Origin of the sequence: Gordonia sp. UBA7860 (assembly GCF_002500165.1) — a bacterium.
GTDB lineage: Bacteria > Actinomycetota > Actinomycetes > Mycobacteriales > Mycobacteriaceae > Gordonia > Gordonia sputi.
The window spans coordinates 1-57,056 of the sequence record NZ_DLSO01000083.1 but is presented as its reverse complement, the minus strand read 5'-3'; the positions used below and the strand labels follow the sequence as shown (position 1 = coordinate 57,056).

Annotated in this window: 55 protein-coding genes and 1 pseudogene; 19 read left to right on the top strand and 37 right to left on the bottom strand. The window is 66.1% G+C overall.

Features of this window, described 5'->3' with window-relative positions:
• Positions 1-132 precede the first annotated feature (132 nt).
• The 8 genes from B3T59_RS10845 to B3T59_RS10810 all read right to left on the bottom strand — a co-directional run bounded on the left by B3T59_RS10845 (position 133) and on the right by B3T59_RS10810 (position 7,540).
• Positions 133-1,197 (bottom strand): NAD-dependent epimerase/dehydratase family protein, encoded by a 1,065-nt coding sequence (locus B3T59_RS10845; protein WP_064863862.1) that lies wholly within the window; start codon positions 1,195-1,197, stop codon positions 133-135.
• Between the two features lie 122 nt (positions 1,198-1,319).
• Positions 1,320-1,421 carry a 30S ribosomal protein bS22 gene (locus tag B3T59_RS10840; protein ID WP_003402602.1) on the bottom strand — a complete coding sequence of 34 codons (102 nt, stop codon included), beginning with the start codon at positions 1,419-1,421 and terminating at the stop codon, positions 1,320-1,322.
• Positions 1,422-1,663: 242 nt separating this feature from the next.
• Positions 1,664-1,894 carry a helix-turn-helix domain-containing protein gene (locus B3T59_RS10835; RefSeq protein ID WP_005204681.1) on the bottom strand — a complete coding sequence of 77 codons (231 nt, stop codon included), beginning with the start codon at positions 1,892-1,894 and terminating at the stop codon, positions 1,664-1,666.
• Between the two features lie 221 nt (positions 1,895-2,115).
• A complete protein-coding gene (gene proC / locus B3T59_RS10830; protein WP_064863861.1) occupies positions 2,116-2,952 on the bottom strand; it encodes a pyrroline-5-carboxylate reductase in 837 nt (278 codons plus the stop codon).
• 70 nt (positions 2,953-3,022) lie between these two features.
• Entirely contained in the window at positions 3,023-3,874 is an 852-nt protein-coding gene (locus tag B3T59_RS10825) for a thioesterase family protein (RefSeq protein WP_064906446.1), read from the bottom strand.
• Positions 3,871-4,767 (bottom strand): sugar phosphate isomerase/epimerase family protein, encoded by an 897-nt coding sequence (locus tag B3T59_RS10820; RefSeq protein WP_064863859.1) that lies wholly within the window; start codon positions 4,765-4,767, stop codon positions 3,871-3,873. The genes B3T59_RS10825 and B3T59_RS10820 overlap by 4 nt, the downstream gene beginning before the upstream one ends.
• A 7-nt stretch (positions 4,768-4,774) precedes the next feature.
• The gene (locus B3T59_RS10815) at positions 4,775-6,487 is read right to left on the bottom strand and encodes a hypothetical protein (protein ID WP_287002228.1); all 1,713 of its coding nucleotides are present in this window, start codon (positions 6,485-6,487) and stop codon (positions 4,775-4,777) included.
• A gap of 27 nt (positions 6,488-6,514) precedes the next feature.
• The gene (locus B3T59_RS10810) at positions 6,515-7,540 is read right to left on the bottom strand and encodes a Ppx/GppA phosphatase family protein (RefSeq protein WP_287002227.1); all 1,026 of its coding nucleotides are present in this window, start codon (positions 7,538-7,540) and stop codon (positions 6,515-6,517) included.
• Between the two features lie 127 nt (positions 7,541-7,667).
• On the opposite strand from B3T59_RS10810, the gene B3T59_RS10805 reads away from it, so the two are divergent.
• Positions 7,668-8,492: a hypothetical protein gene (locus B3T59_RS10805; RefSeq protein WP_372495563.1), complete on the top strand. Its 825-nt coding sequence runs from the start codon at positions 7,668-7,670 to the stop codon at positions 8,490-8,492.
• A gap of 113 nt (positions 8,493-8,605) precedes the next feature.
• On the top strand, positions 8,606-9,724 hold the full coding sequence (locus B3T59_RS10800) for a GGDEF domain-containing protein (protein WP_287002226.1): 1,119 nt from the start codon (positions 8,606-8,608) through the stop codon (positions 9,722-9,724).
• Between the two features lie 28 nt (positions 9,725-9,752).
• Here B3T59_RS10800 and B3T59_RS10795 read toward each other — a convergent pair whose 3' ends face one another.
• The 7 genes from B3T59_RS10795 to mshA all read right to left on the bottom strand — a co-directional run bounded on the left by B3T59_RS10795 (position 9,753) and on the right by mshA (position 16,970).
• Positions 9,753-10,439, bottom strand: coding sequence for a response regulator transcription factor (locus B3T59_RS10795; RefSeq protein ID WP_064863855.1), 687 nt, complete (start codon positions 10,437-10,439; stop codon positions 9,753-9,755).
• A complete protein-coding gene (locus tag B3T59_RS10790) occupies positions 10,436-11,896 on the bottom strand; it encodes a sensor histidine kinase (protein ID WP_064863854.1) in 1,461 nt (486 codons plus the stop codon). Before B3T59_RS10790 ends, B3T59_RS10795 begins: the two co-directional genes overlap by 4 nt.
• 109 nt (positions 11,897-12,005) lie before the next feature.
• The gene (locus B3T59_RS10785; protein WP_064863853.1) at positions 12,006-12,344 is read right to left on the bottom strand and encodes a GNAT family N-acetyltransferase; all 339 of its coding nucleotides are present in this window, start codon (positions 12,342-12,344) and stop codon (positions 12,006-12,008) included.
• A gap of 54 nt (positions 12,345-12,398) precedes the next feature.
• A complete protein-coding gene (locus B3T59_RS10780) occupies positions 12,399-13,145 on the bottom strand; it encodes a phosphoglyceromutase (RefSeq protein ID WP_064863852.1) in 747 nt (248 codons plus the stop codon).
• Positions 13,146-13,278: 133 nt separating this feature from the next.
• Complete coding sequence (locus B3T59_RS10775; protein ID WP_251722261.1) at positions 13,279-14,886, bottom strand: AMP-binding protein; 1,608 nt, start codon at positions 14,884-14,886, stop codon at positions 13,279-13,281.
• Between the two features lie 95 nt (positions 14,887-14,981).
• Positions 14,982-15,590 carry a YbjN domain-containing protein gene (locus B3T59_RS10770; protein ID WP_064863850.1) on the bottom strand — a complete coding sequence of 203 codons (609 nt, stop codon included), beginning with the start codon at positions 15,588-15,590 and terminating at the stop codon, positions 14,982-14,984.
• Between the two features lie 42 nt (positions 15,591-15,632).
• Entirely contained in the window at positions 15,633-16,970 is a 1,338-nt protein-coding gene (mshA, locus tag B3T59_RS10765; protein WP_287002225.1) for a D-inositol-3-phosphate glycosyltransferase, read from the bottom strand.
• A 148-nt stretch (positions 16,971-17,118) separates the two neighbouring features.
• Between mshA and B3T59_RS10760 the strand changes: the two genes are divergently transcribed.
• The 5 genes from B3T59_RS10760 (at position 17,119) to B3T59_RS10740 (ending at position 21,843) form a co-directional block, all read left to right on the top strand.
• Positions 17,119-18,408 carry a cytochrome P450 gene (locus B3T59_RS10760; protein WP_287002224.1) on the top strand — a complete coding sequence of 430 codons (1,290 nt, stop codon included), beginning with the start codon at positions 17,119-17,121 and terminating at the stop codon, positions 18,406-18,408.
• A gap of 11 nt (positions 18,409-18,419) precedes the next feature.
• A complete protein-coding gene (locus B3T59_RS10755; protein WP_251722266.1) occupies positions 18,420-19,031 on the top strand; it encodes a TetR/AcrR family transcriptional regulator in 612 nt (203 codons plus the stop codon).
• Positions 19,032-19,193: 162 nt separating this feature from the next.
• Positions 19,194-20,111 carry a metal ABC transporter solute-binding protein, Zn/Mn family gene (locus tag B3T59_RS10750; RefSeq protein WP_287002223.1) on the top strand — a complete coding sequence of 306 codons (918 nt, stop codon included), beginning with the start codon at positions 19,194-19,196 and terminating at the stop codon, positions 20,109-20,111.
• Positions 20,108-20,920 carry a metal ABC transporter ATP-binding protein gene (locus tag B3T59_RS10745; protein WP_287002222.1) on the top strand — a complete coding sequence of 271 codons (813 nt, stop codon included), beginning with the start codon at positions 20,108-20,110 and terminating at the stop codon, positions 20,918-20,920. Before B3T59_RS10750 ends, B3T59_RS10745 begins: the two co-directional genes overlap by 4 nt.
• Before the next feature lie 38 nt (positions 20,921-20,958).
• The gene (locus B3T59_RS10740; RefSeq protein ID WP_376782657.1) at positions 20,959-21,843 is read left to right on the top strand and encodes a metal ABC transporter permease; all 885 of its coding nucleotides are present in this window, start codon (positions 20,959-20,961) and stop codon (positions 21,841-21,843) included.
• Positions 21,844-22,139: 296 nt separating this feature from the next.
• On the opposite strand, the gene B3T59_RS10735 is transcribed toward B3T59_RS10740, so the two are convergent.
• The gene (locus B3T59_RS10735) at positions 22,140-22,664 is read right to left on the bottom strand and encodes a DUF2599 domain-containing protein (RefSeq protein ID WP_376782655.1); all 525 of its coding nucleotides are present in this window, start codon (positions 22,662-22,664) and stop codon (positions 22,140-22,142) included.
• A gap of 36 nt (positions 22,665-22,700) precedes the next feature.
• Here B3T59_RS10735 and B3T59_RS10730 point away from each other — a divergent pair, with 36 nt between their 5' ends.
• On the top strand, positions 22,701-23,837 hold the full coding sequence (locus B3T59_RS10730; protein WP_287002220.1) for a beta-mannosidase: 1,137 nt from the start codon (positions 22,701-22,703) through the stop codon (positions 23,835-23,837).
• A gap of 16 nt (positions 23,838-23,853) precedes the next feature.
• On the opposite strand, the gene B3T59_RS10725 is transcribed toward B3T59_RS10730, so the two are convergent.
• The 4 genes from B3T59_RS10725 to B3T59_RS10710 are packed head-to-tail and all read right to left on the bottom strand — an operon-like array spanning position 23,854 to position 30,582.
• Positions 23,854-25,542, bottom strand: coding sequence for an ArnT family glycosyltransferase (locus B3T59_RS10725; protein ID WP_287002219.1), 1,689 nt, complete (start codon positions 25,540-25,542; stop codon positions 23,854-23,856).
• Entirely contained in the window at positions 25,539-27,125 is a 1,587-nt protein-coding gene (locus tag B3T59_RS10720) for a glycosyltransferase (RefSeq protein WP_287002218.1), read from the bottom strand. The genes B3T59_RS10725 and B3T59_RS10720 overlap by 4 nt, the downstream gene beginning before the upstream one ends.
• Positions 27,122-28,660, bottom strand: coding sequence for a hypothetical protein (locus tag B3T59_RS10715; protein WP_287002217.1), 1,539 nt, complete (start codon positions 28,658-28,660; stop codon positions 27,122-27,124). Before B3T59_RS10715 ends, B3T59_RS10720 begins: the two co-directional genes overlap by 4 nt.
• Positions 28,657-30,582 carry a hypothetical protein gene (locus B3T59_RS10710; RefSeq protein ID WP_287002216.1) on the bottom strand — a complete coding sequence of 642 codons (1,926 nt, stop codon included), beginning with the start codon at positions 30,580-30,582 and terminating at the stop codon, positions 28,657-28,659. Before B3T59_RS10710 ends, B3T59_RS10715 begins: the two co-directional genes overlap by 4 nt.
• 285 nt (positions 30,583-30,867) lie before the next feature.
• Here B3T59_RS10710 and B3T59_RS10705 point away from each other — a divergent pair, with 285 nt between their 5' ends.
• Positions 30,868-31,677 (top strand): alpha/beta fold hydrolase, encoded by an 810-nt coding sequence (locus B3T59_RS10705; RefSeq protein ID WP_287002215.1) that lies wholly within the window; start codon positions 30,868-30,870, stop codon positions 31,675-31,677.
• On the opposite strand, the gene B3T59_RS10700 is transcribed toward B3T59_RS10705, so the two are convergent.
• The 6 genes from B3T59_RS10700 to B3T59_RS10675 form a co-directional block, all read right to left on the bottom strand.
• Positions 31,648-33,243, bottom strand: coding sequence for a carboxylesterase/lipase family protein (locus B3T59_RS10700; RefSeq protein ID WP_287002214.1), 1,596 nt, complete (start codon positions 33,241-33,243; stop codon positions 31,648-31,650). The genes B3T59_RS10705 and B3T59_RS10700 overlap by 30 nt on opposite strands.
• A 66-nt stretch (positions 33,244-33,309) precedes the next feature.
• Entirely contained in the window at positions 33,310-34,263 is a 954-nt protein-coding gene (rlmB, locus tag B3T59_RS10695; protein WP_064906427.1) for a 23S rRNA (guanosine(2251)-2'-O)-methyltransferase RlmB, read from the bottom strand.
• Positions 34,264-34,290: 27 nt separating this feature from the next.
• Positions 34,291-35,679, bottom strand: coding sequence for a cysteine--tRNA ligase (gene cysS, locus B3T59_RS10690; RefSeq protein WP_064863437.1), 1,389 nt, complete (start codon positions 35,677-35,679; stop codon positions 34,291-34,293).
• An 11-nt stretch (positions 35,680-35,690) separates the two neighbouring features.
• Positions 35,691-36,200 (bottom strand): 2-C-methyl-D-erythritol 2,4-cyclodiphosphate synthase, encoded by a 510-nt coding sequence (gene ispF / locus B3T59_RS10685; RefSeq protein WP_251722274.1) that lies wholly within the window; start codon positions 36,198-36,200, stop codon positions 35,691-35,693.
• 64 nt (positions 36,201-36,264) lie between these two features.
• Positions 36,265-36,960 (bottom strand): 2-C-methyl-D-erythritol 4-phosphate cytidylyltransferase, encoded by a 696-nt coding sequence (gene ispD, locus B3T59_RS10680; RefSeq protein ID WP_197502399.1) that lies wholly within the window; start codon positions 36,958-36,960, stop codon positions 36,265-36,267.
• A gap of 22 nt (positions 36,961-36,982) precedes the next feature.
• Positions 36,983-37,471, bottom strand: coding sequence for a CarD family transcriptional regulator (locus tag B3T59_RS10675; RefSeq protein WP_005204805.1), 489 nt, complete (start codon positions 37,469-37,471; stop codon positions 36,983-36,985).
• A 428-nt stretch (positions 37,472-37,899) separates the two neighbouring features.
• On the opposite strand from B3T59_RS10675, the gene B3T59_RS10670 reads away from it, so the two are divergent.
• A complete protein-coding gene (locus B3T59_RS10670; protein ID WP_064863435.1) occupies positions 37,900-38,532 on the top strand; it encodes a hypothetical protein in 633 nt (210 codons plus the stop codon).
• A gap of 167 nt (positions 38,533-38,699) precedes the next feature.
• Positions 38,700-40,079, top strand: coding sequence for a DNA repair protein RadA (radA, locus tag B3T59_RS10665; protein ID WP_039855138.1), 1,380 nt, complete (start codon positions 38,700-38,702; stop codon positions 40,077-40,079).
• Between the two features lie 20 nt (positions 40,080-40,099).
• On the opposite strand, the gene B3T59_RS10660 is transcribed toward radA, so the two are convergent.
• Positions 40,100-40,648 (bottom strand): PaaI family thioesterase, encoded by a 549-nt coding sequence (locus B3T59_RS10660; protein ID WP_005204798.1) that lies wholly within the window; start codon positions 40,646-40,648, stop codon positions 40,100-40,102.
• Positions 40,649-40,714: 66 nt separating this feature from the next.
• Between B3T59_RS10660 and disA the strand changes: the two genes are divergently transcribed.
• The 3 genes from disA (at position 40,715) to B3T59_RS10645 (ending at position 43,469) form a co-directional block, all read left to right on the top strand.
• On the top strand, positions 40,715-41,815 hold the full coding sequence (disA, locus tag B3T59_RS10655; RefSeq protein WP_251722276.1) for a DNA integrity scanning diadenylate cyclase DisA: 1,101 nt from the start codon (positions 40,715-40,717) through the stop codon (positions 41,813-41,815).
• A 63-nt stretch (positions 41,816-41,878) separates the two neighbouring features.
• On the top strand, positions 41,879-42,934 hold the full coding sequence (locus B3T59_RS10650) for a MerR family transcriptional regulator (protein ID WP_251722278.1): 1,056 nt from the start codon (positions 41,879-41,881) through the stop codon (positions 42,932-42,934).
• Positions 42,935-42,962: 28 nt separating this feature from the next.
• Complete coding sequence (locus B3T59_RS10645; protein ID WP_376782656.1) at positions 42,963-43,469, top strand: hypothetical protein; 507 nt, start codon at positions 42,963-42,965, stop codon at positions 43,467-43,469.
• A 12-nt stretch (positions 43,470-43,481) separates the two neighbouring features.
• Here B3T59_RS10645 and B3T59_RS10640 read toward each other — a convergent pair whose 3' ends face one another.
• On the bottom strand, positions 43,482-44,231 hold the full coding sequence (locus tag B3T59_RS10640) for a hypothetical protein (RefSeq protein WP_064863433.1): 750 nt from the start codon (positions 44,229-44,231) through the stop codon (positions 43,482-43,484).
• Positions 44,232-44,361: 130 nt separating this feature from the next.
• Positions 44,362-45,063, bottom strand: a complete 702-nt coding sequence (locus B3T59_RS10635) for a carbonic anhydrase (RefSeq protein ID WP_251722281.1) — start codon at positions 45,061-45,063, stop codon at positions 44,362-44,364.
• On the opposite strand from B3T59_RS10635, the gene B3T59_RS10630 reads away from it, so the two are divergent.
• Together B3T59_RS10630 and B3T59_RS10625 are read left to right on the top strand one after the other, a co-directional pair.
• Positions 45,062-45,955: an A/G-specific adenine glycosylase gene (locus B3T59_RS10630; protein ID WP_039855136.1), complete on the top strand. Its 894-nt coding sequence runs from the start codon at positions 45,062-45,064 to the stop codon at positions 45,953-45,955. The two genes, B3T59_RS10635 and B3T59_RS10630, sit on opposite strands and share 2 nt — an antisense overlap.
• Before the next feature lie 102 nt (positions 45,956-46,057).
• The gene (locus B3T59_RS10625) at positions 46,058-47,191 is read left to right on the top strand and encodes a hypothetical protein (protein ID WP_287002212.1); all 1,134 of its coding nucleotides are present in this window, start codon (positions 46,058-46,060) and stop codon (positions 47,189-47,191) included.
• 4 nt (positions 47,192-47,195) lie between these two features.
• Here B3T59_RS10625 and B3T59_RS10620 read toward each other — a convergent pair whose 3' ends face one another.
• Entirely contained in the window at positions 47,196-48,041 is an 846-nt protein-coding gene (locus B3T59_RS10620) for an alpha/beta fold hydrolase (protein WP_376782654.1), read from the bottom strand.
• 50 nt (positions 48,042-48,091) lie between these two features.
• Here B3T59_RS10620 and B3T59_RS10615 point away from each other — a divergent pair, with 50 nt between their 5' ends.
• From B3T59_RS10615 to B3T59_RS10605, 3 genes are all read left to right on the top strand, one after another.
• On the top strand, positions 48,092-48,400 hold the full coding sequence (locus B3T59_RS10615) for an antibiotic biosynthesis monooxygenase family protein (RefSeq protein ID WP_287002211.1): 309 nt from the start codon (positions 48,092-48,094) through the stop codon (positions 48,398-48,400).
• A gap of 64 nt (positions 48,401-48,464) precedes the next feature.
• A complete protein-coding gene (locus tag B3T59_RS10610; RefSeq protein WP_064862665.1) occupies positions 48,465-49,076 on the top strand; it encodes an LON peptidase substrate-binding domain-containing protein in 612 nt (203 codons plus the stop codon).
• 144 nt (positions 49,077-49,220) lie between these two features.
• A complete protein-coding gene (locus tag B3T59_RS10605) occupies positions 49,221-50,714 on the top strand; it encodes an aldehyde dehydrogenase (RefSeq protein ID WP_064862664.1) in 1,494 nt (497 codons plus the stop codon).
• A 20-nt stretch (positions 50,715-50,734) separates the two neighbouring features.
• Here B3T59_RS10605 and B3T59_RS10600 read toward each other — a convergent pair whose 3' ends face one another.
• The 7 genes and pseudogenes from B3T59_RS10600 to B3T59_RS10570 all read right to left on the bottom strand — a co-directional run.
• On the bottom strand, positions 50,735-51,505 hold the full coding sequence (locus B3T59_RS10600) for a glucose 1-dehydrogenase (RefSeq protein ID WP_251722287.1): 771 nt from the start codon (positions 51,503-51,505) through the stop codon (positions 50,735-50,737).
• A gap of 69 nt (positions 51,506-51,574) precedes the next feature.
• Positions 51,575-51,949, bottom strand: a complete 375-nt coding sequence (locus B3T59_RS10595) for an SDR family oxidoreductase (RefSeq protein WP_287002210.1) — start codon at positions 51,947-51,949, stop codon at positions 51,575-51,577.
• 260 nt (positions 51,950-52,209) lie between these two features.
• Positions 52,210-52,884, bottom strand: coding sequence for a hypothetical protein (locus tag B3T59_RS10590; protein WP_197502350.1), 675 nt, complete (start codon positions 52,882-52,884; stop codon positions 52,210-52,212).
• Positions 52,884-53,780: a hypothetical protein gene (locus B3T59_RS10585; RefSeq protein WP_251722289.1), complete on the bottom strand. Its 897-nt coding sequence runs from the start codon at positions 53,778-53,780 to the stop codon at positions 52,884-52,886. The genes B3T59_RS10590 and B3T59_RS10585 overlap by 1 nt, the downstream gene beginning before the upstream one ends.
• Positions 53,777-55,213: an MCE family protein gene (locus B3T59_RS10580; protein WP_064862661.1), complete on the bottom strand. Its 1,437-nt coding sequence runs from the start codon at positions 55,211-55,213 to the stop codon at positions 53,777-53,779. Before B3T59_RS10580 ends, B3T59_RS10585 begins: the two co-directional genes overlap by 4 nt.
• Positions 55,210-56,541, bottom strand: a complete 1,332-nt coding sequence (locus tag B3T59_RS10575; RefSeq protein WP_287002209.1) for an MCE family protein — start codon at positions 56,539-56,541, stop codon at positions 55,210-55,212. Before B3T59_RS10575 ends, B3T59_RS10580 begins: the two co-directional genes overlap by 4 nt.
• A pseudogene (locus B3T59_RS10570) lies at positions 56,541-57,056 on the bottom strand (mammalian cell entry protein); the annotation flags it as partial. The pseudogene B3T59_RS10570 and the gene B3T59_RS10575, both read right to left, overlap by 1 nt.

The window sequence follows — 57,056 nt, the reverse complement described above, 5'->3', positions numbered from 1 at the left end:
GCCCGAGTTTACGGGTTCGTCCCTGATAGTGCACGTTGCGTCGACGTATTTGCATCGTCATTGATTGCGTCAAACTGCGGATTCAAATTGACGCCAAAAGCGGACACTCTGTGCGATTTAGGCGCCCATTTTTCAGGCGAGACGATGAGCCGCCGATACGACTTGTCGCTCCGCTTTTCGCCAGGTATCCGGCGCGATCACCGGACTCACTCCGCTGCGCTCGACGAAGTCGTCGAGCGTCTCCGACGTCGAGAAGCGCGGCGCGAATCCGAGTTCGGTGCGCATCCGCGTTGTGTCGAGAACCCTTCCGTACGTGAGGAATTCGGTCTGCGACGACCGCAGACGAGCTGAGCGAAGGTTCTGCATGACCCCGGTGATCGGAGCGAGCAGACCACTCACCACGGGTAGTTCGACGTGTCCGACGCGTCGAATGGCCTGCGTCAACGTCACCACCCCGTCGCCGGCGATGTTGAAAGTTCCCGGCCGCCCACGCAGCGTCACGTGTTCCATTGCTGCGAGCGCGTCCTCTTCATGCAGAAATTGCAGACGTGGTTGATAACCGATGACAGTCGGAACCACCGGGAGTGAAAGGTAAGAACTCATCCGCGTGTTGATCCGAGGACCGAGCATCGCCTGCAGTCGCATGGTCGTCACGTCGATGTCCTGGCGTCGTCGCGCAAGCCCGCGCACGTACCCCTCGACGTCGAGCATGTCGCGTCCGTAGCCGCGCCGCGGCTCACGCTTCGCGGGCGTCTCCTCGGTGAAATAGGCGGGGTCGCGGGGACTCGCACCGTAAACCATCGCGGTCGAACGCAGGATGAGCCGCTTGACCGACGGGCTTCGCTGACACGCACCGCAGACCTGCATGGCACCTAGGAGATTGAACTCCTTGATGGCCGCCGAGTGCGGAGCGGTCTCCATGATCGACGTCGCGGCGTGTACGACGGTGTCGACCTGGTAGTGCGAGATCGCCTTGGCGATCGCAGGCCTGCGGATGTCGAGGCGCAGGAACTCCGCACGCCCCATTCGTCGCATCAGGTCCTTGCGCGGCACCCTGGAGTCGACAGCGAGGACCCGCTCGACGTCGGGGTTGGCCGCAAGCGCGGCGACGAGATATCCACCGAGGAAGGTCGACGCCCCGGTGACCAGCACCGTGCGCGGAACCTGTTGGACGTCGGACTGAGAACCATCGGGCATGAAGGCAAGGCTAGCCCGACGAAAAAGAACCCGCACTCAGGCGGGTTCTTCGGCGCGCGGTCGAGGCGACCGCGAACGAGTCGGTGGAGCGAATCCGCGCCGGGTCTAATCGGCGCGAAGGCTCACTTACCGAGTTTGCGACGCTGCACGCGGGTACGACGCAGAAGCTTGCGGTGCTTCTTCTTCGACATGCGCTTGCGGCGCTTCTTGATCACTGAACCCATCGGGGCACTTCCTTACTCACACGGTCTCACGCGGTTTCACGGCACGCTGTCGTCGACACTCACACTTGGGTGGTGAGGCCTGCCCGCCGGAACCTTGCGGCGAGATCAGCTACGCGATCATCAACACTACCGGGCGAGGTCGCAAAGAGAAAAATCAGGTGACCTCTGGCAAACACCACAACTCCTGCCGACGACGAGCTGCAGCCGTTCGGCAGGAGTTGGCCTCGTGGTTCGCGGTCGGACTAACCCGCGTCGAAGTAGGACGTCTCCAGGTAGTCGTGCACGGCCTTGGCGTGCACGCGGAAGGAACGACCCACGCGCACCGCGGGAAGTTCCCCACTGTGGACGAGGCGATAAACGGTCATCTTCGAGACGCGCATCAGGGATGCGACCTCGGCCACGGTCAAGAACTGCGACCCTGAAGCCGCGTTGCTGACCGCACCTGACCTGTCACCAGGAGTCTCTGCTGCCATGAGTTACTCATACCTCCGGAGCACGCGTCGCGGCCGCCGGCTTCCCCTCCGGCGGACACCAGACACGCACGTGCTTAAAGCAGCTTAGCGTGGCAGATGTGAAAAAAGCGACGTAAGTGGCCTGGATTAGCCCGATTTCTGATCCCCGACCACAACATACTGGGGTTTTGGCCGGTAGAGGCCCCAAATATTGGGAGTCGACGCCGGGCGTGGTCGGTCGATCAGCCTCCCAAACCCTCAACGTCGGGTCGACGTCCTGCCCGTGCACTGGCCTGCGCACACGCCTCCGTCGCCCGATACATCGCTGCTCGCGCGCCGTTCTCCTCGAGCACACGGATAGCTGCCGCCGTGGTTCCGCCAGGCGATGTCACGGCTGCGCGCAGGTCTACCGGAGAGACCCCGGAGTCGCTCATCAAGATCCCCGACCCGCGGATGGTCTGCACTGCGAGCTCACTGGCCTGCGCGCGCGTGAGGCCGAGTGCGACGCCTGCGTCGATCATCGATTCGGCGAGGAGGAACACATAGGCGGGTCCCGAGCCGGAGATCGCGGTGACCGCATCCATCTGCTTCTCCGGAACGACGATGACCTTGCCGACGCTCTCGAGCAGTTCGACGACCGCGGTGAGCTGCTCGGGGTCGACGTGGCGCCCCGGCGAGACCGCCGACATCGCTTCGGAGACGAGCATCGGTGTGTTCGGCATGACCCGCACGACCGGTACGCCCGCGGGCAGCGCGTTCTCGTAGCGAGCGATCGGCACACCAGCTGCGAGGCTGATGGTGACGCGCTCGGATTCGCCGTCGTCGTCGACCCGCGCGAGTTGGCGCAGCACGGCGTCGACGATGTCGGGTTTCACCGCGATGAAGACGTACTGGGCACCCTCGACGGCGGTCGGCACGTCGGTGACCAGTACGCCGTACTCCTCGGAGAGTTCGCGGGCGCGTCCCTCGTTGGGCTCGGCCACGACCAGGTTCTTGGGCTGGTGACCCGCTGCGATGAGTCCGGCGAGTAGTGCCTCACCGATCTTGCCACCGCCGATGACGGCGATCCGTTCACTCACGTCGTGATGCCTTTCGTTCTCATCCGTGACATCTGCGGTCAGCGGGGTTCTGAAGTCAGCAGCGCCTGGGTCAGCTCTGCCGCTGCGGTATCAGCGCGAGCTGACGCGACTGTGCGACCACGGTGCCCGTCGAGTCCACCACGAGGTGGTCCTCCTCGAACATTCCGGGTCCGACCTCGGTACTCGACGCCGCGAAGCGCAGCCAGCCCGGCGCGGGATGTCGTCGGATGTAGGTGGTGAGCTGGACGGTCGGCGCCCAGCCGAATAGCGCGAGGTTCATCACCACCGGGGGCGAGATGTCGCAGACGAGCACCGCGAAATCGACGTCGGGCTCGGTGTTCTTGGGACGTGTCCACCCGCGGACGACCGGTTCACCGGTCTCGCCACGCGCGACGGGAAAACTCGTCGGATCGAGCACGAGGTCGAGTGCACCGCCGAGGTGCATGACCTCACCGACCGGCGAGCCGTCGATGGAGATGCCGCCGGGCTGCGGATCGACCGGCAGGTCGTCGAGCGCGGACGGCGCCGAGTGATGTGGCGTGCCGCTGTCGGGTCGCGCGAGGGTGACCGACGACGACACCATCAGTCGTCCGTTCTGCGCGAGGTCGACGGTCAGCAGCGTGACGGTGCGGCCGCGTTTGCGCAGAGTCACCGCGATATCGACGTCGGAGGGATCGGGTGCTGCGAGGTAGTCGCTGGCGATGGCGACGGGCACGAGGTCGGCTGCAGACGGCATCGACTCGTCTGACCCGACGAGCTCGTCGTACGCGTGCAGCGCCGCGCGGGCGACCAGCATCTGCATCGTTCCGCCGTGCACCTTGGGGCCGATCGTGAACGTCGGATCGATACTCGCGTGATAGTTCACATCGCCGGGGCCCTCGGTGGGATGCAGGGTCAACAGCCCGGCGATCTTGTCGCTCATTCGGTTTCGGTCTCCTGGATCGGTGCTGTGCGGACGGGATCGCGTCGAAGGTTGGTTCGCGCGAAATCGAGGGCGCGTCCGAGGAGGGCTGCGCGTTCGGGTTTGGTGCGAGCGGATCCCGTGCTGACCTCGAGCACGACCGCCCCGCCGAAATCGCTCGCGGCGAGGCGTCGACACACCTCGACGCAGGGCTGCGACCCGTCTCCCGGAATCAGGTGCTCGTCGGTGGCCGCACCGCTGCCATCGGCGAGATGGAGGTGGCTCAGCGCCGGCCCCATGCGCTCGAACAGATCGACCGCGTCGACCCCTGCGGTCGCGGTGTGCGAGAGGTCGAGCGTGTAGTGCGCGTACCCGTCGTCGGTCGGGTCGGTGGACTTTCCGAACGCCGACGCCGCGCGTCCCGGCCCTCCCCCGCGTGCATTCAACCGTTGCGCCGAGCGCTTACCCGCGCCGAAGAGTCGGTCGGCGCGCATCGGGAACATGTTCTCCACTGCGACGTCGACACCGCTGTTCTCCTCGAGTTCTGTCACGAGGTCGTCGAATGCGGCGGTGTACGCCCGCTGCCAGCGGAAGGGCGGATGCACGACGACGGTCGGCGCTCCGAGATCCTCCGCCGCCGACACCGCACGCGCCAGCTTGGCCTGCGGATCGCGACCCCACACGCGCTGCGAGATGAGCAGGCACGGTGCGTGGATCGACAGCACCGGAACCTGATATCGCTCGGACAGGTACTCGACATGCGAGATGTCCTGACTGACGGCTTCGCCCCACACCATGAGTTCGACGCCGTCGAAACCCAGCTCGGCCGCGTACGCGAAGGCCGCCTCGGTGTTCTGCGGATAGACCGACGCCGTCGACAGCCCGATCGGGATGTCGGCTACAGGAGTGATCATCAGATCCTCACGTCGCGAGCAACACCAACGGACCGATGGTCACGATGAGCCCGACGCCCAGCGCCAACAGCGTGGTGAACAGATCGCGGGAGTGCCGCACGGCGTGCGTGAACGAGACGATGCCGAAGATCACCAGCACCGCGAGCACCAGCGCGAAGTAGACGTTCCAGCGCCAGAGTTCGGTGAATCCCCAGAACAATCCGACACCGACCGCCAACCCGAGGATCGCCTCACCGATGACCAACAGCCACGCCTTCGCGGGCGAGCGGTCGTCATCGGAGCCACCGGGCTTCTCGTCGGACTTCGCGGCCGCGGAGGTGGAGTCCTTGGCGGATCGGGAAACCTTGGACGCCGGGGTGCGGAGCGTTGCCGCCGCGCTGTCGGCTGTCTCCTCGTCCGCTGCTGTCTTGTCCGCTACTGGTGCGGCCGTGTCTTCGTCGACTCCGGTGAAGTCGCTGCCCACGGTCTCGGGAGAGTCCGACTCGACCGCCTCGGCGGTACGGGTTTCCGCGACGTCGAACGCAGACGTCGCATCGCGGGTGGCCGAATCATGTTCGGCCGCATCGTGTTCGACTGTGTCGTGGTCGGCCGCATCGCGGTGGTCGTCGTCGGCATCCTCGCGGATGCTGTCGAACGACGAGTACCCGTACGAACGTTCGTCGTCGAGCGCGTCTGCGTCGTCGAATCCGCGGGCGGCCGGGGCCGCATCGCGTGCATCCTCGACGATCCCGATCACCGTGGTCTCCTCGACCACCGCGGCCGCAGCGGGCGTGCCGCTGAGGTGATCGTCGTCGGCGGGCGAATCAGACTCGACCGAATCAGCTGCGACCGAATCGGACTCGCGGGAGGCCTTGCGGCCGAACCACCCGCGCTTGCGCTTGGGCTTGTCGCCGGATCGTCGGTCGGAACGCTTCTTCGACGTCACGCGCTTCTCGTCGTCATCGTCGTACTCGGCGAAGGACCGGTATGCGTCGAAGTCGTCGTCGATGACGTCCGCGAATCGGCCGGTGCGGGTGGGCGGCGGCGAATCGAGTTCGACGACGTCGACGTCGTCGGCTTCGACGAGACGGACGCCGTCGTCGGTGTCGTTGTCGGCGTCGCCCACGATCGGAATGATGCCCGTGACGGCGTTGGCGTGCTCGTCATCGTTCGCCAGTCGCCCGTCGGGCGTGCTGCGTGATGCCCGCTCGGCGATGGCAGCTGAGCTGAAGTCGCGGGTCTGCGGAGGTGCGTCGTAGACGCCGCCGTCGAAGCCGGTCGCGTCGTAGACGCCGCCGTCGAAGCCGGTCGAGGCGCCGGCCGGGTCGGCGGAGTCCTGCAGCGGTCGGCGGTCGGTTGCGCGCCGCGGGACCGGGCTGCTCGAGCGCGGGAAATGCGACGCGGAATCGGGCGAGTTCCAGACACTAGGGGTGTCGGACTTCGGTGCGCTGGACGTCGCGTCCTGAGTCGTGGGGGCCTGAATCTTGGGGGCCTGAGCCTTGGGGGTTTCGCTCTTCGGGGCGTCGGTGATCCGCGGGATCTCGCCCGTGAGCTCCGACACCGACACGGCTCCGTCGCGCCCGGCGCGGCGCCTGCCCCGGTTTTCGGTGAGCCGCTTCGCGCGCTCCTCGTCGGCGATGGCGGCGTCGCGACGTGCGAGCAGTTCCGACACGGAGATGGGCCTCGACTCCGACGCCGAGTCGTCCGATCCGCCCGTGGGTGACCCCGGTTGCTTGGCCATCGAAATTCGCTCTCCTCCTCAGGCCGCCTAGCGCAGACCCTGGGTTGCCGGTGCCGAACCCGCCGACTGCGCCGTCCCTGCGCGGGTCGCTTCAGTGGGGGTCGTCCCGATCTGTTCTTGGTTGTCCGCCAGCTCGGTGTCGAGACGACGCAGGATGACGCCCTCGCGCAACGCCCACGGACAGATCTCCAGTGTATCGACCGACAGCGCCCGCATCGCCGCCTCCGCGACGAGCGCGCCCGCAACGAGTTGACCAGCACGATCGGCGCTGACGCCCTCGAGTTCTGCGCGGTCGTCGCGGGTCATCCGCGAGATGAAGGCGATCAACTGGCGCAGCCCACTCGCGGTGAGCTGACGCTTGACCCGCAATCCGGCTCCCGACGGCGCCGCGCCGGTCAGCCGCGCGAGCGATCGGAACGTCTTCGACGTCGCCACCGCGATGTCGGGTTTGCCCGCCGCACGCAGTTCGCGCGCGGGGTCTCTGAGTTCGGCGTCGAGCCAGTCACGCAGCACGCCGATACGTCGACGGTCCGGCGGGTCGTCGGGCAGCCACTCGCGGGTCAACCTGCCCGCGCCCAGCGGCAGGCTCAACGCGACGTCGGGTTCTTCGTCGACGCCGTTGGAGATCTCCAGTGATCCGCCTCCGATGTCGAGCGCGAGGATGCGACCGGCACTCCAGCCGTACCAGCGCCGCACGGCCAGCGAGGTCAGCCGCGCCTCGTCGCGACCGCTCAACACGGTCACCCGTACACCGGTCTTGGCTTCGACGCGGTCGAGCACCTCGTCGGAGTTGGTTGCGTCGCGCACGGCAGACGTAGCGAACGCCATCGTCTGTTCGCACCCCGACGTCGCGGCAATGTGGGTGAATTCGTCGACCGAGTCGATCAACGATCGGGCACCGCGCTCGGTGAGCCTGCCCTTCTCGTCGATCTGTTCGGCGAGCCGCAGCACCGACTTGGTGGAACTCATCGGTGTCGGATGGCCGCCGCGATGGGCATCGACGACGAGCAGGTGGACAGTGTTACTGCCCACGTCGAGCACTCCTAAACGCACGAATACACGGTAGTGCGTCGACGATTCGCCAGGTTGCGTGGGTGGCGAAACACACGGGCGCGATCAGGCACCACGCGGCCGATACGACTACCGTGAACGCGTGCCAAGCCCCACCCCGTCCGCACGGATCTCACCGGCCCCCGAGGTACCACTCGACTTCGCGCGGGAATGGTATGAGTTCTTCGATCCCGCGGACCCAGAACACCTCATCAACGCCGACCTGACCTGGCTGTTGTCGCACTGGACGTGTGTCTTCGGAACCCCGGCCTGTCAGGGGATCATCGACGGCAGGCCCGACGACGGCTGCTGCAGCCACGGCGCCTACCTGACCGACAAGGACGACCGCAAGCACCTCGCGAAGAGCGTCGCCATGCTCACCCCTGACGACTGGCAGTTCTACGAGAAGGGTTCTGGCAAAGACCCTCTCGGCAAGCGCGGCTATCTCGAAGAGGGAGACCTCGACGACGAACCCGCACTCAAGACGCGAACGCACAAGGGCGCGTGCATCTTTCTCAATCGTCCCGGCTTCGACCGCGGCCCCGGATGTGCACTGCACGCGATGGCATTACGCAAGGGCATCGAGCCGTGGAGCGTGAAACCCGATGTGTGCTGGCAACTTCCGATCCGGCGCGAGCAGGACTGGGTGGAGCGTCCCGACGGCACGCAGGTCCTCAAGACCACCATCACCGAGTTCGATCGCCGCGGCTGGGGCGAGGGCGGCCACGACCTCAAGTGGTACTGCTCGGGTTCGCCCGACGCCCACGTCGGCGCGACACAGGTCTTCGAGTCCTACGCCCCGGAACTGACAGAACTGCTCGGCAAACCCGCCTACGACGAACTCGCGCGAGCGTGCCGACGTCGCAACGGCCTTGGCATCGTCGCCGTACATCCCGCCACCGCAGCCGCGACGACCCGCCGCGAGACCGACATCAAATACGAGGAACTGGGCTAGCCACGCCCGCCCCGGCGAGTAACAGGCCGGCGAATAGCAGGTAATCGCACATCAGAGGCCCTCACCGGGTGCAAGTGGTGGTACCCGGTCCGCAGGAATTGCACAATGTGCCCATGGAGATCGATGGGGGGCGCGGCGTGCGGGATGCTGCTCGCCAGTGGCTGAGGCAATCCGACGACCGTTGGGTGCTCGACTTCTTCGACTACCTCAACCTCATCGGCTTCACCAAGGCCGTCGTCGCGGGCGGCGGCGTGCTCAACGGCGTGATAGCAGTGCTTTCCCTACTCGGACCCGACGGCGTGCTGTGGCCGGGCGTCGGCACGACTGCGATGATCGCGGTCGTCGTCCTCTGTTTTGTGTGGACGGTGCGCTGGCTCCTGCTCCCCTGGCCGACACGCACAGAATCCCTGACGTTGTGTGCCATCGCCGATGTCGTGATCGCCGTCACGATCTTCGCTCACCAGAACCTGCTCCTCGGCATCGCCTCGGCGTCGCTGTTCGTGGCGACGAGCATCTACATGACGCTGTTCCACGACGCCGTAGCCAATCTCTGCCACATCATCTTCACCGCGGTGGTCGTCGTGGCCGCCGTCGTCACGTGCTGCATCGTGCAGGGTATGCAGTGGCTCCCGATCGCCACCGCGGAGGCGACCGTGGTCGTCATGGCCGTTGTGGTGGCGCTGCCCATCCTCCACATCGGCTTCAGCATCGTCCGCAGGAGCGCCGTCGACTCTCTGACCGATTCACTGACCGGCTTACTCAATCGCAGGGGTTTCTACCGGGCCGTCGCCGCGGCGTCGTCTCGAGGCGCGACAACGACTGCGCCGCATCGCCATTCACGGTGGATCGCCGCGGTCGTCGACCTCGACAACTTCAAGGTCGTCAACGACATCGACGGCCACGTACACGGAGATCGGATTTTGGTGGACGTCGCGGCGGCCGTACGACTCGCCGCAGAGAGTCACACCATCATCACGCGCTTCGGTGGCGACGAGTTCGTGCTCGCCACCCAGTACGACTCCGAGTTACCCGACGCCGACCGGTGTGCTGCCATCGGCGAACGACTCGTGGGCGCCGTCGTTGAGGCGAGCGGCGGCGCGGTGACGGCGAGCGTCGGAATCGCCGGCGGAGAGAACGACGACGACGGACGCATCACCACGGTCATAGCCGACGCCGACCGCGCGATGTACGCAGCCAAGATCCATGGTGGCAACCGGTTCGAACTCGGCTGAGCAGCGTCGGTCGTCGAGACGTTGCGGGTCAGGGCTCGAGTTTGTAACCGAGTCCGCGCACGGTGACCAGATGCTTCGGGTTGGCCGGATCCGGCTCGATCTTCGACCGCAGACGCTTGACGTGCACGTCGAGGGTCTTCGTGTCACCGACGTAGTCGGCACCCCACACGCGGTCGATGAGCTGACCGCGGGTGAGTACTCGACCCGAGTTGCGCAGCAGGTACTCGAGGAGGTCGAACTCCTTGAGCGGCAACGTGATCTGCTGACCGCTGACGGCGACGATGTGGCGTTCGACGTCCATCCGGACCGGACCGGCCTCCAGGATGCCGATGGCCAGGTCGTCGTCGAGCCCGTCACCACCGCGACGCAGCACGGCACGGATTCGGGCGATGAGCTCGCGAGCCGAGTACGGCTTGGTGACATAGTCGTCGGCACCGAGTTCGAGTCCGACGACCTTGTCGATCTCGCTGTCGCGTGCGGTCACCATGATCACCGGCACGCTCGACCGCGTGCGCAACGACTTGCAGATCTCCGTGCCGGACATACCGGGCAGCATCAGATCGAGCAGAACGATGTCGGGGCTGACGCGGTCGAAGGTGCCGAGTGCCGCCGCGCCGTCGTTGACGACGGTGGCCTCGAATCCCTCCTTGCGCAACAGGAATGCCAGCGGATCGGCCAGCGATTCCTCGTCCTCGACGATCAGAACGTGAGTCACCTGTCGGTTTCCTTCGGTCGTGCGATCGGCGCAGGCTGAACTGCCTCGCCCTGGACCACGGCAACAACTGCCGTAGGTTCGAATATCTCGGTGTCGGCGATCTCGGTGTCCCACACACTCTCGGTGCTCATGTCCTGCGGGATACACAGGGTGAACGTAGAGCCCGTACCGGGCTTGCTCCACAGCGAGATGACTCCACCGTGATTGGCGGCGACGTGCTTGACGATAGCCAATCCCAAACCGGTGCCGCCGGTACTGCGTGACCGCGCCTTGTCGACACGGAAGAAGCGCTCGAAGACTCGCTGCTGGTCGGCGGGTGCGATCCCGATCCCCCGGTCGGTCACGGAGATGGCGACCATCGGCCTTCCGTCGTGGCGGGTCACCCGCCTGCTCACCGAGACGGTCGTGTGTGGCGGCGAATACGAGATGGCATTGACGATCAGATTGTTCAGTGCCGTCAACAAGAGCATGCGGTCGCCGCGCACCGTCAGGTCCGCGGGGGCGTCGGCGCGCAGCGAGATCGACGCCGCTTCGGCAGCCACACCCGCTGATTCGATCGCTTCGTCGATCAGGGCATCGACGTCGACGAGCGAGAAATCAGCAGTCTCACCCTCCTGCAGTCGCGATAGCGCGAGCAGTTCGGTGACCATGTTGCCCATGCGCGTGGCCTCCGCGACCACACGATTACCGAAGTGCTGCACCGAATCCGAGTCGTCGGACGACTCCAGCAGCGCCTCCGCGAGCAGGCTGATGGCTCCGACCGGCGTCTTCAGTTCGTGCGAGACGTTGGCGACGAAGTCGCGACGGGTGGCTTCGACGCGCAGATGTTCGGTGTCGTCGACGCCGTAGACAACCGCGTAGCGCTCCTCCCCCTCACGGACCAGCCGCGCGACACAGCTCACCGATTCGATGGTCTTGCCGCGTGCGCGCCCCGTCGAGAGGAATCCCAACGCCGACGCGGGAGGTTCGAAATCGAAACGACGCTCGGCCTCGGTATCGAGGACCTCTTTCGCCGCCTCCCAGACCGAGTCGTCGAGCAGCCTGTCGCGCACGAGAGCCAGTTCGACGGCGCGATGGTTGTACAGGACGACGTCGCGGAATTGGTCGACGACGGCGACGGCCGTATCGGAGTTGCGCACGATCAGACCGAGCAGGCCCGCGGTGGTCATCCGACCGTCCTCGGTGGTGCCGTGCACATCGCTGTCGCGCAACTCCGCACTCTCGGGCACCACCCGCGGGCGTTCGGCGAGAGTCAACGAGTAGCTGGGCTGGTCGTCGGAGATCTCGGGTACCACGGCGGCATCGTCGAGGGTGCGCTGCACATCGTCGCGGGTGTGGGCGGACGAGTTACGGGCGATCGCGTCACGGCGCCAGAAACGACCGAGCGCGAATCCGACGACGACAGCCGCCACGAGGGCGACGGCTACTGTCACGCCGCCCACGAATACACCGGTCACAACGTCAGCTTACGGCCCACCAAACTGCAGGAACACTCAGTGCAGGACAGTTCGACCGCTGTTCACGCACCGTTCCACCCGCATTACGTGACACCGCGGTCTCCGACGTTCAGGAGGTGACCGACGCCACCAGATCGGCGTACTCGGGGTGCTCGTCGATGTAGTGGCGCACGTACGAACAGACCGGCACGACCTGCTTGCCCTGAGACCTGATGTCGTCGAGAACGGTCCGCACGAGCTGGCCGGCGTATCCCCGTCCCGAATAGGCGTCGAGGATCACCGTGTGAGTCAGAATCACCTGGTAGGGCTCGGACACGTAATCCAGGTACCCGACGAGATGCTCTGAGGGTTCGACGTCGCGAGGATCGGACTCGGGATCGGTGAGGATCGCCTCGTACCTTTCCTGCGGTGCCGAGTGGACTATGCGCAGGGTTCCAGAATCGGCCATGCAACCAATGTAACCGCGGTCACAGCAACCCGCCCATGACGATTGGGTTACGGACTACTTCTTACCCTGCGCCGCGACCGCCGCAGCACCCGCGGCAGCCGCCTCGGGATCGAGGTAGGTCCCGCCGGGGTTGAGTGGCTTGAGGTTGTCGTCGAGGTCGTAGCGCAGCGGGTTGCCGGTCGGGATGTTGAGCGCGGCGATGTCGGCGTCGGAGATGCCGTCGAGGTACTTGACCAGCGCGCGCAGCGAGTTGCCGTGCGCGGCGATCAGCACCGTCTTACCGGCCTTGAGGTCGGCGGCGATGTCGGATTCGAAGTACGGGATGAGTCGCTCGACGACATCCTTGAGGCACTCGGTCAGCGGTACCTCGGGGAGGTCGGCGTACCGGGGATCGTGCGTCTGGCTGTACTCCGAGTCGGGTTCGATCGGCGGCGGCGGGGTGTCGTACGAGCGACGCCACAGCATGAACTGTTCCTCGCCGAACTTCTCGAGCGTGTCGGCTTTGTTGAGGCCCTGCAGCGCACCGTAGTGGCGCTCGTTGAGACGCCAGTCGCGGACGACGGGAATCCAGATCCGGTCGGCGGCATCGAGTGCGATGTTCGCAGTGGTGATCGCGCGTCGCAGGAGCGAGGTGTAGAGGACGTCCGGCAACAAATCGTGCTCGACGAGCAGCTCGCCCGCGTGCGTCGCCTCCGCGCGACCCTTGGCGGTCAGCGCGACGTCGACCCAACCGGTGAACTGGTTGGACGCGTTCCATTCGCTCTCGCCGTGCCGCATGAGAATCAGGGTGCCGTTGCTCATGGGAGTCAGTTTTCCACACGGAAGAGTCACGCGGGAGCCGCACATGTGGCTTCGCACTCGGCCGTGGGTCACCGACAACAGCGGGCCGCCCTCGGAAGTATCCGAAAGCGGCCCGCTGCCTTGCGATCTGAGTCTACTTGCGGAGATCCTTGCGCAGGATCTTGCCCGACGCCGACTTGGGGATGACATCGATGAATTCGACGGCGCGCACCTTCTTGTGTGGCGCGACCTTGGCGGCGACGAACTCGATGACGTCGGCTTCGGTCAGCTCCGCGTCGGACTGCGTGACGACGAAAGCCTTCGGGATCTCCTCGCCGGACTCCTCGTCGATCACGCCGACGACAGCGGTGTCGGCGATCTTCGGGTGCGTGAGCAGCAGCGCCTCCAGCTCGGCGGGCGGCACCTGGTAGCCCTTGTACTTGATGAGCTCCTTGAGGCGGTCGACGATGTAGACCGCACCGGTCGCGTCGAGCTGGGCCATGTCGCCGGTGTGCAGGAAGCCGTCGGCGTCGATGGTGTCGACGGTGGCCTGCTCGTTGTTGAGGTAGCCGAGCATGACGTTGGGTCCGCGGACCCACAGTTCGCCGGGCTCCGACATTCCCTCGCTCGGCACCGCGAACTCTTCACCCGTTGCCGGGTCGACGATCTTGTTCTCCGAGTTGGGGATTGGCCAGCCGACGGACGAAAGCGGCGGCTCGTCGAGTCCGAGTACGGCCTGCGAGTCGACCGGGATGAGGTGGCTGACTGGCGAGAGCTCACTCATGCCGTAGCCCTGCAGCATGTGCAGATTCAGCCGCTTGGCGACAGCCTTGCCGAGCTCGTCGTCGAGCGGCGCCGCGCCCGAGAGCATGGTGTGCAGCGATGAGAGGTCGTAGTTGTCGATGATCGGATGCTTCGCGAGGGCGACCGCAACCGGCGGCGCGATGAACGCGTAGGTGACCTTGTGGTTCTGGATGTTCTCCAGGAACTCGACGAGGTCGAATTTGGCCATCACGACGAGGCTCGCCCGTGCGCGCAGCGCGGCATTGAGCAGGACCGTCATGCCGTAGATGTGAAAGAACGGCAGCACCGCGACGATCACATCGTCGCGCGCCATCCCCTGCAGTGGGGCGATCTGCGCGACGTTGGCGACCAGGTTGGTGTGAGAAAGCTTGACGCCCTTGGGGTTTCCGGTGGTACCCGAGCTGTAGGGCAGGACGGCGACGTGCGTCGCCGGGTCGAATGAGACGTCGGGCGCAGGCAGATCGGCGCCGAGCAGGTCTGCGGCGTTGGGATGCCCCGACGCCTCGACGCCCTCACCGTCGAGGATGATCACGGCGTCGTCGGCGATCCCGACTTCCTTGGCAGCCTCGAGTGCCTGCGCGGCCATCGGCGAGATGGTGACGAGCATCTTGGCACCGGAGTCGGTGAGCTGCTTGGCGATCTCGCGCGCGGTGAACAACGCGTTGATCGTCGTGGCCGTCGCACCAGCGCGCAGCACTCCGTGGAAGACGGTCGCGAACGCGGGGATGTTCGGCGAGAGAATGCCGACAACGTAGCCGACACCGATGCCCCGAGCGGCGAGAGCGCCTGCCGCAGCGTTGATCTGACCGATCAGTTGGCGATATGTGGTCTTCGTGTCGGTCTTGGGATCGATGAGCGCGACGCGGTCGAGATCGTCGTCGGCGATGTTGCCGAACAGGTACTCATAGACGCTGACATTCGGGATCTCGACGTCGGGGTAGGGACTCTTGACGCTCATGGCACCTCCGTTGGTAAATCAGTCAAATCGATCGTACCAATGGCTGTTGCCACGATGTGACGGCCCTCTCGACTCCCTCGCAGGTCCGCGCACCGTCACTCGTCGAGCTGCGCGCCTTCTGCGGGACCGTCCTGCGCGGCGTCTACCACCGAGGAGGGCTCGTACCGACCTTCGAGAGGCTCACCCGGCTGCGGCAGCGACTCCTTGTCGATGAGGTGCTCGAAGGCGAGGAGGTTGCGCAGCGACTCGCCGCGGGAGACACGCCATGCCCATTCGCGGCGGATCGACGTCGCGAAGCCGAGTTCGAGAAGCGTGTTGAAGTCGCCGTCCGCGGCCTCGAGAACCTGTCCGAGCACGCGGTCGATCTCGTCAGATGTCAACGCGTCCACCGAGATTCGACCCACCAGATAGATGTCGCCGATGTTATCGATGGTGTAGGCAACCCCGTAGAGACGACGATTGCGCTTGAGTAGGTAGCGATAGACGGCCTCGTGGTTCTCGTCGGCGTGACGACAGACGAATGCCTCGACGCGCACCCCGTACGGTCCCGCGGTCAGCAGGACCGTCGTCTTGAGCTTCTTCTCGCCTGGCAGTTCGAGGATGACGTGTTCGGATTGCGCTCCGCCGGAACTCTTTCGGCTGTAAGGAATGTCGCGCTCGGTCAGCGACTTCTCCAGCAGTTCGAGATTCTCGATGTGGCTCATCGCTATCACTCCTGACGACGCTGGGTCGGTTGAATACTCGGATCAGACATTCGCGCGATGACGACGACGCCATCGCCTGGAGGCGCGCCGTGCGGCGACGGTGGGGCCCACCCGCGCACCGGGCGCCGCGGCGAACGAGGCCATCGCACGGGAGTAGCTCTCCTGCAACGCATCCGCGGTGTGCTCCCAGGAGAAGTTCTCGGCGTGCGCACGTGCGTGTCGACGCATGGCGGCGAGCTCGTCCGGAGAGCTGATCATCTTCTCCAGGGCGTTTGTCCAGTCGCCGATGGCGTGGCCGTTGACCAGAACGCCGCTGCGTCCCGACGAGACCGCGACCGACAGACCACCGACATCCGCCGCGATCACGGGCGTTCCGCAGGCCTGCGCTTCGATCGCGACGAGACCGAACGACTCCGAATAGCTGGGCACCGCAACCACATCCGACGCCCGGTACACCTGCGCGAGCTTCGCGGACGGCTGCGGGGACAGGAAGATCACCTCGTCGGAGATACCCAGTTGGGCGGCGAGATCGACCAACGCGGAAGGCGTTTCGAGGCCAGAACCCGACGGACCGCCGACGATGAGAACCCGCACGGGCCGATCACCGCCCCGCGACCTCTCGATCAGCGGGGCCGCAGCGCGCAGCAAGACGTCGGGGGCCTTCAGCGGCTGGATGCGCCCGACGAACGTCAACAGCGTTGCGTCAGAATGCAATCCGAGTTCAGCGCGGGCCTGCGCCATCGATCCAGGTGTGTAGCAGTCGAGATCGGCGCCGGGAGTGACGATGTCGATCCGTGAGGGGTCGGCGTGATACATCGAGACCAGCTCGTGCGCCTCGGTCTCGGTGTTCGCGACGAGGCGATCGGCCTCGTCGACGACCTGCTGCTCGCCCACCACGCGCAGCATCGGCTCGGCGGTGTCGCCCGCGGCGAGTGAGGCGTTCTTGACCGCGGCCAGGGTATGCGCGGTATGCACCAGCGGAACTCCCCAGCGGTCCCGGGCGAGCCAGCCCACCTGCCCCGACAGCCAGTAGTGCGAGTGAATCAGGTCGTAGTACCCGGGACGCTGCTGCGCCTCCGCCCGCAGCACGCTCGCGGTGAACGCGCACAGCTGCGTCGGAAGATCGCGTTTGTCGAGGCCTTCGAATGGCCCGGCGACCACATTGCGCACCGTCACGCCGGGCGCGGCCTCGACGATCGGCGCGTCCGACGACGACGTTGCTCTGGTGAAGATCTCCACCTCGACGCCGCGTCGGGCGAGGCGCTGCGCGGTCTGCCACACGTACACATTCATGCCGCCGGCGTCGCCCGTACCGGGCTGCGCCAGCGGAGAGGTGTGCACCGAGACGAGCGCGACTCGCCGCGGCCCCCTGAAACTCATTACTCCACTGTAGAGAAGGTCCGTGCGCGGTCGATCGTCCGCTCACCCGGACGACGCAGGTAGGCGGCTGCCGTCAGCCGTCTCAGCATGAAGTCGGTACCCTCGGCCAGGCATTGACAGATAGCTACAGATGCCTCAGTGTCGAGACATGGAGACTATTGTGTCTCAGCGTGGTGCGCCAGCATTCGAGCTGCGTTCTGATGACTCGTGGCGCAACCCGTTCGAGATGTACGCACGCCTACGGCGCTTATCGCCGGTTCACCACGTGGCCGCACAGGACTACTGGGTGCTCACGCGCCACGCGGACGTCTTCGCCGCGGCGTCGGATCCACTCACCTTCTCCTCGGCGGCGGGATTGACCATGGTCTACGACGAACTGGAGGCCATCGGCCTCGCCGACAACCCTCCCCTGGTCATGCAGGACCCGCCGCAACACACTGCCTTCCGCTCGCTCGTCGCGCGCGGGTTCACGCCGCGGCAGGTGACGTCGATCGAGCCGCGCGTCCGCGAGTTCGTCGTCGAACGACTCGAGCGCCTCGACGGCGATGGCCCCACCGACATCGTCGGCGAGCTGTTCAAGCCACTGCCGAGCATGGTCGTCGCCCACTACCTCGGAGTTCCCGACGAGGACTGGACTCGCTTCGACGACTGGACCGCAGCAATCGTCGGCGCCCTTGCCGGTTCGGAACCCGCGGCGTCGAACGGCAGCCGAGCTGCGGCGTCGAACGGCAGCCTGGCCGCGGCGTCGAACGGCAGCCGAGCTGCGGCGGCCACGAGTGAACTGCTCACGTACTTCGGCGAACTCGTCGAACACCGACGCGCCCACCCCGGCGACGACACCGTTTCGGCGCTCGTCGACGCGGGCGTCGCCGACGATCCGGCGGGCCTGGTGTCGATTCTCGCCTTCGTGTTCACCATGATCACCGGCGGCAACGACACGACGACCGGCCTGCTCGGGGGCAGCGTCGACCTCCTCTCCGCATACCCCGAGCAGCGCCGACGCCTCGTCGACGACCCAACCCTGATCCCCGACGCCGTCGGCGAACTGCTGCGGCTGACCTCGCCCGTGCAGGGACTCGCGCGCACCACCACGCGGGCGGTCGCCTACACCGACACTCCCGACGGACCGGTCACCGTGCCGCAGGGCCGCAAGGTATTGCTCTGCTACGCCGCGGCCAACCGCGACGAGTCGGTGTTCGGTCCCGACGCCGAGCACCTCGACGTCGAACGCAGACCTCGCCGCATCCTGTCATTCAGCCACGGTCACCACCACTGTCTCGGCGCGGCGGCAGCGCGAATGCAGGCCAGGGTCGCGTTGACCGAACTGCTCGCCCGCCACCCCGACTTCGACGTCGACCCCGACGGCATCACCTACGCGCCTGGCAACTACGTTCGACGCCCCACGTACGTGCCGTTCTACGCGGACGGTTCCCGGTGACCGAGATGCGGATGACCGGGACACGAGCGACCGAGACTCGAACCGACTGGCTCTCGGACGACCGCGCGCAGATCGCGGCGACCCGCATCCTCGACACCGCCGCCGAACTGTTCGCCGCGCGCGGTGTCGGCGAGGTCACCATGCGCGACATCGCCGACACCGCGGGATGCTCGCGCGCCACGCTGTACCGGCACTTCCCCGGCAAGCAGGAGCTGATGGCCGCCTACGTCGAGCGGGCCGCGGGCGAAGTGGCGCGCGACGTCGACTCGGCCATCCCCGCCGACGCCGCGCCCGCTGAGCAACTCCTGATCGCCACCGGGGCAGCGATCGCCGGAGTGCGCGCCAATCCTGCTCTGTCCCAATGGTTTACCACCGAAATGGCCGCGACGTCTGGACACCTCGCGCAGCGGTCTCCCGCCATCGACGCGGTGGCGGCAGGTTTCCTGCGCCGCATCGTCCCCGACAGCACCGACGCCGACCTCGAGGTTCGCGCCGCCTGGCTCGTCCGCGTGATCGTGTCGCTGCTGAGCACACCGGAGGTCGACGCCGCCGCCGAACGCGAACTGCTGCGCCGATTCGTCGTGCCGACTGTTGTTGGAGCCGTCGTGCCGACGGTTGTTTGAGCCGTCGTGCCGACGGTTGTTTGAGCCGTTGTGCCGACAGTTGTTTGAGCCGTCGTGCCGACGGGGGTCACGGGGTGAACTGACCCCGCAGCGCGCCGTCGTCGATCATCACCTACACTTCTTTCGGTAACGATTGTCATTAGCGAAACGGGTAGGCGAACGATGAAACGCGCAGTCCTGGCACTGACCACGGCCCTCGCCGTCGGCGGGGCACTGACACTTGCCGGTTGTTCTGGCGGCGACTCCGGCAGCTCCGACGGCAAACCGACCGTCGTGACCTCGACCAACGTATGGGGTGCCGTCGCGTCGGCGGTTGCGGGCGACAAAGCGTCGGTGACGGTGCTGTTCAACGATCCGACGGGCGATCCGCACGAGTTCGAGCCGTCTGCGGCCGACTCGGCGAAGGTCGTCGACGCCGACGTGGTGCTGATGAACGGCGGACACTACGACGAGTACATGGAGAAGGCGTCGCAGAACGCCAAGGGCTCCGTGATCTACGCCTTCGACACGATGACCGGCCACCACGAGGACACCGACCACTCCGCGCACGGCGAGACCAACGAGCACGTCTTCTACAACCTGCCCGTCGTCGGCCAGGTGGCCACCGAACTCGCCGACGATCTCGCCAAGAAGGACGAGGCCAACGCCACCACGTACCGCGACAACGCGAAGGCGTTCAACGAGAAGATCGACGGTCTGCGCGGATCTCTCGCCGATATCAAGAAGACCCACGACGGCACGAAGGTCGCGCAGACCGAGCCGCTCGCGGCGTACCTGCTCACCGAGGCAGGCATGCGCGATGTGGCCCCGGAAGGCTTCACCTCGGCTGTCGAAGAGGGACAGTCGCCGTCGGCTGCCGACCGCGCCGCGATGGAGGATCTGCTCCGCAAGCACGAGGTGCAGGTGTTCATCTACAACACCCAGGCCGTCGACGCGGTCACCGAAGCGTTGCTGTCGATCGCGAAGTCTGCCAACGTTCCTGTTGTGGAGTTCACCGAGACACTGCCCGCGGGCCAGACCAGCTACATCGACTGGCAGCAGAAACAGATCGCTGCGCTCGCCTCGGCACTGCCGGCGTGAGCGGGTCCGATCCCGACGGTCGCGAACCCGTCGCCTCGTTCCGGCACGCCCGACTCGCCTTCGGTGAGCGGGTGCTCTGGGACGATCTCGATCTCGACATCATGCCCGGCGAGTTCGTCGCGGTCCTCGGCCCCAACGGCTCGGGCAAGACGTCGTTTCTACGCACGCTGCTGCATCAGTACCCGTTGTCGGCGGGTGAGCTGACCGTCACCGACCACGTCGGATACATCCCGCAGCAGCACGCAGACGACGCCGACTCCATGGCGATCCGCGGTCGCGACCTCGTCGGATTCGGAGTCGACGGCGCGCACTGGGGTCTCGGCATCCGCGGGCGTCGTGCGCGCAGGGCGAAGGTCGACGCCGCGCTCGCCGAGGTCGACGCGACCGAGTTCGCCGACGCACCCGTCGGCTTGCTGTCCGGCGGCGAGCAGCAGCGACTGCGCGTCGCCCAAGCCCTGACCACCAATCCCGAACTGCTGCTCTGCGACGAACCGCTGGCCAGTCTCGACCCGGCCAACCAGGAGCGGGTCGTCGAACTCATCGACAAACGACGCCGCGACGCGGGCACAGCCGTCGTATTCGTCACGCACGAGATCAACCCCGTGCTGCCCTACGTCGATCGCGTGCTGTACCTGGTCGGCGGCCGATTCCGCATCGGCACCACCGAGGAAGTCATGAACACCGCGACATTGTCGGAGCTCTACGGCAGCGACGTCGAGGTATTGCGGGTCAATGGACGGCTGCTCGTCGTCGGCGGTGAAGAGGATGCGCATCACTGCACTGCTCCCGAGGGGCTTCCGGCGACATGACGATCAGCTCGACCCCAACCGACCTCGCCGCCGGACAGATGATTCTTGCCGCCGACGTGCACTGGAGCGACTTCTGGGACTTCTCGGTGACCGCCGACCTACTGCACTACGACTTCGTGCTGCAGGCCATGCTCGCGCTGGCGCTGCTCGGACTACTCGGCGGCGTGCTGGCGCCGCTGATCGTCGTGCGCCAGATGTCGTTCGCGGTACACGGCGCGAGCGAACTGTCGGTGACCGGCGCCGCCGCCGCACTGCTTGCGGGAATCAGCGTGAACATCGGCGGGATCATCGGCGCCGTCGTGGCCGCAGGCGTGTTCGGCTATCTGGGAAACAAAGCGCGAGAACGTGATTCGGTCATCGGCGTGGTGATGGCATTCGGGTTGGGTCTCGGCGTGCTGTTCCTCGCGCTCTACGGTCGGATCGGCACGGGCTTCGCGTTGCTGACCGGGCAGGTGGTCAGCGTCGGCGTGCAGGGCCTGACCGCGATCGCGATCACCACCGTCGTCGTGCTCGCAGTGCTCGCGGTGATCTACCGGCCGCTGCTCTTCGCGTCGATGGATCCGCGCGTCGCGGAGGCGAACGGCGTTCCGATGCGCACACTGTCGGTGATCTTCGCAATCCTGATGGGCCTCGCCTGCGCGCAGGGCGTGCAGATCATCGGCGCGCTGCTGGTGATGTCGCTGATGATCACCCCCGGCGCCGCCGCGGCCCGCCTGACCGCCAACCCCACACTGATGATGGTCCTGTCGGTGATCTTCGCAGAAGTCGCCGCCGTCGGCGGGCTGATCCTGTCGTTGGCCCCCAAGCTGCCGGTGTCGGTGTTCGTCACGACGATCTCGTTCGTGATCTACGTGATCTGCCGCCAGATCGGCGCGCGCCGCGAACACACGACGCGCCGCGCCATCAGCGCCGCCGCGGCGTAGGGGGCGGGGGCTGCGGTCGGCGCGCGGCGGTCGGCGCGCTGCGGTCGGCGCCGCTGGCGGAAAGTAGGGGAAGGGTTCTTTCCGCGGGATGTTCACCCTTCCCCTAGCAACAACTCGAGGAAACGTACACAACCCGAGGAAGGGTTCCTTCCCCTACTTTCTGCACGGCCCCACGAACCTTCCCCCACTTCCTGCACGGCTCGACGGCCCTTCCCCCACTTCCCGCGCCGACGCGCCGGCCCTTCCCCCACTTCCCGCGCCGACGCGCCAGGCCCGGACCCCAGCGCGGCCGCGCGTCACTCCTCGGGGCCGCCGGGGTTGCAGCGTGTGGCGATCATCGTCGAGTCGTCGACGACGGGCCGCTGCGGTTCGATGTTCCAGCTCGGTTTGTTCGGCTCGACGGCTCGCGCGAAGTCCCAGTGGCACACGAACTGTGCCCGCATGCCGGGAGTGTCGGCGTCGGGTGCCAGTGCGACCACCTCGCGCCACGCGATCTGCGCGCCGTCGTCGGCGATGCTCGCGCGGCCGTTGGGCGTGGGGTAGATCTGCAGGCTGGGGCCGACCGCGGTGTCCACCCATGAGACGTGCTCGATGAAGGGCGGGGGGTGCGCGGGGTCGAGGACAGGACCGCTGCTCGACGCCGTGCCGGCCGAACTGCTCCGCGCGGTCGAACCAGCAGGTCCCGCTGTCGCTGAGGAGGGAGTTGGCGAGGAGTCAGAAGTCGACGCGTCGTTTCCGCAACCCGCCAGCAGCGCCGCACTGATGAGCACGGCCGCGGACACCACCCCGACAACCACACGCGACGCTCGAGCTCTTCCCACCACCTCGACCGTAGTCGGCGGAGTAACGTTCGACCCGTGACGCTCCGGCACGCACTCAGACTCTGCGTGAGCGCTGTGCTGATCATCCTGATCGCAGCAGCGTGCGGTCAGCCGGCTCCGACGCCGCTCGAGGACGATGCCTCGACACCTGCGCCGTCCGCCCACCACGACTTCTCGGGTCGGGTGACGACCACCGACACGGGAATCGTCCTCGACGGACGCCACTGGTTTCCGGCAGGTTTCAACAGCTACCAACTCGGCACCGACTGGTCGCTCAACGCCGGTTGCGGCGCACAGGTCGACCTCGACGAATACTTCGGCAAGCTGCCGCCACGCGCGCTCACCCGATTCAACCTCTACTCGGCGTTCCTCGTGGACAAGAAGTCGGGGGCGAACAACTACGGTCGCCTCGACGCGATCTTCGCGTCGGCCCGAAGTCACAACCAGATGGTGCTGCCGGTCCTGACCGGCAGTTCGGGCGCATGCGAGGACGAGAAGTTCAAGGAGCGAGCCTGGTACCAGAATGGTTGGCACACAACTGAAACCGCTGCGGGTATGACTTTCGCCGACTGGCTGACGACGGCCATCACCCGGTGGCGCACCGAACCGTCACTCGCCGGCTGGGAGCCCGTGGGCGAGCCGGAGGCAAGCGTCTGCGGGCCAACGGGATGCGCCTGGCAGAACCGCACGTGCCCGGCCAACGGAACTGCGGTACTGCGTATGTTCTTCGATCAGGTCGGCGAACGCATTCGGGCCATCGACCCGAAGCACCCGATCTTCGCCGGTTTCGTCGGTGGAGACCAATGCGGGCTCACCGGAAGCGATTTCGGGCGCGTGTCAGCGTCTTCGGGCCTCGATGTCCTCGACTTTCACGATTACAGCGCCGGTGGCGCGATTGCACCGGGCGGCAGCGACCTGCCCGCGCGCATCTCCCAGGCGCGCCGACTCGGTAAACCGTTGGTGGTCAATGAGATCGGCATCGACGCTGGGTCGTGTCTACCGCTGGACACCCGTGCGCGCGAGTTCAGCAGCAAGTACGAGACGATGCGCTCGGTGGGAGTCGCCGGCGCACTGCTGTGGGCATTTGTCCCCGATCCCCGTCCCGACGAATGCACCTTCGACATCGGCTACGACGACCCGGCGTGGCAAGTTGTCGCGCGCGAGAGTTCGTAAGCCCCAGGCAGAGCCACTACCGCGGACCGTCGTCCTGCGAGGGATTGACCTCGTACACCCGCCATGTCGGCATGTTGATTCCCTGGTTGCGTGCCTCGAGCGCGAGCGTCGAGATCTGGTTGCCGTTCTCGTACAGCGTCGGATACCGGATATTCAGTGCGTCCGACGACCCTCGACCCGCGCGCGGCACGGCGAGGAGGAACCGCACCCCGAACCGGGCGGGCTCGTTGAGAACTCTGTCGAAATCCTCGTCCGAGGGGATGACGAACTGCTTGGGATGGCGCGATTGCACGACGACGGCGAATCCGTACACGGTATCGGTGAGCACGCTTCCGTCGGGAAGATGCAATGAGTCGAGGTACTCCGCGAGGGCTCGCTCGGTCGAGAACGACCTCAGCACGCGCTCCTCGTCGAGGTAGCGCTTCTCGGTCGAATCCGGTTGTGGTGCAATGACAGATCGGTAAGCAAACTCCTGCGGTGCGTACTTCGGCGACGTCATCCCCGCTGCGGTCACCGGCAGTCCCACAGCGAACGCGAGCACAGCGACCGTGCCGACGAGGCCGTACCGCCATCCGCGTCCGGCGCGCGAATCGGCATGAGGCAGTGCGGCCCTCGGACCGAGACGTCGGTAGGGCTCGATACGTCGAGCCGGCGTCGCGAGCAGTGCCGTCACCGCTGCCAGCACGATGACGGTCATGTAGAAGCGCAGGAATCCGAAGGTGGTTCCGCGCATGTAGCTGTACACCTGAAAGGCGATGACCGCTCCGATGATCAGTACGGGCACCGCGAGCGGATACAGTCGGTGCCGCCGGATACGCACCCACGCAACGAGTACGAACAACACTACGTACAGCGGTGCCAGGATGAGTAACTCGGTGATCGAGAAGCGCAGGGCGTCGAGTCCGGTGGCACTGCCGGTTCCGCCCGACTGGTCGATGATGGCACTGTTGCCGTATTGAGAAGTGAACTGCGCGAACGCCTGCCCGGTGATCAACCAACTCGTCGCAGCCCACACGATGAACGCCAGCAGGCTCGGCGACGCGACGAGCACGACGTCGAGCAGAGCGCGTTGTGCGCGAAGCCTCCGCCCGGCCGCCCTATCGGATCGTCGATAGGTCACCAAGGCGACGAAGCAGCCCGCGACGAAGGCGGCGACCGCGCCGTCGTATCTCGTGAGGTACGCGAGGCCGAGAGCGATTCCCGCAACGATCAATTCGTGGACGTCATCGGTGTCGACCCAGCGGATCAGCCGTCGAACCGCCCAGGCGATGAAGAAGAGGTAGGGCGCCTCGCTCATCCCATTGGCCGCGTACAGCACGATCATCGGGTTGAGCGCGAACACGAGCGTCACGATGACGGTCATCGCAGTCGGCAGTGCGCGGTCGCGCGCCACCCCCGACACCTGGACCACGGCGCCCGCCATGAATGCCGACGACATGATCGCCGCCGACAACGCGTCGGTGGTCATCTGCGGCCACCACACCGACAATGCGGTGAGCGGCAGCTGAACCAGTGCGGTCAGCGGTGTGAAGATGAATCCGATTGCGGCAAGGTGCGGGTCGCGACTGAACAACACGCTCTGTGCCGCCTGGACGCGCGACAACGAATCGCCGAAGTACACGTGCAGACCCGCGGCCATATACACACCGAAAGCCAGGTAGGCCAGCCACACGACAAGCCACAGCGCGACGGATCGACGGGTCATTGAGCCGCCCGTGTCGACGAAGCCGACGAAGCCGATGCATCCGGCGTCGCCTCAGAACCGGCGGTCGTCTCCGATGCCTCGGACGGACTGGCGTCGGAGGTGAGCCCGTGGGCGGTCTTTTCCCAGTACGACGGCCGGAACAGCAACTGCCACATGCCCTTGATCGCCGCGATGCTCATCATCACCCAGTAGAACGGGACGATCAGACCCGACCAGAGCAGTTCGCCGCGGTCGTCCTCCCTATTCGCGACGAGCGTCATGTAGATCGCCGCGCTGTTACCGATGACGAACGAGATCAGCGACAGGTAATAGATCGGTCCGGGAAAGAGCTCCGCGACAAACGCCGGCTGCCCGGCGATCCACACGATCAGGATGAGCCAGAAGATCATGTTCATACATGCGATGAAGGGAGTGCCGGCAATCAGCAGGGTGAACCGAATCATCCCGAGCAGCCCCATGAAGTGAAAGAGCCGCCGTGGCCTGCGCATGTGCACGAGCCAGGTCTGCATGTAGCCCTTGTACCAACGCGACCGCTGACGAATCCAGTTGATACCGTCCACATTTGCTTCTTCGAGCGTGACCGAGTCGAGCACAGCGGTGCGGTAACCCTCGCCCGCGATGCGCACCCCGAGATCGGCGTCCTCGGTGACGTTGAACGGATCCCACGCACCGAGCTCGATGAGCATGTCCTTGCGGAAGTGATTCGACGTCCCGCCCAACGGAATCGTCGCCTTGCTGACCATCAGACCCGGCAACAGATAGCCGAACCAGATGCCGTAATCGGCGGTGAACCATTGTGTGAGAACGTTGTCGGTGACGTTGTAGAAGCTCAGCTTGCCCTGCACGCAGATGACGGAATCATCGTCGAGTTCACGAAACGTCGCCACCACTCTGCGCAACTGGAGCGGGTCGGGGTGATCCTCCGCGTCGAAGATGGTGACGATATCGCCTGTGGCGAAATGTAATCCGTAGTTGCAGGCTTTCGGTTTGGTCCGCGGATCGCCCGGCGGTGTGAGCACAGACGTGATGATGGGCGACGAGTCGACCGCATGGGCGGCCTCGATCGTCGGAGCGTCGTCCTCCTCGAGCAGGAGCAACACCTGCAGCTTCTCCTGCGGGTATTCGAACGATTCCATAGCCTCGATCAACTGTCCGACGACCTCCGGCTCACCGTATGCGGGAACCAGCACGGTGTAACGCGGCAGCTCGTCGTCGGGGATGGCGCGGGCGTCGTCGTCGGAGATTCTGATCGCACCATTGACGAGACCGAGCCGAAACGTGTTCAGCCGCTCGATGAGTGCCACGATGTAGATCACCGTGGCAATCGAGACGAGCGTTGCCGCGGTGCCGATCGGCCAGAACACGAAGCCGACGACGATGACGGCGAGCACTACGAGACCGATGATCTTCTGCGCGCGGCTGAACGCCACGGATGCCGTCATCATCGGGTCCTCCCGGCGCAGCCGGTTGATCGCGTCGTCGAGAGCCGCGGTGCGATACGCCTCGTCCGAGAGCCGTTGATTGACTTCGGCTCTCGTCGTCGGCGGGGTGAAATGCACCTGTCCGCTGCCGGATCCGGTCATGGCTGATCCTCCCGCCGCACACCGTCGAGTTGTGCGTTGACGACGTCGCGTCCCGCGTCGAGCACCAACTGGCGGTCCTTGAAGTCGGGTCGGTCGTCGCGGATCACCGCGCCGCCCCGCAGTGTGACGTTGAACAGCTCACGCAGGTTCTTGGCGATCGTCTGATCGGGCTGCGGGAAATAGGCGTCCGGTTCATGGTTGTCCACAGACCACAGCGCCACCTTCTGCGCGTGCTCGCCGTTGCCCCACTGCCACGACAGCACGGTGTAGGTCAGGTAGCGGGTGTCGTCGAGGATCACCTCGAGGACCGCGGGGATCCCGTGCGGCAGCAGCACCGGCACCGGATCGGAGAAGCGGGCGCCGAAGAGATCGTAGGTGAACACCACCGGGTAGAGATCGAAGCGAAACGGATACAGCGTCTCGATGGTGTCGACGATCAGCTTGCGTGGACGGGCCTCCTTGTCGAACGCCACGTCACCGGTCCGTTGCAACAGATTCTGGCGTGCCAGCACGGCGCCCGGACCATAGAAATCCCCTGCCCAGTCGTAGCGGAGCGTCGGCCCGTCCTGACGCCACGCGTCCGGCACGATCAGCGGCGCCGTGGTACTCAGGCCCGCGATGGTCACCGTGGGAGTCACCATCACCCGCTGGTACGGCAGCAGCAACGTGACGACCGCTGAGACGACGAGGACCCCAGCTGCCCCGATCTTGATCCGGTCGACGCCGGGCTCGTAGAGGGGCCTGTCGAATGGGCGCGGCGACGTGCTCCTTCGCCGACGCAGGTAGGCGATCAGACCGACGACGAACACACTGCCGACGGCAGGCAGTGCCTGATAGACGAGCAGGGGCGCGCTCGGATGAGCGAGCCGCACGACCGCGACGATCACTCCTCCCACCACTCCGGCGCCCACGAAGCCGATCAACGCCGACGTGCGGTCACGTCCGACAGCGATGGCCGCGGCGAAGGCGCCGAACACGGTCATCACCGTGCCCGCGGCCACCTCGTTGCCGCCGAGGGACAGCACGGCGACCCGGTAGGCGATCGGGGACGTCATCAGGCCGAACAACCAGACCCAGTGGTACCGCATCGTCGGACGAAGACCGAACATCAGGATGCAGCCGCCGAAGAAGAAGGTCCACAGTCCGAGGATGTCGAGGTGCGTCAACAGGTACAGCGAGCCGGTGAACCTGTTGGTCAGTGCGCCCGCGAAGCAGAACGACAACAGCATCACGATGACGCCGACGATGATGTCGGTCTGCCGATCGCGGATCGCGCGCTCGTCGCTGCGCCGCAGCGTCACGCCGTAGGCCGCCATGAGCGCGAGCACCAGCACGACCACGATGTAGTCGAGGTCGGAGCCGAAGGTGACGATCTCACGGTAGAACTGGCCGATGTTGTGCCAGTAGGCGACGACGGTCAGCGCGATCAGCGCGAGCCACCGCAGCAACAGCCGTGACGTGATCGACCGCCCGGCGCGTCCTGACTCCTCCGACGACGCGCCGGAGGAGTCGGCGGGTGCCGCGGTGATGGTCATCCGGCGTCGTCGTCGCCGAGACGTCGACGCCGTAGGAGCCGCAGCGCTGCGGCGACGATGAGGAACAGGATGACCGCTCCCAGCAGCACACAGACGACCACCAACCACCCCAGCGGATGACTGTTCGACGTCTCGTCGTGCGCGCCCGCATTGGCGTCGACGGTGATCGGGTCGCGCCCCGAGATCTTCAGCGCGGCGTCGCCGGACGCGTCCGAGGCGTTGCCGGTGAACCAGCGCAGGAGGCCGTCGAGGTCGGCGGCATCATTGGTCGAGGTCGCGACCAGCATGCTGCGGTCGTCGGACCGCGTCACCTGCAGCGAGCCGAACTGCACCTGCGGATTCAGCGTGACCTTCGATTCGGCGCCGGACGACGAATGCACGGTGACCGTCCCCGACTTCTGGGTCACCGGGAGAGCCACGCCATCGGGGAGCCCCTGCCCGTCGGCGGCGATCAGGACCGCCGGCTGTGTCGACGACGCGGCGTCGGACATCGACACCACGTCGACGCCGAGCGGCACCGCGGACAACCGCTGCATCGTCGTCATGATCGAGACCGCACGCGCGACGTCGGGGGCGTCGCCCTTGGTCCACGCCAGTTGTGTGCGCGGCATCAGCGCCTGCGGCAGCGACCCCAGCCCTGCAGGGACTGGCGGATCAGCGGGCGAACTACGTATCTCGCCGGCCGCCGAGACGCTCAGCGACCCGCGGGTTCCGTTGCCGCAACCCTCTTTGACGTCGCCCCGTTCGAGCGTGACGATCAACCCGTTGTACCTGCTCAACAGGTTGTTCGGCAGGTCGACCCACTGGTTGAACGCGCCCGAACCGTCGGTCTTGATCGTCGCGATGACACGATCTCCCAGCCGCACCGACACCACCGGCGACGATCCGTCTGCCGCCGGTGTCGCCGTCCCGATGAGCTGCACACGGATGTCCTTCGACGGCCTGCCCAGGCGGGTCTGGTCGATCCCGAGTGTGATCGACGGCCACGCCGACGACGTGACGATCTGATCGGTGATGCCCAGATCAGCCAACGTCTGCACGTCGGGGGTCAACTGTGGCGCGTCGTGCAGCGGACCGGCGACCGCGGAGGAACTCTGCGCGATCGCCGACAGATTGGAGGTCAGAGCTCGCGCCTGGTTCGTCAGCTCGTTGGCCGGACCACCGATCACGAGGTAGGCGGCGCCGTTCTGGTTCTCGACACTCAGGCCGGCGGGCGCCGCACTGCTGATCACGATTTGACGTTCGAGTGAATCCGGTTGACCGCTCGGCACGAGCGAGCCCGCACCCAGTGATGCGACGTCGATGTCGAAGTCGGCTGTGCCATAGTTCGACGCGACCGATGTCGCCAGACCGACCGCCGCCGACGCCTCGTCGGTCGTCGGCTTCTGCGGCACGAAGATGGTGAGTTTGCGCAGGATCGGGGGAAGGAATTCGGCGACGTTACGCGGAATCGCCTCGCGCCCGGTGAACGAGAGCGTGGTGTCGCGGATGCGGAAGGCGTTGTCCGGGTCGAACTGGCAGATTCCGCTCACCGTCAGATACGCCCGCAGCGTGATGTCGGCGGCATTGCGGGCCACTCGTACGCCCGCCAGCGACAGCTCGATCGGCGAGTTCGGCGCCGGGTTGATCGGCGTCCGCGAGATCACCCGGTCACCCTGCAGTACATCGACCGTCCCGCCGGTGACGAACGGCGGCACATCGGTGAAGCCGCGCAGTTTGTCCGGCGCCAGGTTCTGCGGCACCGGAATCGACAAACTGACCTGCGACTGCTGGCCCGCGAAGGTGATGTCGGAAGCCGCCCCGATGGACCGCAGACCCAGTGGGGGTGGCGTATCGCCCTGCGCTGCCAACGCGTCGCCGACTCCGGACAACGACAGCACGGCACACAATGCCGCGGCGATCACCACAATCCGACGGCACATGCCCACTCTGCACACCCAATCCCCCGTGACGGGAACTCCATCTGTCTCGTCTGAATGATCTTGCCGGAAGCACTTGCACGTTCGAGGCTAATGCTGCTCTGATGTGGCTGTCAGCGAACGCATACCAGCGTGTCAGCGTCGGGACCGGCGACCTGCGGTATGTGTGCCGCCGTTGCAGTTTCGAGTCCTTTCCGTGTCCAAACACCCCGCGGCTTCTGGAAGCATGGGCCGCATGTTCAACGGCAGTTGTCGCCGCCCGGGAGGGTTGGCCGGAGATTCGAGCGGATGATCGACACGCATATCCGCAACGTCCCGCCGAGTGTGGGTGACCGGGTCGACGGCGGCACATTCGTCGATATCAACGGCGATCTGCTGTGGCACTTTCAAGGTGGCGACCCGATGGGTCCGCCGACCGTGCTCCTGCACGGCTCGTTCTCGTCGGCGTCGAGCTGGGGCGCGCAGTTCGGCGATTTCACCGACGCCGGCCTGCGCCTGTTCGTGCCCGAGCGCAGCGGCCACGGCCACAGTCCCGATTACCCCCGCCCCTACACGTTCGCGTCGATGGCCGACCAGGTCATCGCCTACCTCGAGAACGTCGTGGGCTGCCCCGCGAACATCGTCGGCTGGAGTGACGGTGGCGTCATCGCGTTGATGATCGCGCAACGTCGTCCCGACCTCGTCGCCAGAATCGTGATGACAGGTAGCTACGTCAATCGTCGCGGACTCACGGTTTCCGCACTGACCGACCGCTTCGACGAGGACGATGAGGTAGTCGTCGCGTGCCTACGGGACAGCTTTTTGCACGACGACGCGGAATCCGACCTCGTCTTCGACAAGACCGTCGCGATGCTGCGCTTCGAGCCGGATTTCGAGAGCACCGACTTCGCGTCGGTGGCAGCCCCGACCCTCGTCATCGCCGCCGACTGCGGCATCGTGCGTGTCGAGCACGCCGTCGACCTTGCCGCGACCCTGCCACAAGGACGGCTCGCCGTCCTCCCCGGAACCCACATCCTGCCGTTGGAGTCGCCGCACCTGTTCAACCCTCTTGTGCTGACCTACCTGGCGTCAGATCCCCCGAGCAGCGTCGAACTCTGACTCGATCAGGCCATCGTCGACGATCAGGCCGGTCCCGCGGTGCCACGCGAGTCTGCGTTCGCCGTCGGGATCGGCTTCGACGTGATCGGTCCGGTCGATGACCAGGATCTCGCGGTCGTCCTCGGAGTAGCGCGGCCAGTCGTCGCCGGGGGCGCCGGTGCGCGCGAAGGCTCCCCACCGCGACTGCACGTCGGCGGTCACGCGCGCCACGGCACGCCAATCCCCGACGCTCAGCGGTGCACCGAGAGCCGAGCGGTAGGCACCGAACACCGCGAACAGTTCGGTCGCGTGCGTCGCTCCGACGCCGAGCTTGCCGAGCACCTTGGTGAAGAAGTCGTAGCGGTAGGTGTAGGTCGGCGCGACCCGACTGTGCCCGTCGGCGAAGGCCACCGCGGGCGCCCAGAAGGTCGCGTCGGCCGACAGTCTCAGCCGTTCGCCCGGACCCGTATAGAGCGCGGAGATCTGCTCGCGGGCACCTTCGTCCTCGACGCGCAGGAGCATGCGCTCGGCGTCGGGAAGCATGTTCCACAGCTTCTCGAAGAGTTTACCCTCGTCCCGGTTGCCGCCGACGATCAGCGGAACCGGGTGTGTTTCGCCTGCTCGGGCCGCGTCGACCGGTAGTTTCGGCAGTACCGCGCTGCCCGCGACCGGCGCGAACGGCACCGGTTCCGGGGTCTGCGCCCTCGAGGCGAAACGCATCAGCCGATTGCTCGCCCGGAAGATCTCCTCGGTGCTCGCGCCGTCGAGGAGTTCGCGCGCGGCGACGGGATCGATCGGGTCACCGCGGTCGTCGAGGTCTGCGCTGCGCCGCTGCGGGTCGCGCAGCAGGCGCAGGAACTCGTCGGCGAACGTTATCGCGCTCGGCTTGCTCACGACGAGTTCAGGCGCGGGGCTCTCGGCGATAGCGCGCGCGAACAACCCCTTGGCCTCTGGCGTCGCGAGCAGCGTCAGCACCGCCGATCCGCCTGCGCTCTCGCCGAACACGGTCGTGTTCTCCGGGTCGCCGCCGAATGCCGCGATGTTGCGCTGCACCCAGCGCAGCGCGGCGAGCATGTCCGACAGGCCCGGGTTCTCGTCGAAGGTGCGATCCGGCGTCGAATACCCGCTGAAATCGAGCATCCCGAACGCCCCGAAGCGGTACTGGACGGTGACGACGACGACGTCCTGCGTGCGTGCGAGCGCCGAGCCGTCGTAGAGCGGAGTCGCCGCGGTGCCGAGGATGTAAGCGCCGCCGTGGATGAAGACCATCACCGGGCGCGGCGTCGACGACTGCTCCTCGGGAGAGAAGACGTTGAGTGTCAGGCAGTCTTCGCTGGTCGGGGCGTAGCGGCCGGGACCGGTCGCTGTGAATCGACGTTCCTGAACGGCGGCATTGCCGAATGCCGTGCAGTCGCGCACGCCGGGCCACGGCGCCACCGGCTGTGCGTCACGGAAGCGGCCCTCACCGACGGGAGGAGCCGCAAACGGGATGCCCTTCCAGCTGATGGTTCCGCGTCGAGCGCGCCTTCCCCTGCGGCCCCCGACCAATCCGTCGGTCGTGGTCACGATGGTGTCGATCAACGTCATTGCCCCAACCTAACGAACGTCGGGAGACCACGGTCACACAGGTCCGATGCGATGCGCGCTGTCGGGCTACTGCTGACGGCGCTGGCGCGCGAACTCGGCGAGAACCACACCAGCGGCGACCGACGCATTGAGGCTTTCGACGTCGCCCGCCATCGGAATCGAGAGGATCGAGTCGCACGTCTCGCGCACGAGCCGCGACAACCCCTTGCCCTCCGAGCCCACGACGATCACGGTCGGCCCGGTGCCGTCGTAGTCGTCGAGCGTCACGTCGCCCTCGGTGTCGAGGCCGACGATCTGCGCGCCGGTCTCGGCCCATTCCTTGAGCGTGCGGGTCAGATTCGGGGCCTGCGCGACCGGCAGCCGCGCGGCCGCGCCTGCACTGGTTCGCCACGCGACCGCGGTGACACTCGCGCTGCGGCGCGCCGGAATCAACACGCCGTGCCCACCGAACGCGGCGACCGAGCGGATCACCGCGCCGAGATTGCGCGGGTCGGTGATGTTGTCGAGCGCTACCAGCAGCGGCGGGGTGCCCGACTCCATGGCATCGCGCATGAGGTCGTCGGGGTGCGCGTACTGGTACTCGGGCACCTGCAGCGCGATGCCCTGATGCAGTCCATTCGCCGACATGCGGTCGAGTTCTGGCTTGCCGACCTCGAGGATCGCGATGCCCTTGTCCGCTGCGAGTTTCACCGATTCGGCGACGCGGTCGTCGGGTTCGCTGTTGACCGCGATGTAGAGGGCCGTCGCGGGAACTCCCGCGCGCAGACACTCCAGTACCGGGTTGCGGCCGAGCACGTACTCGGGGCCGTCGTCTTTGCGGCGCGGATTGGGCCGTCCCGCAACGCTTTTCCCGGCAGCCTTCGCCTTCTTGTGCGCGGCATGGTACGGACGGTCGACGGCCTTGGGTGTCGCGCCACGGCCTTCGAGACCGCGTCGACGCTGCCCACCGGAGCCGACGGTTTGCCCCTTCTTACTGCCCGATTTGCGCACTGCGCCACGGCGTTTGGAGTTTCCGGCCATCGTTGTCGTCCCGTCCGCTTGAATTGCTTACTTGCCCTTGAGCGCCCAGGTGGGGCCGTCTGGGGTGTCGGTGACCTCGATACCGGCCTCCGACATGCGATCTCGCACAGCGTCGGCCGTCGCCCAGTCCTTGTCGGCACGCGCCTGTGCGCGCCGACCGAGTTCCGCGTGCACCAGTACGTCGAGCGCCGACATCGCATCGGTCTCGTCGGAGCCTTCCAACCAATGCTCGTCGAGAGGGTCGACGCCGAGCACACCCATCATCGCGCGCACCGACTCTGCCGCGGCAAGCGCGGCGGCACCGTCGCCCGCTTCGAGAGCGGTGTTGCCCTCGCGCACGACGTTGTGGATCGTCGCCAACGCGGCGGGCACGCCGAGATCGTCGTCGAGCGCCGCGGCGAAGTCGGGGTGCACCTGTCCGACGGCCACCTGTCCCACGCGCGAAACAACCCGTCCCACAAAGGATTCGATACGCCGATATCCCGCAGCAGCCTCGGTGAGCGCGCCGTCGGAGTACTCGAGCATCGACCGATAGTGCGCACTTCCGAGGTAATAGCGCAGTTCGACGGCCCGTACGCGCTGCAGCATCGCCGGGATGGATACGACGTTGCCGAGCGACTTGCTCATCTTCTCGCCACCCATGGTCACCCAGCCGTTGTGCAGCCAGTACCGGGCGAACGGATCGCCCGCGCCGTGTGCCTGCGCGATCTCGTTCTCGTGGTGCGGGAAGATCAAATCCATTCCACCGCAATGGATGTCGAACTCGGGACCGAGCAACGACGTCGCCATCGCCGAGCATTCGAGATGCCAGCCGGGCCGTCCCGGACCCCACGGCGTCGGCCACGACGGCTCGCCTGGTTTCGCGGCCTTCCAGAGGGTGAAGTCCTGCGGGTTGCGTTTGCCGGTGCCCGCACTCTCGCCCTGGTGCATGTCGTCGAGCTTCTGTCCCGACAGCGCGCCGTAATCGGGGAGGCTCCGGACGTCGAAGTAGACATTGCCGTCCGACGCGTAGGCGTGTCCGCGCGCGATGAGTCGCTCCATGTACTCGACCATCTGCGTCACGAAGCCGGTCGCGCGCGGTTCGGCCGACGGCGGCTGCACCCCGAGTGCGTCGTACGCCTTCGAGAACTCGCGCTCGTGCGTCGCGGCCCACTCCCACCACGGCCGCTCCGCTTCGGCGGCCTTGCGCAGGATCTTGTCGTCGATGTCGGTGACGTTGCGGACGAACAGGACGTCGTCTCCCTTGTACTCCAGCCAGCGGCGCAGCACGTCGAATGCGATGCCGCTGCGCACGTGACCGATGTGGGGAACGCCCTGCACCGTTGCGCCACACAGATAGATCGTCACTCGGCCGGGGTGCAGCGACACGAAGTCGCGTACCTCTCGAGCAGCGGTGTCATGTAGGCGCAAGGTCACGACGTGCGATTCTACCGGTCGCCCCGCGTGGACTCCGCCCCGGTGAGCAGGGTCGGAACCGCCTCGGTCACCAGCGCCGTCGCCACCGCAGCCACTCCCTCGCCGCGGCCGGTCATCCCGAGACCGTCGGTTGTCGTCGCCGACACCGACACCGGGGCGCCGAGTGCGTCGCCGAGGACCTGCTGCGCTTCCGCACGTCGCGGACCGATCTTGGGTGTGTTCCCGATCACCTGCACAGCGGCGTTGACCACGACGAACCCGTCGTCGGCGAGCAATTGGGAAACGTGCGCAAGCATCGTGACGCCCGACACCCCGTCCCATTCGGGCAGTCCGGTACCGAATACGGAGCCGACGTCGCCGAGCCCTGCCGCCGACAGCAGGGCGTCGCACAGCGCGTGCGCACCGACGTCGCCGTCGGAATGCCCGGCACATCCGGGCGTGTCGGGAAAGAACAGCCCGACCATCCAACACGGAACGGTCGGGTCGAGTGCGTGGGCGTCGGTGCCGATGCCGACTCTCATCGAGGAACTCCTGCAGTCATCGGGCGTCGTTTCATCGGGCACCGTCTTGTCACCGTGCGCGATCTCATCGTGCGACCTCTTGCACCAGATCGCGCGCGATGCGTAGGTCCCACGGCGTGGTGATCTTGAAGGCCAGCGGGTCGCCCGCGACGACGTGGACGTCGATGCCGATGCGCTCGGCGAGTCCGGCGTCGTCGGTGGCGAGGCCGGAGTCGTCTGCGTGCGCTGCGATCAGCGCGTCGCGGGTGAAACCCTGTGGCGTCTGAATGGCGCGGAGTGGTTCGCGGTCGACGGTGTCGAGGACCCGGCCAGAAGCGTCGACGCGTTTGAGTGTGTCGGCCACCGGCAGTCCGGGCACCACAGCGCGATGGCCGGCGAGTACGGCATCGACGACCGCGCGAAAAACGCGGGGAGGTGTGAACGGCCGCGCGGCGTCGTGCACGAGCACGATGTCGGCGTTGCCACTCACCGCAATACCGGCACGCACCGATTCGGAACGGTGCGCACCACCGGGCACGACAACTGCCGACGGGACGAGCGCTGCAGCATGCTCGACCAGATCTGCGGGAACGACCACGACGACCTCGGCGTTGATGTCAGCGTCGAGGACGCCGTCGACACAACGCTCGAGGATCGTCGATCCGCCGAGATCGACGAATGCCTTGGGCTGGTCGAGTCCGAGTCGGGTACCCGAACCAGCCGCAGGGATGATGACGCTGGTCAACGGTCCGCCGAATATCGGTTTGGTCCCTTGGGCCACGTCGATCAGTAGCCGGTCGGCGTCAAGACGCCGCGGCCAGCACCTCGTCGAGGATGCTGGTGGCCCTCTCGTCGTCGGTGTTCTGTGCGAGCGAGAGCTCGTCGACCAACACGCGACGGGCGCGGGTCAGCATGCGCTTCTCGCCGGCGGACAAGCCACGATCCTGCTCGCGGCGCCACAGGTCGCGCACGATCTCGGCGACCTTGATGATGTCGCCGGAGATCAGCTTCTCCTGATTGGCCTTGAAACGGCGGGCCCAGTTGGTGGGCTCCTCGGTGTGGGGCGCCCGCAGCACCTGGAACACCTGGTCGAGTCCCTCTTCGCCGACGACGTCACGGACGCCGACATACTCGAGCTTCGTCGAGGGAATCTGGACTGTCATATCACCATCGGCAACCTTCAGAACGAGGTATTCGATCTGCTCACCTTTGATGGTCCGGGTAACGATGTCTTCGACCCGGGCAGCACCGTGATGGGGGTAGACAACGGTGTCGCCAACTTTGAAATTCAATGTTCCGTGCCCCTTTCGAGTAGGTCCAGTCTAGCACGGGGGTCATTTGGGTCACATCCAACGGTGCAGGTCAAGGCACTACTACTAGGCCGGGAGTCCCCGACTTTCACCGTTGCAGCAGGTGAGCGGGTGAGGCCATAACAGCCTCGACGACAACGCGCAAGGGCTCGCTCCACAGCTCCTTGCGAGAGTGTTTTCGACGCCCCGCCTGCCCGCGTTCGAGGCACGCGAAATCCGGCTCGCAGATACCAATCCGGTACCCCGTCGGGCTTTTGGCACGCCCGCCCACTACGCTGCGTAGTGCAGGGTTCGCGCCAAGCGATTTCGGCCTTTCGATTACCTGGGAGGAACGGGTGTCTGTGTCATCGCAGAATGAGGCAACTCGGAGTGGGACAACTCGGAGTGAGTCGAGCCATCCGACTCGTCGTGTGCGTCGGTTCGCCGAAGCCACAGCCATCGCAGCAGTCGGAATCGCGATCGCGTTCGGGACGACCGGCTGTGGCGCCGGACAGATCTCGCAGACGTCGAATCAGCTGCCCGCCGTCAACGGCAACAACGCCAACCTCGGCAGCATCGAACTGCGCGACGTGCAGATCGTCTACCCCACGCAGAACGCTGCGTCGGTCTTCGACAACGGCGGCCCCTTCGAGCTGTCCTGGGTGATCGCCAACCAGAGCGAGATCGACACCTACCGGCTCACCAACGTGACTGCCGAGCAGGGCACGGTCACCCTCAAGGACCGCTACGACCTCCAGCCGGGCAAGGCGCTGCGCGCAGGCGAACCCGCCGCCCTCGTCAAGGATTCGAGCATCACCGACGAGAAGCGAATGTCCGCGACTCTCGACGGCACCGGAAAGTCAGTCGCTGTCGGGCTGACCACCAAGCTGACCTTCACCTTCGAGAAGGTCGCCGCCAACGGCTCCACCTCCCCGGTCGGCTCGGTCACCGTCGACACTCCCGTCGACTCCGGCACGCTGCTCACCCGCCAGGACAAGGTCCGCGAGGCCGAGGCACCTGCCGACGAGCACGCCGAAGACGCGCCGAACGTCCTGCCCAACTGACTCCTTTCCAGCTCCGCTCGCGTTGGCCGCGGTTCACGCTCACCGGCTTCCTTCCGGCTTATCGAATTCAATGAGCGGGAGGGAAATCGGTGAGCGTCACGGAACCTCCCGACACATCCCGGTCGGCATGCCGAGACGTGTCGGTGGCCTGACCTAGGCTCAGATTCGTGGCAAAACCCAAGTCGACGTTCCGCTGTTCCGCGTGCGGCCATTCCGTCGCGAAGTGGGTGGGGCGCTGTCCAGAGTGCGGCGAGTGGGGCACCGTCGACGAGGTGGCCGCACTTCCCGCCGCGACCGCCGCGCACAGCGCTGTCGCGCCGTCGAGTCCGGCTGTTCCGATCACCCAGGTCGACGCGGCGTCGTCGAACGCAATCCCCACGGGCATAGCCGAATTCGATCGTGTCCTCGGACGCGGCGTCGTACCCGGATCGGTGATTCTGCTCGCGGGCGAGCCGGGCGTCGGAAAGTCGACGCTGCTTCTCGAAACAGTCAAGCATTGGGCACGTGGCGGGCGTATCGCGCTGTACCTCACCGGCGAGGAGTCGGCAGGGCAGGTCCGGTTGCGCGCCGAACGTACCGACGCGGTTCACGAAAACGTCTATCTCGCAGCCGAAACCGACCTCGCCACGGTCCTCGGCCACGTCGACGCCGTCCGCCCGTCACTACTCGTGATCGACTCGGTGCAGACCATGGTCGCGACCGGAACCGACGGCGTGACGGGCGGTGTCACGCAGATCAGGGCTGTCACAACGGCACTCGTCTCGCTGGCCAAGAATCGCGGGATCGCGGTCATCCTCGTCGGGCATGTCACCAAGGACGGCAACGTCGCCGGACCGCGCTCACTCGAGCATCTCGTCGACGTCGTGCTGTCGTTCGAGGGCGACCGCCACACGTCGTTGCGTATGGTGCGTGGCATCAAGAACCGATTCGGCTCCGCCGACGAGGTCGGCTGCTTCGAGCAGCGCTCCGACGGCATCCATCAGGTCTCCGACCCGTCGGGAATCTTTGTCCACCAACATGATTCGGATGTGAGCGGATCGTCGTCGATCGTCGCGATGGACGGCAAGCGCGCGCTCGTCGGCGAGATCCAGGCGCTGCTCGCCGAGTCCAAGATGGCCAACCCGCGGCGGGCGGTGTCCGGTCTGGATTCCGCACGCTCCGCGATGGTCCTCGCCGTGCTGCAGGGTCGGGCAGGGTTGCCGCTGGGCGAGAAGGAGATCTATCTGTCGACGGTCGGCGGCATGAAGGTCACCGAGCCCGCCGCCGACCTCGGTATCGCGCTCGCGGTGAACTCCTTCGTCACGAACAAGCCGACGCCGCGCACCACCGTCGCAATCGGCGAGGTGGGCCTGGCCGGAGAGGTTCGTCGGGTCTCGGCGGTCGGACGTCGGGTTGCCGAGGCCAAACGGTTGGGCTTCACGCACGCGATCATCCCCGCGGGCTCCGACGACCCGCTCCCCAAGGGCATCCGGGTGACGCGAGTGTCGGGTATTTCCGACGCCATCAGCGCGGTCACGATCAGAGATGTGTCCCGCGCACCGTTCTGAGGCTCACGGAGTATTCGACATCACGGGCGCGACATGCGCTGCTTGTACTCGTCGGCCATCGCGCTGTTCTCGACGTGCTCGGCGAAGTGCTGCCGTGCGTCGATGGTCACAAAGATGCTGTGGCCGACGACGACCGGCTGCGAGGGGTCGCCGAGATGGCCGACGGCCTCGACGTAGACCTTGCGACGCTGCCTACCGAGGATGTCGGCCCGCAGGTACAGCGTCGAACCGATCGGGACCGGGGCGACGAAGTCGACCTCGAGGTGCACCGTCACAGCGGACGGTCCGATCAGCAGCGGGACGGTCCCCATCACCTCGTCCATCGCCGTCGACAGGATGCCCCCGTGGATCACACCGGGGCCGCCCTCGAATCGCGGCTCGACAAGCATCGACGTCTCGACAGCGAACCCGTCGGCCGCGCGCACCTCGAGATGCAGTCCCTGCGTTGACTCGGCGCCACAGCCGAAGCACAGCGGATTGTGCATGCGGATCGGCTCCCCAGGTGCAGCCGCTTTCGGGTGGCGTTGCAGCGGGTCGAGGTCGGTGGGCACCACGAAGTCACGTTTCACGTGCGGTTACCCTAGTCTGCGACGGACCGTGACCTTCACTCGCGGCCGCGAGAAGGGACGCAAGCCATGAGCGACACCGCGCGAACCGAGCCTGGAACACGCTCGGAACTGATGCGTGAGACGCTCGCTCGCGTCGCGCCGGGGACCGGACTTCGGGACGGGCTCGAGCGCATCCTGCGCGGCGGCACCGGTGCGCTCATCGTCCTCGGACACGACTCCGACGTCGAGAAGATCTGCGACGGCGGGTTCCACCTCGACGTCGAGTTCGCCCCGACACGTCTACGCGAACTGGCCAAGATGGACGGGGCCGTGGTGCTGTCCACCGACGGTAAGCGGATCGTGCGCGCCAACGTCCAACTCGTGCCCGACCCGTCGATTCCGACAGAGGAGTCGGGCACACGGCACCGGTCGGCCGAGCGCACAGCGATCCAGACCGGGCATCCGGTCATCTCGGTGAGTGCGTCGATGTCGATCGTCAGCGTCTACGTCGACGGACTCCGCAAGGTGGTCGAGAGCCCCGACCCGATCCTCTCGCGCGCCAACGTCGCGCTCTCGACGCTCGAACGCTACAAGGCGCGGCTCGATGACGTCAGCGCTGCGCTGTCGCGCGCCGAGATCGAAGATTACGTACTGCTCCGCGACGCGATGTCGACAGCCCAACGGATGGAGATGGTGCGTCGGGTCTCGGCCGAAATCGACGACTACGTCCTGGAACTCGGCGTCAACGGCCGACAAGTCAGCCTGCAGCTCGAAGAGCTCATCGCCGAGAACGACACGATGCGTGAACTGCTGGTCCGCGACTACTACGCCAGCCCGGAGCCCGCGACCACCGAAGAGGTACGCGGTTGCATCGAGGCGATCGAAACGCTGTCCGACGCCGACCTCCTCGATCTTTCCCTCCTCGCGGGCGCGTTCGGTTACCCGACGACGATCGAGGCGCAGGACACCGCGATGAGTCCTCGCGGCTACCGCCTTCTCGCGGGCATCTCGCGCTTGCAGTTCGCACACATCGACCGCCTCGTGCGCAGCTTCGGGACGCTGCAGGCGCTTCTCGCGTCGTCGGCCGCAGACCTGCAAGCCATCGAAGGCATCGGCGGCATCTGGGCCAGGCATATCCGTGAAGGACTGTCGCGGCTCGCGGAGACCAGCATCGAGCGGTTCGACTAGCCGATCCACCTCGGCCCAGAGCCGCCTTGACCTTCGAGTGGGTCGAGACTCGATGATGTTCGAGTGAATGACACGGAACTGATGTCGATCGGCGCGTTCGCCGAGCTCGCCGGACTCACGACCAGTGCGCTGCGGTTCTACGACGACGCCGACGTGCTCCGCCCCCACCACGTCGACCCGGCGTCTGGGTATCGGTTCTACAGCAGGTCGCAGTTGACGCGCGCCACGCGGCTGCGCGGGCTCCGTGCAATCGGGATGCCCCTGCCGACAATCAATCGGTTCTTCGAGGCGACCGCCGAGGAGGCCACGAAGCTCATCGACGAGCAGGTTGCCAGGGTCAACGCTGAGGCCGACGAGATCGCCCGTGCCGCAACAACTCTCAAGGCTTCGCTCGACGATGCAGCCTGCCACCCACTCTGCACGGTCGCTGGCCCGGTCCTCGCTGCGGCAGTCCATCAAGTCTTGACCTCCACCGCCGACGACCCCGACTTCGCTGTCCTGCGCGGCGTACGCGTCGAGGTCGACGACGACGGAATCTCGCTGACCGCAACCGATCGCTATCGGCTGACCACCCGAACCTTGGTGGGGAGCCGACTGCCGACGGCGGACCACCCCTGGGCGGCGACCGTCGCCGGCGAAGACCTCGCGGCGTCGACCTCCCTGCTGCGCCGCAGTCCGTCAGTGACGCTTGACGCCTGCGCCACGACCCTCGATCTACGCGCGGCCGACGGCAACGCGACACATTGCCGCCTGCTGACCGCAGACTTCCCCGATCGCTCGGCATTACTCGACTCTCTCGCCCCTCCGACGCATCGCGTCACCGTCGGGACCCGACAGTTCCTGAAAGCCCTGGAGCGAGCATCGGAGAAGGTCGGTCTGCGTGTCGCCGACGGCCGGGCCATCCTGCTCCTGCCCGACGAATCCACACGACTCGACGGCACGTCGACGGGCCACGACATGACGATCTGGTTCGAGCTGACCACCCTGTACCCGGCGCTGAGCAACGCACTCGGCAGCGACGTGATCCTCGACCTTCGCTCTACCGATCAGCCGGCCACCGTTCGCTCAGCAGACGACGGCGACCTCACGACGCTCGTCATGCCCTGCAGGCCCGACTGACCCCGAACCGAAGGAGCGCATGGACACGATGGACGCAACCACCACAACCGACCCGACGATGGATGCGATCAGCAAAGCCGTCGCCCTCGGGCACACGGGTGACGCGGCGTCGGCGCAGCGCGATCTACTCGAGATCTGGGACCGCATCGGCGCCGCGGGCGATCCGTTCCACCGCTGCACCCTGGCTCACTACCTGGCCGACCTCTACAACAATCCCGCGCAAGCCCTGGTCTGGGACATCCGCGCGCTCGACGCCGCTGCAGCACTCACCGATGAGCGCACCGGGCAACATCACGACGGACTTCGTGTCGCAGGCTTCTACCCGAGCCTGCACCTCAACATCGCCGACGATCTCCGCCGCCTGAGCGCATTCGACGCCGCGGCCGAGCACATTCGCACCGCAGAGCGGCACGCGGCAGCGCTGTCCCACGATGCATACGGTGACATGATCCGCACGGCCATCGTTGAGGTCGGTGCGGCCATCAAGAGCAGGGATACCGATCCCAGAGCGTCGGCACCTGGCGTCGCCGGCTGAACCCGCAGGACGCTACTGCTGCGCCGGCGCCACGACGTTGAACGTGATCGGCGCCGATTCCTTCTCGCCCATCTTGCCGATCGCCTGATACGACCCGACCGGCACCTGGACGCGCGGCTTGTCGCAGCCGGGGTTGCTCGTCGTACCCGACCAGGTGATGGTGTCCGTGGCTTGCTGCTTCGGTTGCAGCACGACGTTGTTCACGTCTTTCAGCGGCGAGCAATCCTGCGCCGACCACAGCGTGCGTGTGCCATCGAGTGTTCTCACGACAACATTCTGCGCGGCCTTCCCGACGTCGCGGGTGCACGCGGTCAGACCCGCGTTGGTGGTGACGATCGTGAACACCGGCTGATCGCCGACCGTGTAGGTCGGCTTGTCGGTGTAGAGCACCACGGCGATGTTCTGGTCGGGGCACAGCGGAGTCCCGTTCACTCCGGTCGCGGGAGCCGGAACGTCTCCGGAAGCCTGCGACGCTCCCGGCTGACCGGACACGCCCGCAGCATTGTTTCCGCCGCTACCGCCGCCACCGTTGCCTGCCCCACCGGACGGGGCTTCCGACGACTCCGAAGATCCGTACGCGGGCGTCGTCGTTGTCGAGATCGACGACGACGACGCGGCGTTCGACGGCGACTTGTCGCCTCCGGAGGTGGTCCACACGATCAAACCGATGACCAGGGCAAGCACAGCCACACCGACACCACCGGCGACGATACGACGACGCCAATAGATCTCAGATGGCAACGGGCCCTGCGGTTCGATCACGCATCCACGCTAACGGCCACGTTCTATACGACGGCTGACCCGAAGCGGCGTGTCGCTGAGAAAAACGCGCCTGACCGGCGCAAAGTCTAAAGGTTGACTTCAGCTGCGTGATCCACGAGCCGCGTGAGCCTCATGCAGACGCGGCCTCGTCGACAGCTGGAGACGCTTCGTGTGCGCCCTTGTGACCATTTCCAGCGGTATCGATCTCGACGTAGCTCTGGCCGATGTCGCCGTAGGCACCCTGTAACTGAACGGCTCCCTCGTTGAGCGCGTACGTCAGTCCGACGATGGCCAGCTTTCCGTTGGCCACCCGATCGGCGATGATCCGACTGCGCTGCATCAGCAAGCGGCCGGTTTCGACGACGTGTCGCGCCTCGAACTCGTCGACCCTGGTCAGCCCCTCGCTGCGACCCGCGAGGATGCTCGGCGTGACGCGTTCGACCACGTCGCGGATGTAGCCACCGGGAATCTGCAGGTCATCGAGAGCGTCGAGCGTCGCCTTGACCGCTCCACAGCTGTCGTGACCGAGGATCACGACGAGCGGCACCTCGAGCACCTCCGCGGCGTACTCGAGTGAGCCCATCACCGCCGAGTCCACAACGTGGCCCGCAGTGCGAACCACGAACATGTCGCCGAGCCCCTGGTCGAAGATAATCTCCGCCGCCAGTCGCGAGTCGGCGCAGCCGAACAGCACGACGTGGGGGTGCTGGCCTGCGACGAGACGCGCGCGGTCCTCGATACCCTGACTGGGATGCTCAGACTCTCCGTTGATGAAGCGCCGGTTACCTTCGCGCAGAACGTCCCACGCCTGTTTCGGGGTCAATCCGATCATGTCGTTTAGTCTGCCACCTCAAGTGCTGCTGGGCTGGTTCGACGCCAATGAGCGCGACCTGCCATGGCGCGAACCAGGGCTTTCGGGCTGGCAGATTCTCATCAGCGAGATCATGCTCCAGCAGACACCCGTGGCCCGCGTCGTCGAACCGTGGCGTGCGTGGGTCCGACGCTGGCCCGTCCCATCGGCGATGGCAGCCGCGTCGCCCGGCGACGTCCTGCGGGCGTGGGGAAAGCTCGGCTATCCGCGTCGTGCGCTGCGCCTTCACGAATGCGCGCGGGTGCTCGCCGCCGATCACGACGACAGGGTCCCCGACGACGTCGCGACGATGCTCACTCTGCCGGGCATCGGCGACTACACCGCCCGGGCAGTCGCCTGTTTCGCCTACGGCCAGTCGGTTCCCGTCGTCGACACCAACGTCCGGCGCGTTCTCGCGCGTGCTGTCCACGGGCGTGCCGAGCCCGGCAATCCGTCGAAGAGAGATCTCGCCGACGCCGAGGCCGTGCTGCCCCGCGATCCCGACGGCTCCTATGCGTCGTCGACGCCGCGTTTCAGCGCCGCACTGATGGAGCTCGGCGCCCTGGTCTGCACGGCGCGGAACCCCGACTGCGCGCGGTGCCCGCTGTCGTGCGCGTGGGTCGAGGCGGGCAAACCCGCCCACACCGGCCCGCCCAAGCGCGTGCAGAAGTTCGCGGGTACCGACCGTCAGGTCCGTGGACTGCTACTCGACGTTCTGCGCGGCACCGAGGGGCCGGTCGTCCGCGACCGACTCGACATCGTCTGGACAACCGACACAGCACAGCGTGACCGGGCTCTCGACTCACTTCTCGTCGACGGCCTGGTCGAAATCACCTCGGACGGCCGCTTCTGCCTGGCAGGCGAGGCGGGCTGAGCACACCCTCGCCCAAGCGGCAGATCAGCCGGACCACGACACGGTCAGCAATATGTCGTTCGTACTCTTCAACTGAGCCCCAAGGGTTGCTAGCTTTGCCTGATGACTGAGCCGCCGAACGAATCGACGCCTTCCGAATCCAACCCGAATGAGCCATACGGGACGAACCCCACGCCGGGCCAACCCCAGTACGGACAACCCCAGTATGGCCAACCCGCACCCGGCCAACCTCAATACGGGCAACCCGACCTCAGCAAGCCCTCGACCGGCCAGCCCCCGACCGGTCAACCCCAGTACGGGCAACCTCCGACCGGTCAACCCCAGTACGGGCAACCTCCGACCGGTCAGCCCCAGTACGGGCAGCCCCAGTACGGGCAACCTCCGACCGGCCAGCCCCAGTACGGGCAGCCCCAGTACGGGCAACCGCAGCCGGGTTCGGTTCCCCCCGGCGGTACGCCGCCTCCCGGCCAGTTCGGTGCCGCTCCGGGTTACCCCGCTGCCCCGGCACCCGGCGCTCCGGGCACCCCGTTCAGCGTCGGCGAAAGCTTCAGTTGGGCGTGGAGCCAGTTCAAGGCCAAACCCGGCCCGATGATTCTGCCCGGCGTGATCATGGCTCTCGTAGCACTTGTGTTCTGGTCATTGGTCGTTTGGGGTTCGTCGCTCTACACGACCACCACCACTGAAACACTCGGCGGCTCCGAATACGGCGGCACCAGCTACAGCTACGAGTCCACGTCGATCAGCTCCGGAGGACTCGCTGCATTCATCGCGATCTACATCATCGGGCTTCTGATCCTGCTGTACATCGAAGCAGCGATTCTCTCCGGCGCGGTACGTGTCGCCAACGGAGAATCCGTCGACGCCAAATCGTTCCTGGTGCCCATCCGCTTCGGCCCCGTCATCGGCACAGCAATCCTCGTCGGACTCATCACCGGCGTCGCCTCCCTGTGCATCGGTATCGGCGGCCTCATCGCGGGATTCCTCCTGCAGTTCGCTGTCCTCGCGACGATCAGTGAGGGCAAATCGCCCGGCGACGCCATCACTCGTTCGTTCAGGGTCACCACCAACAGGATCGGCGACTCGATCCTGACCCTGATCATCGTGTGGCTCACCAACCTCGTGGGCGCCCTGATCTGCGGCATCGGACTGATCGTGTCGGCACCGCTCGCCGCGCTGTTCCAGGTACACGCGTTCCGTCGCATCGTCAACGAGCCGATCGCGCCACCCGCTCCCTGAGCGCTTACCGATACGGCAACGCAGAGAGAAACGCTTCGACGGCGCCCCGGAAGACCTCCGGGGCGTCGTCGTGTATGAGGTGACCTGCGCCGTTGACCTGGATGTGAGCGGAGTGGTCGTTGATCGACGCCATCTTCCGCATCTGTCCCTCGGGCGTCACGGTGTGCTCGGCTTCGATCAGCAGACTCGGCACCGGAACGCTGCGCCACTGATCCCAGAAGTCGCGCTGACCCCACTCCTGCGCGATCGCAGCCCAGGTTGCGAGCTGACCGTGCAACGCGCCGTCGTCGAAGGCCTCGTAGAAATACCGTCCCGCGACGTCGCCGAACATCTGCCTGGCATGTCCGAGTGAGCTGAATCGGTCCGGCCACGAGTCGAACCAGGGCGTCCACTCCGCGGTGGTGCGGCCACGGAAGTCCGGCGCCATGTCTTCGACGACGAGCGCGCTGACCAGTTCGGGGTACTCCGCGGCGGCGCACCACGCATGCAGCGCGCCCATCGAATGCCCAACCAGCACAGCGGGTCCGAGGTCGATCCAGGTGAGGATCTCGGCGAGGTCGGCGACGAATCGTTCGGTCGAGACCTCCCCGGGATCGGAGATGAGCGCGGCGTCGGCTCCGGTGTGAAACGCGGCGTCGAACGTGAACACCCGGCCATACCTACGTAGCCAGGGGATCTGGCGCCGCCAGGTGCGGCCACGCCCCATGAGTCCGTGGAGTAGCACGATCGGCCCGACACCGAGCGTGTCCGTCGACTGCTGTGCATCGAGGCCCCGGTCCGGACCGCCGTGATCGAGCAGGCCCGTCTCTGCCGTCACATACCCCGCCTCGGGCGTCGAATATGCAGTCACAGTGAATGAGGTTAATCCGACGCACGGACATTCCGAACTAGGCTGAGGACATGACTGTTGTGAAGATCAACGCGATCCATGTCCCCGAGGGCTCAGGGCCCGAACTCGAGAAGCGCTTCGCACACCGCGCGCACTCGGTCGACGGCTCGAAAGGCTTCCTGGGATTCCAGCTGCTGCGGCCGGTCAAGGGCGACGACCGCTACTTCGTCGTCACGCAGTGGGAGACCGAAGAGGACTTCCGAGCATGGGCTGCCGGCCCCGCACGCGAGGCTCATTCGGGTGAGCGCGCAAAACCCGTCGCCAGCGGCGCAGACCTTCTCGAGTTCGAGGTCGTTCTCGACGCGAAACCCTCTGCCTGACAATCCCTTTCACACCGGATAGACCATTGCCCACACGGAGAGTGTGAACATGAGCGCACAACCCATGTTCCCGCTCGGCACAGCGCTGCTGCCGGGTGAGGTGCTTCCGCTGCGGATCTTCGAACCGCGCTATCGAACGATGCTCGACGACTGCCTCGCCGTCGCCGACGGCCCGCCACGTTTCGGTGTCGTTCTCATCGCGCGCGGTTCGGAGGTCGGCGGCGGCGATGTTCGCCACGACGTCGGAACCTTCGCGGCAATCGACCGCGTGAGCCGCGACCCGGGCGGACTGTCGTACGTCCATTGCGTCGGCACCAGACGTTTCCGGGTGACCGAATGGTTGCCCGATGATCCGTACCCGCGCGCCGAAGTGTCGGTCCTCAACGAGCCGAAGACCACCGCCACGGCCCGTGCCGACTCGCTCGCGCTCGGAGCCCGCATCCGCGAGATCGTCGTCGACGCCTATACCCGGCGTGGCACACCCATCCCCGACGACCTGCCTTCGTTCGACGACGCCGACCTCGACGACGCCGGGCTCTTCGGCTGGGCGGCCCGCCTTCCGATCGGCGCCGCCGACCGACAGTCACTCCTCGAAGCACCCGACACCCCCGCGCGGATCGCGATACTCGACGACGCCGTCGAAGGATTTGCCGCCCGCATCGCCTTCGATTCCTGATCTCGACACCAGAGTTAGAACGTGTTCTAGTATTGGATGTGCGGTGGTTCACACCTGTCCGCGCCCCTCCCCGAAGAGTGTTCAGCAATCTCCAGAGCACAGCGGAGTCGAGGGAAACATCGGGTACCAACTTCAGGAGCACGCATGACCCAGACCGTCGAACCTCGTTCTTCGAACGAGGCAGGCACATCCGACGACCGGACCGAGCTCTACATCGGCGGCACGTGGGTGAAGCCCCATTCGACCGAGACCCTCGAGGTTTTCTCGCCCGCGACCGGCGAGCGAGTCGCATCCGTTCCGCTCGCCGACGAGGTCGACGTCGACACGGCAGTCCGTACCGCTCGCGCCGCCTTCGATTCTGGCGTGTGGTCGCAGAAGTCTCCGGAAGACCGTGCAGCCGTGCTCGATCGCGTGGCCGACATCATCGACGAACGCGCAGAAGCGATCTCGGCTCTGGTGTCGTCGGAGATGGGCGCCCCGCCGAGCGCCGTCGACATGCTGCAGAAGCTGCCCGGCACCGGCGTGCTGCGCTCGTACGCCGAGGCCGCACGCAACTACGACTGGACCGAGTACCGCAACGGCCTGTTCGGCACCACGCGCATCACGCGTGAACCGGTCGGGGTCGTCGGCGCGATCACCGCATGGAACGTCCCGCTCTTCCTCGTCTGCAACAAGCTCGGCGCAGCGCTGGCTGCAGGCTGTTCGGTGGTGCTCAAACCGGCACCGGAGACACCGCGAACGGCCAACGCCGTCGCCGAGATCTTCACCGAGGCAGGCGTCCCCGAGGGAGTCATCTCGATAATCCCCGGCGGGCCGGACACCGGCAAAGCGCTGGTTGCACACCCGGACGTCGACAAGATCACGTTCACCGGATCGACGGCCGCCGGTCGGCAGATCGGCGCCGCGTGCGCCGAATCGCTCAAACGCTGCTCGCTGGAGCTCGGCGGCAAGTCGGCGGCGATCGTCCTCGACGACGTCGACATCAACAACATCGGCATGATGGTCTTCCTCGGCCTGTTCAACACCGGACAGGCGTGCGTCGCGCAGACCAGGGTGTTGGTACCCGCGAGCCGCAAGGACGAGATCGTCGCGGCAATGGTCGAGGCAGCCAACGCCATGAAGGTCGGCCTGCCGAGCGAACCCGACAGCCAGCTCGGACCAGTCATCAACAAGCGCCAGCTGGAGAAGATCGAGGGCTACATCGCCAAGGGCAAGCAAGAGGGCGCCACCGCGACCCTCGAAGGCGGCCGCCCCGAAGGCCTCGACTCCGGCTACTTCCTCACCCCGACGATCTTCACCGACGTCACCAACGACATGACGATCGCCCAGGAAGAGATCTTCGGCCCGGTGCTGTCGGTCATCACCTACGACGACGTCGACGACGCGATCGCCATCGCCAACGACTCCGACTACGGCCTGGCGGGCACCGTGTGGACCGCCGACGTCGAGCGGGGCATCGAAATCTCCGAGAAGATCCGCACCGGCACCTTCGGGATCAACTTCTACGCCATCGACCCCGGCTCACCGTTCGGTGGCTTCAAGAGCTCGGGCATCGGCCGCGAATGCGGGCCCGAGGGACTCGAGTCGTTCGTCGAACACAAGTCGACGATGATGCCGATGGGCTATCAGGTCTCCTGACTCGAGTCCCAGGCTCGGCTTCAGAGCAGCGAACTCACGAATCCACCGTCGAGCACGAGGCTGCTGCCGTTGCACCACGACGACTCGTCCGAGGCGAAGAAGGTCACCGCAGCAGCTACTTCTTCCGGCGTTCCGTAGCGGCCCTGCTTCTGCGCCATGACCGCGTCGAAGCCGCCTTCGGGTAGCCCGAGGGCGGCTTCGAACAGCGGAGCCGCGGTGGTGACCAGTTCCGTATCGATGAAGCCCGGCAGTACGGCGTTGACCCGGATGCCGTGCGCCCGGAACTCCGCGGCTGCGGTCTCGGTGAGGTTGCGTACGGCAGCCTTGGCCGCGGCATACGGCGCGATCAGCGCGGAGCCAGCGGTCGCGGTGATCGAGCTGATCGTCACGATCGACCCTCCGCCGGACGCGATGATCGCCGGTGCGGCGTAGCGGATCGAGAGAAACACGCCGTCGAGGTTGACCGACGTGGTCTTCCGCCAGTCCGCGTACGACATCTCCGCAATCGGCTGCACGGAACCGACCCCCGCGTTGGGAACCATGATGTGCAGCCCGCCGAAATGATCCTGCGTGTCGGCGATCAGTTGCTGCACCTGCGCCTCATCGGTGACATCCGTGGTGCACGCGATAGCGCCGTCGATCGAGTACGCGACCGACTTGGCGGCGTCGGCGTTGATGTCGGAGACCACCACACGCGCACCCTCCTCTCCGAACCGTCTGGCGATTGCGGCGCCGAGTCCTGCGCCCGCTCCGGTGACGACGGCAACGCGACCGTCCAGCTTCTGTGACATGAGTTGGTCCTCTTTCTCCACTGGTGGATCGTTTTCTACGTATAGGTCGGAGTGAGTCGAAATACGAAGTCAGACAAGGGAAGCGGTGAGCCCGCCGTCGAGCATATAGTGGCTTCCGGTTACCCAACTCGCGCGGTCGGATGCGAGGAAGCACGCGACCTCCGCGATGTCTTCCACGGTTCCGAGACGTCCTTGCTTTGCGGCGACGAGGTCACCGAAGGGGGCGTCGGTCGCCGCTTCGAACTCGGGGGCGAGCCGGTCGACCATCGACGTATCCGCGAATCCGGGACAGACGGCGTTGACACGGTCCTCGTCGAAGTCACTGATCACCACCTGAGCGCCGCGGCTGATCGCCAGCTCGGCGATTCCCCGCCCGACACCGCGCGCAGAACCGGTGATGAAAACGCGCTTACCCTGCAATTCCGAATTGGACACTTCCGACATCGACACGGACCTCTCTCGAATCTGTTGGCGCTGCACAACAGGTGCGACGACATCACCGATAGGTGACTGAATTCGAGGACTGCATCGTGATTCATCACGAAAGTCGTTGCGGCGGACGCTTATTCGCGGAAATTTCCCCTCGGCGCCGCCCTGCTGTGTGCCACACGACACTAACTATGCCGGAGTGACTTACACCATGTCCTCTGGACATGAAGTCCACGGACAGATTTGGTTCGTCCGCACAAAAGGGAGTGTTACCGCTAACCAGCGGGCGGTGCCGACGATTCAGCGGGAGCGGCAGGCGGCGGAGTCGGTGCTGGACTGGCCGACGATGGACTCGCCGATGACGGTCCAGGAAGCGGGACCGCACCCGCCGGCGGAGTCGATGTCTGCTCGATACGACTGCGGAACGAGTCGTCGGTGATGATCTCGATCTTCTCGATCATCCAGGTGTCGTCGTGGCGGACCATCGAGAACGTCAGTCGGCTCGGGTCCACCCGCACGAGATCCTTACCGTTGCGGCTGACCGACTGATTCATGAAGAGGAGCACCGTCGAGGTGTCGCGTGTGTTGGTCACGACGCCTGCGTCCTGGATGACGGCCTGAGAGACGACGCGCTGCTTGCGCACTCCCTCGACAAAGTTGTCCTTGTCGTCGGGCAGCGGCTGCGCGATCAGCCTGTCGTACTCGGTCTTCGCCGATCCGATGACGACGTTCTTGGACCGCTGCACGTGATCGGCAACGTTCACCGGGTCGTAGCCGAACATCGTCGTCGCGTAATCCCTTGCCGCAGACAGTGATGACTCACGCGAGTCCTCCGTGGCACGAGCGTCGAAGTACCTGAATCCGAGAAATCCGGTCAGCACGGCACACGCCACCGCGATGACGGCGAGGCCCACTCCGACGAGCCGGCGCGTGGTGATTGCGGTCGCCATCAGACCACCCACTCGAAGTTGGTCATCTTGAGATCACCGTTGATCCGTGTGATGTCCACTCGCCAGCGGAACGTCTGAATAACAGTCTCCTGCTTGGGATCCTGCGACTTCATCTCCCATCCGTACACGACGATCACCGAGCCCTCGTCGTCGGTCGCCTTGGTGACCGCGTCGGTGATCACCGACGACGTGACGGTCTGATTCTGGGTACGGATCAGGTCGGTCACCTGGGCCATGGACTGCTTGATCCGTTGCTGCGCAGGGCCACTCGTCTTGTCCTGCACTGTCTGCAACGCCTTGTCGACGTTGCCAGGGTTGAGCGATGTCAGGTCGATTGTCATCTGACGTGCAAAGCCCGAGTACGACGCTCGCAGCTCGTTTTGGTGGTCGAGCCGACTGGTTCCGACGGCGAAGAAGGTCGACGCGACGACGCACGCGACGATGAACAGCGCGCACACCACACCTGCGACGACCCACTTGCCACCTGCGCCGCGGCCCACCCGCGCTCGACGTTCCACCGGCCGGCTCGGCGTCGAACCCTGCCTTTTGGCTCGCCGTTCGCGGTAGCTGACCGCGGCGGGTTCCCCTGTGCCGTCTACGGGTTCGGCAGAGCGCTCCGCGGGTTCTGCAGAAGGCTCGACGGCTTCCGCGGGAACCTCAGTGAAATCGTCAGCGCCCTCGACGACCTCCGTGGTGTCCTCGGCAGGTGCGGCGGCGCTGTCCGTGGGTTCTGAACCGCCCGCAACAGCCTCGGCAGTGCTCTCGCCGAGTTCGGCCGATACCGTGGCGCTTTCTGTGGGCTCGATTCCTGCGGGCCCGATCGGTTCGCGCTTGTTCTTGCGGCCCCGGCGCAGCGGTGCCGAGCGGACCGGTTGAGCGCCTACCTGCCGACTCACCCGTCCATCCCGCTGGTGATCAATCCCTGCCACGTGCTCTTGTGTCCTTGACTGTCGCTGCTCGCAGGGGCATCCCTGCCGGTTCCGGCGTTGTACGTCTTGCCGTCGGGGCCGATGAAGTCGCCCGTATCCGGATCGTACGTGGTGCCGTAGACGGCGGGACCGGCCTCATACGACCCGGGGGTACCCGGCGTCGTATAGCCGGCGGGCGCGGGCACGAGGCCCGGAATCCCGTTGGGCAGAGCCACGTTTTTCTCCGTGCTGGCCTTGAAGCCCGTTCGGCATTCCTCAGGAGTCGGGGCACGTCGTCCTGGGAACTCGGCGCACGGGAAGTTCCTGGCACCACGAACCGCGATCTGCGCATCCTGCGGCAACCGGCACAGGAGACCCGGAGGCAGGTCGCGGGCGGTTTGCACGGCGGGACTGCGCCACTCGTTGGACGGCATGAATCCGACGGTGCACGGCGCAGGATCTTGAAAGCCGAGCGAGAACAGCACGCTCGGCCCGTACTCGGCCGAGCCCTGATGGACCGCGGTCAACAGCGCGCTGATCAACCTCGGATAGATCACCACCACCTGCTGGAGATTCGGCAAGTAGAGCGCAAGTGTCTTCGACGCGACGCCGAGATTGTTGATCAGCATCGGAAGCGTCTGATCCATGTCCGCGAACAACTGCTGCGACTTCGACGCCGTCGATGGCCCCTTGGTGAGTATGTCGGTGATCTCGGGCTTGTTGGCACGCAACTGGTCGGTCACCTTGACGGCGTTCGCCGTCCACGCACGGACCGAATCGGCGGTCCTGTTCTGCGTTTCCAACAGCGGGCCGGTCTGCTTGATCAGATCGATTGTCACGTCGACGTTCTTGTCGGCGTCGGCGACGAGGAGCGTCATCGAGTCGAGCAGGCGACGAAGATCCTCACCGGTTCCGTTGAATGCGGTGAACGCCTCGTCCATCACGTTGCGTAGCCGGGTGTCGCCCACCTTGGCGAGCAGAGCGTTGGCCTGCTCGAGCACCGAGGAGATCTCCACCGGCACGTCGGTGCTGTGCACGACCGCACCGTCGCCGAGGTACTCGCCACCCGACCCGGACTTGGGTGTGAACTCGACGAACTGCTCACCGACCGCCGACACGCTGCGGATCGACGCCGCGGAGTCCGCCGGGATCTTCGCCGAGCTCTGGATCGACAGCGTCGCCGCGACACCGTCGGACGTCAGGCGCACCTCTTTGACCTTGCCGACGTTCACACCCCGATAGCTGACGTTGGCGTTGGTGTAAATGCCGCCCGTGCTCGGGAGCTCGAGAGTCACGTCGTAGCGGCCGACACCAGCCATCGCGGGCAATCGCACGTAGTACACGGCCATCGCGACAAGAGCGACGACGGTGACGATCGCGAAGATCGTGAGCTGCATCCGGACGAATCTGGTGATCTTCATCGGCCACCCCCATCCGCGGGAGCGGGCGATTGGGACGCAGGTGTCTGGGGAGCGGTGGACGTGCCCGTCGCAGTCGAGTCCGGAGTACCCGCGGGGACCGGTTCCGAGCTGTCGGGCCGCTTCTCACCGCCGGGCACGAGTGGCGACGTGAACGGGTCGAGCCCGCGCTTGGCCGCTCCGGCAGGCTGGCCCGCCACGCCTTCTGGTCCGACGAGACCCGAGGTCATCAGAATCGTCTGTTTGAGTCTGTCGACCGTCAGGTCGAGCACGAGGTCGGAGTTCACGTAGTCGCCCTTGACGATCTTCGGAATCGTCTCCTCCAAGAATGGGAAGGTGAACAAGATCCTGGTCGCCCCGGGCAGCGCAGGCCCTGCCGCAGCGAGTGCCCCGAGCGTCGGATTCAGGTTCGCGACGATGGTCTTGATGTCGTCGGTGTTGGCGCGCAACACGTCGTTGACGGTCGAAGACAGGCCACTGAGCGCCGACAATGCGCCGGTGAACTTGTCGCGTTCGTCGTTGAGCATGCGCAGGATGTCGGGACCGTCGGCAAGCGCCTTTTCGACGGTCGGCTTCTGCTCGTTGATCGTTCTACTCAACCGGTCGAGGCCGTCCATCGCGTTGATGATGTCGCCCGACTGGCTCGCGAGGTCGGAGACGAGCGTGTTCAGCCGCGGCACGAGTGCACGAATCGACGCCGCGTTGCCGCCGAGAACCTGACTGAGCTCGTGGGTGATGTCGCCGAGCTGCGAGAGTCCGCCCCCGTTGAGGACCACCGATAGCGCGCTGAGCACCTGTTCGGTGGTCGGGTATGCGCACTGGGGTACCTGCTGGGCGGAGTTGATGTCTGCGACCCGCTGGCCCGATGGCTGCTCGATGTTCTTCTGCTCCGGGCACGCGGGCAGCGGGATCTGATCGCCGGCGTGAAGGTAGCCGGTTGTCGCCTTCTCGGGTGGCACGATCGCCAGATGCGTCGACCCGAGCACGCTCGTCATCCCGACCTTCACGTACGAACCGCGTGGAACCTGCACTCCCGGGTTGAGCCTGATCGGCACCGCCGCATGCCAATTCGCGTCGACATCGATATTGCCGACGCTTCCGACCGTCACGTCGTTCAGCATCACCGGTGAGTTGTTGGTGAGACCCGCCGCGGTCGGGATCACCGCTGAGATCTCGTACGATCCGTTGCCGGTGCCCTGTGCGCCCGGCACGGGCAGGCTGTCGGCGCCGTCGAATCCACAGGCCGTCGCGATGGCCGTGACCACCGCGATCATGAGCGCGGCGCGCAGGCTTCTGCGGCGCGACCCGCGAGTTCGGTTGGGGCGCAGCATCAGCCCTCACCTCCCCACGGCACCAGCAGGTCGCCGAGCCCGCCGCCGTTACCGCGACGCGTCGCTGCGTCCTGATCACGAATGCCCTGCTGGGCGCGGGCTTTGACGTCGGCGTTCTGGTAGGTGACCTGGCTGGGTAGTGCGCTCTTGCCGACGACCGGATCGGAGAGGAAAGGCGGGTACGCCACCGAGATCGAACCGAGAACGGGCGCAAGCACATCGACACACTTCTCGACGTCGGCCTGGCTCTGGCCCGGCCTGTTGTTGGCCTCCATCGTTCCGCAGAGCAGCGTGATGAGGTTGTTGCCCATGCCCAGCCCGAAAACGCCGGACAGTGAGCCGGTCAGCGGGTTGTAGATGTTGTAGAAGTTGGCGAGCTGATTGGGCGCCGAGTGCAGCAGCCCGCGGATCTGGTTGTCCTTGTCCGCGAGGATGCGTGTCGTGGTCGACAGCTTCGCCACCGAGCTGGTCAACGCCTGCTTGTTCTGGTCGATGAACGCCGTGATGTCGCTCAT

Coding starts and splice junctions, on each gene's coding strand:
- B3T59_RS10700 (WP_287002214.1), bottom strand. CDS start 33,243: ATGACGTTGATCGACACCATCGTGACCACGACCGACGGATTGGTCGGG.
- rlmB (WP_064906427.1), bottom strand. CDS start 34,263: ATGGCCGGAAACTCCAAACGCCGTGGCGCAGTGCGCAAATCGGGCAGT.
- B3T59_RS10845 (WP_064863862.1), bottom strand. CDS start 1,197: ATGCCCGATGGTTCTCAGTCCGACGTCCAACAGGTTCCGCGCACGGTG.
- B3T59_RS10580 (WP_064862661.1), bottom strand. CDS start 55,213: ATGAAGATCACCAGATTCGTCCGGATGCAGCTCACGATCTTCGCGATC.
- B3T59_RS10615 (WP_287002211.1), top strand. CDS start 48,092: ATGACTGTTGTGAAGATCAACGCGATCCATGTCCCCGAGGGCTCAGGG.
- B3T59_RS10750 (WP_287002223.1), top strand. CDS start 19,194: ATGAAACGCGCAGTCCTGGCACTGACCACGGCCCTCGCCGTCGGCGGG.
- ispF (WP_251722274.1), bottom strand. CDS start 36,200: ATGAGAGTCGGCATCGGCACCGACGCCCACGCACTCGACCCGACCGTT.
- B3T59_RS10840 (WP_003402602.1), bottom strand. CDS start 1,421: ATGGGTTCAGTGATCAAGAAGCGCCGCAAGCGCATGTCGAAGAAGAAG.
- B3T59_RS10710 (WP_287002216.1), bottom strand. CDS start 30,582: ATGTGCCGTCGGATTGTGGTGATCGCCGCGGCATTGTGTGCCGTGCTG.
- B3T59_RS10575 (WP_287002209.1), bottom strand. CDS start 56,541: ATGCTGCGCCCCAACCGAACTCGCGGGTCGCGCCGCAGAAGCCTGCGC.
- B3T59_RS10645 (WP_376782656.1), top strand. CDS start 42,963: ATGGACGCAACCACCACAACCGACCCGACGATGGATGCGATCAGCAAA.
- B3T59_RS10605 (WP_064862664.1), top strand. CDS start 49,221: ATGACCCAGACCGTCGAACCTCGTTCTTCGAACGAGGCAGGCACATCC.
- B3T59_RS10740 (WP_376782657.1), top strand. CDS start 20,959: ATGATTCTTGCCGCCGACGTGCACTGGAGCGACTTCTGGGACTTCTCG.
- B3T59_RS10705 (WP_287002215.1), top strand. CDS start 30,868: ATGATCGACACGCATATCCGCAACGTCCCGCCGAGTGTGGGTGACCGG.
- B3T59_RS10770 (WP_064863850.1), bottom strand. CDS start 15,590: ATGAGCCACATCGAGAATCTCGAACTGCTGGAGAAGTCGCTGACCGAG.
- B3T59_RS10775 (WP_251722261.1), bottom strand. CDS start 14,886: ATGAGCGTCAAGAGTCCCTACCCCGACGTCGAGATCCCGAATGTCAGC.
- B3T59_RS10835 (WP_005204681.1), bottom strand. CDS start 1,894: ATGGCAGCAGAGACTCCTGGTGACAGGTCAGGTGCGGTCAGCAACGCG.
- B3T59_RS10715 (WP_287002217.1), bottom strand. CDS start 28,660: ATGACCATCACCGCGGCACCCGCCGACTCCTCCGGCGCGTCGTCGGAG.
- B3T59_RS10760 (WP_287002224.1), top strand. CDS start 17,119: ATGGAGACTATTGTGTCTCAGCGTGGTGCGCCAGCATTCGAGCTGCGT.
- B3T59_RS10610 (WP_064862665.1), top strand. CDS start 48,465: ATGTTCCCGCTCGGCACAGCGCTGCTGCCGGGTGAGGTGCTTCCGCTG.
- mshA (WP_287002225.1), bottom strand. CDS start 16,970: ATGAGTTTCAGGGGGCCGCGGCGAGTCGCGCTCGTCTCGGTGCACACC.
- B3T59_RS10720 (WP_287002218.1), bottom strand. CDS start 27,125: ATGACCGGATCCGGCAGCGGACAGGTGCATTTCACCCCGCCGACGACG.
- B3T59_RS10785 (WP_064863853.1), bottom strand. CDS start 12,344: ATGGCCGATTCTGGAACCCTGCGCATAGTCCACTCGGCACCGCAGGAA.
- B3T59_RS10625 (WP_287002212.1), top strand. CDS start 46,058: ATGACTGAGCCGCCGAACGAATCGACGCCTTCCGAATCCAACCCGAAT.
- B3T59_RS10635 (WP_251722281.1), bottom strand. CDS start 45,063: ATGATCGGATTGACCCCGAAACAGGCGTGGGACGTTCTGCGCGAAGGT.
- B3T59_RS10755 (WP_251722266.1), top strand. CDS start 18,420: ATGACCGGGACACGAGCGACCGAGACTCGAACCGACTGGCTCTCGGAC.
- B3T59_RS10590 (WP_197502350.1), bottom strand. CDS start 52,884: ATGGCGACCGCAATCACCACGCGCCGGCTCGTCGGAGTGGGCCTCGCC.
- B3T59_RS10780 (WP_064863852.1), bottom strand. CDS start 13,145: ATGAGCAACGGCACCCTGATTCTCATGCGGCACGGCGAGAGCGAATGG.
- B3T59_RS10815 (WP_287002228.1), bottom strand. CDS start 6,487: ATGGCCAAGCAACCGGGGTCACCCACGGGCGGATCGGACGACTCGGCG.
- B3T59_RS10630 (WP_039855136.1), top strand. CDS start 45,062: ATGTCGTTTAGTCTGCCACCTCAAGTGCTGCTGGGCTGGTTCGACGCC.
- B3T59_RS10600 (WP_251722287.1), bottom strand. CDS start 51,505: ATGTCACAGAAGCTGGACGGTCGCGTTGCCGTCGTCACCGGAGCGGGC.
- B3T59_RS10820 (WP_064863859.1), bottom strand. CDS start 4,767: ATGATCACTCCTGTAGCCGACATCCCGATCGGGCTGTCGACGGCGTCG.
- B3T59_RS10825 (WP_064906446.1), bottom strand. CDS start 3,874: ATGAGCGACAAGATCGCCGGGCTGTTGACCCTGCATCCCACCGAGGGC.
- disA (WP_251722276.1), top strand. CDS start 40,715: ATGAGCGACACCGCGCGAACCGAGCCTGGAACACGCTCGGAACTGATG.
- B3T59_RS10595 (WP_287002210.1), bottom strand. CDS start 51,949: ATGTCGGAAGTGTCCAATTCGGAATTGCAGGGTAAGCGCGTTTTCATC.
- B3T59_RS10725 (WP_287002219.1), bottom strand. CDS start 25,542: ATGACCCGTCGATCCGTCGCGCTGTGGCTTGTCGTGTGGCTGGCCTAC.
- B3T59_RS10800 (WP_287002226.1), top strand. CDS start 8,606: ATGGAGATCGATGGGGGGCGCGGCGTGCGGGATGCTGCTCGCCAGTGG.